Annotated in this window: 48 protein-coding genes (2 of these 48 cut by a window edge); 31 read left to right on the top strand and 17 right to left on the bottom strand. The window is 67.6% G+C overall.

Annotation, left to right across the window (positions count from 1 at the left end):
- Positions 1-380 carry the 3' end of a prephenate dehydrogenase gene (locus tag ORK51_RS06715; RefSeq protein ID WP_266084597.1) on the top strand. Its footprint begins 733 nt before the window's first position, so the window shows 380 of its 1113 coding nt (coding positions 734-1113); the start codon falls outside the window, past its left edge; the stop codon is at positions 378-380.
- Between the two features lie 147 nt (positions 381-527).
- Here ORK51_RS06715 and ORK51_RS06710 read toward each other — a convergent pair whose 3' ends face one another.
- The 5 genes from ORK51_RS06710 to ORK51_RS06690 form a co-directional block, all read right to left on the bottom strand.
- Positions 528-722, bottom strand: a complete 195-nt coding sequence (locus ORK51_RS06710; protein ID WP_019183151.1) for a hypothetical protein — start codon at positions 720-722, stop codon at positions 528-530.
- A 67-nt stretch (positions 723-789) separates the two neighbouring features.
- The gene (locus ORK51_RS06705) at positions 790-2556 is read right to left on the bottom strand and encodes an ABC transporter transmembrane domain-containing protein (protein ID WP_266084596.1); all 1767 of its coding nucleotides are present in this window, start codon (positions 2554-2556) and stop codon (positions 790-792) included.
- Positions 2549-3157, bottom strand: coding sequence for an IMPACT family protein (locus ORK51_RS06700; protein WP_019183149.1), 609 nt, complete (start codon positions 3155-3157; stop codon positions 2549-2551). The genes ORK51_RS06705 and ORK51_RS06700 overlap by 8 nt, the downstream gene beginning before the upstream one ends.
- Before the next feature lie 44 nt (positions 3158-3201).
- A complete protein-coding gene (locus tag ORK51_RS06695) occupies positions 3202-4182 on the bottom strand; it encodes a hypothetical protein (RefSeq protein WP_266084595.1) in 981 nt (326 codons plus the stop codon).
- Entirely contained in the window at positions 4179-4733 is a 555-nt protein-coding gene (locus ORK51_RS06690) for an RNA polymerase sigma factor (RefSeq protein WP_026069777.1), read from the bottom strand. Before ORK51_RS06690 ends, ORK51_RS06695 begins: the two co-directional genes overlap by 4 nt.
- Positions 4734-4936: 203 nt before the next feature.
- Between ORK51_RS06690 and ORK51_RS06685 the strand changes: the two genes are divergently transcribed.
- Positions 4937-7819 carry an EAL domain-containing protein gene (locus tag ORK51_RS06685; RefSeq protein WP_266084594.1) on the top strand — a complete coding sequence of 961 codons (2883 nt, stop codon included), beginning with the start codon at positions 4937-4939 and terminating at the stop codon, positions 7817-7819.
- 21 nt (positions 7820-7840) lie between these two features.
- Here the strand turns inward: ORK51_RS06685 and ORK51_RS06680 are convergent, their stop codons facing one another.
- Entirely contained in the window at positions 7841-8434 is a 594-nt protein-coding gene (locus tag ORK51_RS06680) for an LOG family protein (RefSeq protein WP_019183145.1), read from the bottom strand.
- 299 nt (positions 8435-8733) lie between these two features.
- Entirely contained in the window at positions 8734-10230 is a 1497-nt protein-coding gene (locus tag ORK51_RS06675) for an aminotransferase class III-fold pyridoxal phosphate-dependent enzyme (protein WP_266084593.1), read from the bottom strand.
- Positions 10231-10477: 247 nt separating this feature from the next.
- On the opposite strand from ORK51_RS06675, the gene queA reads away from it, so the two are divergent.
- From queA to fabV, 6 genes are all read left to right on the top strand, one after another.
- Entirely contained in the window at positions 10478-11509 is a 1032-nt protein-coding gene (gene queA, locus ORK51_RS06670) for a tRNA preQ1(34) S-adenosylmethionine ribosyltransferase-isomerase QueA (RefSeq protein WP_261997558.1), read from the top strand.
- Between the two features lie 67 nt (positions 11510-11576).
- Complete coding sequence (gene tgt, locus ORK51_RS06665; RefSeq protein WP_019183142.1) at positions 11577-12707, top strand: tRNA guanosine(34) transglycosylase Tgt; 1131 nt, start codon at positions 11577-11579, stop codon at positions 12705-12707.
- Between the two features lie 155 nt (positions 12708-12862).
- A complete protein-coding gene (yajC, locus tag ORK51_RS06660; protein WP_019183141.1) occupies positions 12863-13207 on the top strand; it encodes a preprotein translocase subunit YajC in 345 nt (114 codons plus the stop codon).
- 58 nt (positions 13208-13265) lie between these two features.
- On the top strand, positions 13266-15119 hold the full coding sequence (gene secD / locus ORK51_RS06655) for a protein translocase subunit SecD (protein WP_070427176.1): 1854 nt from the start codon (positions 13266-13268) through the stop codon (positions 15117-15119).
- Positions 15120-15138: 19 nt separating this feature from the next.
- Positions 15139-16113, top strand: coding sequence for a protein translocase subunit SecF (gene secF, locus ORK51_RS06650; RefSeq protein ID WP_019183139.1), 975 nt, complete (start codon positions 15139-15141; stop codon positions 16111-16113).
- 232 nt (positions 16114-16345) lie between these two features.
- Complete coding sequence (gene fabV / locus ORK51_RS06645; RefSeq protein WP_070427177.1) at positions 16346-17605, top strand: enoyl-ACP reductase FabV; 1260 nt, start codon at positions 16346-16348, stop codon at positions 17603-17605.
- Between the two features lie 190 nt (positions 17606-17795).
- Here the strand turns inward: fabV and ORK51_RS06640 are convergent, their stop codons facing one another.
- The 3 genes from ORK51_RS06640 to ORK51_RS06630 all read right to left on the bottom strand — a co-directional run bounded on the left by ORK51_RS06640 (position 17796) and on the right by ORK51_RS06630 (position 21704).
- Positions 17796-19865 (bottom strand): GGDEF/EAL domain-containing response regulator, encoded by a 2070-nt coding sequence (locus tag ORK51_RS06640; protein WP_266084592.1) that lies wholly within the window; start codon positions 19863-19865, stop codon positions 17796-17798.
- A gap of 92 nt (positions 19866-19957) precedes the next feature.
- Positions 19958-21142: a BaiN/RdsA family NAD(P)/FAD-dependent oxidoreductase gene (locus ORK51_RS06635; RefSeq protein WP_070427179.1), complete on the bottom strand. Its 1185-nt coding sequence runs from the start codon at positions 21140-21142 to the stop codon at positions 19958-19960.
- 10 nt (positions 21143-21152) lie between these two features.
- A complete protein-coding gene (locus ORK51_RS06630; protein WP_019183135.1) occupies positions 21153-21704 on the bottom strand; it encodes a YaeQ family protein in 552 nt (183 codons plus the stop codon).
- A 41-nt stretch (positions 21705-21745) separates the two neighbouring features.
- Here ORK51_RS06630 and ORK51_RS06625 point away from each other — a divergent pair, with 41 nt between their 5' ends.
- Positions 21746-22630 carry a pseudouridine synthase gene (locus tag ORK51_RS06625; RefSeq protein WP_266084591.1) on the top strand — a complete coding sequence of 295 codons (885 nt, stop codon included), beginning with the start codon at positions 21746-21748 and terminating at the stop codon, positions 22628-22630.
- Between the two features lie 142 nt (positions 22631-22772).
- Here ORK51_RS06625 and ORK51_RS06620 read toward each other — a convergent pair whose 3' ends face one another.
- Positions 22773-23240, bottom strand: coding sequence for a YaiI/YqxD family protein (locus ORK51_RS06620; RefSeq protein ID WP_266084590.1), 468 nt, complete (start codon positions 23238-23240; stop codon positions 22773-22775).
- Between the two features lie 301 nt (positions 23241-23541).
- On the opposite strand from ORK51_RS06620, the gene ORK51_RS06615 reads away from it, so the two are divergent.
- From ORK51_RS06615 to pcaC, 15 genes are all read left to right on the top strand, one after another.
- Positions 23542-23751, top strand: a complete 210-nt coding sequence (locus ORK51_RS06615; protein ID WP_017356920.1) for a cold-shock protein — start codon at positions 23542-23544, stop codon at positions 23749-23751.
- 161 nt (positions 23752-23912) lie between these two features.
- Positions 23913-24605, top strand: a complete 693-nt coding sequence (locus ORK51_RS06610) for a glutathione S-transferase family protein (protein WP_019183132.1) — start codon at positions 23913-23915, stop codon at positions 24603-24605.
- Positions 24606-24642: 37 nt separating this feature from the next.
- On the top strand, positions 24643-26208 hold the full coding sequence (locus tag ORK51_RS06605) for a protein adenylyltransferase SelO (protein ID WP_266084589.1): 1566 nt from the start codon (positions 24643-24645) through the stop codon (positions 26206-26208).
- 314 nt (positions 26209-26522) lie between these two features.
- Positions 26523-28034 carry a right-handed parallel beta-helix repeat-containing protein gene (locus ORK51_RS06600; protein WP_266084588.1) on the top strand — a complete coding sequence of 504 codons (1512 nt, stop codon included), beginning with the start codon at positions 26523-26525 and terminating at the stop codon, positions 28032-28034.
- Between the two features lie 21 nt (positions 28035-28055).
- Positions 28056-29351 (top strand): carbohydrate porin, encoded by a 1296-nt coding sequence (locus ORK51_RS06595; RefSeq protein WP_266084587.1) that lies wholly within the window; start codon positions 28056-28058, stop codon positions 29349-29351.
- Complete coding sequence (gene aroD, locus ORK51_RS06590; RefSeq protein WP_266084586.1) at positions 29351-30202, top strand: type I 3-dehydroquinate dehydratase; 852 nt, start codon at positions 29351-29353, stop codon at positions 30200-30202. Before ORK51_RS06595 ends, aroD begins: the two co-directional genes overlap by 1 nt.
- 49 nt (positions 30203-30251) lie before the next feature.
- Positions 30252-31571, top strand: a complete 1320-nt coding sequence (locus ORK51_RS06585; RefSeq protein WP_019183127.1) for an MFS transporter — start codon at positions 30252-30254, stop codon at positions 31569-31571.
- Between the two features lie 149 nt (positions 31572-31720).
- Entirely contained in the window at positions 31721-32410 is a 690-nt protein-coding gene (locus tag ORK51_RS06580; protein WP_261997429.1) for a 3-oxoacid CoA-transferase subunit A, read from the top strand.
- Positions 32407-33054 (top strand): 3-oxoacid CoA-transferase subunit B, encoded by a 648-nt coding sequence (locus ORK51_RS06575; RefSeq protein WP_266084585.1) that lies wholly within the window; start codon positions 32407-32409, stop codon positions 33052-33054. The genes ORK51_RS06580 and ORK51_RS06575 overlap by 4 nt, the downstream gene beginning before the upstream one ends.
- Position 33055: 1 nt before the next feature.
- Positions 33056-34270 carry a 3-oxoadipyl-CoA thiolase gene (gene pcaF / locus ORK51_RS06570; RefSeq protein ID WP_019183123.1) on the top strand — a complete coding sequence of 405 codons (1215 nt, stop codon included), beginning with the start codon at positions 33056-33058 and terminating at the stop codon, positions 34268-34270.
- A gap of 106 nt (positions 34271-34376) precedes the next feature.
- The gene (pcaH, locus tag ORK51_RS06565; RefSeq protein WP_019183122.1) at positions 34377-35087 is read left to right on the top strand and encodes a protocatechuate 3,4-dioxygenase subunit beta; all 711 of its coding nucleotides are present in this window, start codon (positions 34377-34379) and stop codon (positions 35085-35087) included.
- Between the two features lie 4 nt (positions 35088-35091).
- Positions 35092-35655 carry a protocatechuate 3,4-dioxygenase subunit alpha gene (gene pcaG, locus ORK51_RS06560; protein ID WP_026069770.1) on the top strand — a complete coding sequence of 188 codons (564 nt, stop codon included), beginning with the start codon at positions 35092-35094 and terminating at the stop codon, positions 35653-35655.
- 68 nt (positions 35656-35723) lie between these two features.
- Positions 35724-37067, top strand: coding sequence for a 3-carboxy-cis,cis-muconate cycloisomerase (locus ORK51_RS06555; protein ID WP_266084584.1), 1344 nt, complete (start codon positions 35724-35726; stop codon positions 37065-37067).
- 24 nt (positions 37068-37091) lie between these two features.
- On the top strand, positions 37092-37868 hold the full coding sequence (gene pcaD, locus ORK51_RS06550) for a 3-oxoadipate enol-lactonase (RefSeq protein ID WP_266084583.1): 777 nt from the start codon (positions 37092-37094) through the stop codon (positions 37866-37868).
- A 49-nt stretch (positions 37869-37917) separates the two neighbouring features.
- Positions 37918-38310: a 4-carboxymuconolactone decarboxylase gene (gene pcaC, locus ORK51_RS06545; RefSeq protein WP_019183118.1), complete on the top strand. Its 393-nt coding sequence runs from the start codon at positions 37918-37920 to the stop codon at positions 38308-38310.
- Positions 38311-38451: 141 nt separating this feature from the next.
- Here the strand turns inward: pcaC and ORK51_RS06540 are convergent, their stop codons facing one another.
- Positions 38452-39306 (bottom strand): IclR family transcriptional regulator domain-containing protein, encoded by an 855-nt coding sequence (locus tag ORK51_RS06540; RefSeq protein ID WP_026069769.1) that lies wholly within the window; start codon positions 39304-39306, stop codon positions 38452-38454.
- A gap of 96 nt (positions 39307-39402) precedes the next feature.
- Positions 39403-41850, bottom strand: coding sequence for a membrane-bound PQQ-dependent dehydrogenase, glucose/quinate/shikimate family (locus ORK51_RS06535; RefSeq protein WP_266084582.1), 2448 nt, complete (start codon positions 41848-41850; stop codon positions 39403-39405).
- A gap of 264 nt (positions 41851-42114) precedes the next feature.
- On the opposite strand from ORK51_RS06535, the gene ORK51_RS06530 reads away from it, so the two are divergent.
- The gene (locus ORK51_RS06530; RefSeq protein ID WP_261997434.1) at positions 42115-42651 is read left to right on the top strand and encodes an adenine phosphoribosyltransferase; all 537 of its coding nucleotides are present in this window, start codon (positions 42115-42117) and stop codon (positions 42649-42651) included.
- Positions 42652-42755: 104 nt separating this feature from the next.
- On the opposite strand, the gene dbpA is transcribed toward ORK51_RS06530, so the two are convergent.
- Together dbpA and ORK51_RS06520 are read right to left on the bottom strand one after the other, a co-directional pair.
- Positions 42756-44138: an ATP-dependent RNA helicase DbpA gene (gene dbpA / locus ORK51_RS06525; protein ID WP_266084581.1), complete on the bottom strand. Its 1383-nt coding sequence runs from the start codon at positions 44136-44138 to the stop codon at positions 42756-42758.
- A 33-nt stretch (positions 44139-44171) separates the two neighbouring features.
- Positions 44172-45251 carry a YeiH family protein gene (locus ORK51_RS06520; RefSeq protein WP_266084580.1) on the bottom strand — a complete coding sequence of 360 codons (1080 nt, stop codon included), beginning with the start codon at positions 45249-45251 and terminating at the stop codon, positions 44172-44174.
- A 102-nt stretch (positions 45252-45353) separates the two neighbouring features.
- Here ORK51_RS06520 and ORK51_RS06515 point away from each other — a divergent pair, with 102 nt between their 5' ends.
- The 3 genes from ORK51_RS06515 to ORK51_RS06505 all read left to right on the top strand — a co-directional run bounded on the left by ORK51_RS06515 (position 45354) and on the right by ORK51_RS06505 (position 48756).
- The gene (locus tag ORK51_RS06515; RefSeq protein ID WP_266084579.1) at positions 45354-46232 is read left to right on the top strand and encodes a LysR family transcriptional regulator; all 879 of its coding nucleotides are present in this window, start codon (positions 45354-45356) and stop codon (positions 46230-46232) included.
- A 163-nt stretch (positions 46233-46395) separates the two neighbouring features.
- A complete protein-coding gene (locus ORK51_RS06510; protein ID WP_266084578.1) occupies positions 46396-46773 on the top strand; it encodes a hypothetical protein in 378 nt (125 codons plus the stop codon).
- A 99-nt stretch (positions 46774-46872) separates the two neighbouring features.
- The gene (locus ORK51_RS06505) at positions 46873-48756 is read left to right on the top strand and encodes an ATP-binding cassette domain-containing protein (protein ID WP_070473161.1); all 1884 of its coding nucleotides are present in this window, start codon (positions 46873-46875) and stop codon (positions 48754-48756) included.
- A gap of 249 nt (positions 48757-49005) precedes the next feature.
- Here ORK51_RS06505 and ORK51_RS06500 read toward each other — a convergent pair whose 3' ends face one another.
- Positions 49006-49467: a c-type cytochrome gene (locus ORK51_RS06500; RefSeq protein ID WP_019183110.1), complete on the bottom strand. Its 462-nt coding sequence runs from the start codon at positions 49465-49467 to the stop codon at positions 49006-49008.
- 8 nt (positions 49468-49475) lie between these two features.
- Positions 49476-49868 carry a c-type cytochrome gene (locus tag ORK51_RS06495; protein ID WP_019183109.1) on the bottom strand — a complete coding sequence of 131 codons (393 nt, stop codon included), beginning with the start codon at positions 49866-49868 and terminating at the stop codon, positions 49476-49478.
- A gap of 205 nt (positions 49869-50073) precedes the next feature.
- Here ORK51_RS06495 and ORK51_RS06490 point away from each other — a divergent pair, with 205 nt between their 5' ends.
- The 3 genes in view from ORK51_RS06490 to ORK51_RS06480 are tightly spaced (each overlapping or abutting the next) and all read left to right on the top strand, a layout consistent with a single transcriptional unit that may run on beyond the window.
- A complete protein-coding gene (locus ORK51_RS06490; protein WP_261997436.1) occupies positions 50074-51219 on the top strand; it encodes an efflux RND transporter periplasmic adaptor subunit in 1146 nt (381 codons plus the stop codon).
- Positions 51216-54725 carry an efflux RND transporter permease subunit gene (locus ORK51_RS06485; protein WP_266084577.1) on the top strand — a complete coding sequence of 1170 codons (3510 nt, stop codon included), beginning with the start codon at positions 51216-51218 and terminating at the stop codon, positions 54723-54725. Before ORK51_RS06490 ends, ORK51_RS06485 begins: the two co-directional genes overlap by 4 nt.
- A protein-coding gene (locus ORK51_RS06480) for an efflux RND transporter permease subunit (RefSeq protein ID WP_261997438.1) crosses the window boundary here: on the top strand, positions 54722-57671 show its 5' portion. The gene runs 146 nt beyond the window's last position; the window shows 2950 of its 3096 coding nt (coding positions 1-2950); it begins with the start codon at positions 54722-54724; the stop codon falls past the right edge of the window. Before ORK51_RS06485 ends, ORK51_RS06480 begins: the two co-directional genes overlap by 4 nt.

Below are 57671 nucleotides of genomic sequence, written 5' to 3'. Positions count from 1 at the left end.
CGCAGCTGGAGCAGGGCGATGACGCGGCACGGGCGGCGTTCCGACAGCAGCTGTTGCTGGATAATCGTGACAGCCTGGGAACCGGGGTGCTGGCCGATGGCAACTACACCTTCGAGCGGGTCGGGTACCTGCTCGCGGATCTGACCGAGCGCAATGCGATCAGCGTGCATCTGCCGGAAGACCGGCCGGGTTCCCTGCGCGAGCTGCTCCACGTGTTCGAGCGGCACCGGGTCAGCCTGGCGTCGATCCATTCCTCGCGCACGCCCGCCGGTGAGGTGCACTTCCGGGTGGGGTTCGTGGCGGGCAGCGACGCGTTGGCACTGCAGGCGGCCGCCATCGAGATCGATGCGTCCGGCATCGGCCGCGTACTGGTGCGCTGACACGGTGCAGTGCAACATTCATCCACAGGGGGTGTGGATGATCTGCGCACAAACGTGTGGATAAGTGTGTTCGCGCCTTGCGCCAAAAGGCTGTCAAGATACTTGGTCAAAAAATGACCAACATCCGTGCAACTTTTTTGCCGGGCCTCAGGTGGTGAGGGTGAGCTCACCACCGGCGGTCCGGAACTGGCGACCGTCGCGGATCAGATGGCGGCCGTCGGCCAACTCATAGCGCGCCCCCTGGCTGTTGCCGGCCGCCGCATCGGCCTGCTCATCCTTGAACTCGATGATCACGTAGTCGTCGCCGTTGGCATCGGTGGCGGGAAACTGTCGGAACGACATGAAACACCTCCTGCAGCGCATCCAGTGAGGGCTGCAGGATGCGACGCCCGGTGTTACCGGCCCGTCATCAATCGATGAACTGCAGGCGCGCCAGTTCGGCGTAGAGGCCGCCTTCGGCCAGCAGTTCGGCATGCGTGCCCTGGGCCACGATGCGACCGTGGTCCATCACCACGATGCGGTCGGCCTTGAGCACGGTGGCCAGGCGGTGCGCGATCACCAGCGTGGTGCGCCCGGCCATCAGGCGCTCCAGCGCCTGCTGCACGGCGCGCTCGCTCTGTGCATCCAGGGCGCTGGTGGCTTCGTCGAGCAACAGGATCGGCGCGTTCTTGAGCAGGGCGCGCGCGATCGCGATGCGCTGCTGCTGGCCGCCGGACAGGCGCGCACCGCGCTCGCCAAGCTCGCTGGCATACCCCTCGGGCAGGGCGTGCAGGAACTCATCGGCCTCGGCCGCTTCGGCCGCGCGCTGCACCTCTTCATCGGTCGCATCCAGGCGCCCGTAGCGGATGTTCTCGAACGCGCTGCTGGCAAACAGGGTCGGCTGCTGCGGCACCAGTGCCAGCTGCTCGCGCAGCTGCGCGGGGTCGACCTGGCGCAGGTCCACGCCGTCCACGAGGATGCGGCCGGCAGCCGGATCGTGGAAGCGCAGCAGCATCGACAGGATGGTGCTCTTGCCGGCGCCGGAGGGACCGACCAGCGCGACCGTTTCACCCGGTCGCACGTGCAGGTCCACATGATCCAGCGCGGCCGTATCCGGGCGCTGCGGGTAATGGAACACCACCTCCTCGAACCGGATCTCGCCGCGCAGTGGCTGCGGCAACGCGGTGGGATTGGCGGGGGCGGTGATCTCGACCTCTTCCTGCAGCAGCTCGGCAATCCGGCCCATGCCACCAGAGGCTCGCTGCAGTTCGTTCCAGACTTCGGCCAGTGCGCCGACCGAGCCGCCGCCGATCAGCGCGTACAGCACGAACTGGCCCAGGGTGCCGGCACTCATGTTGCCGTCGATCACCTCGTGCGCGCCCAACCACAGCACGCCGACGATCGCACCGAACACCAGCACGATGGCGCTGGCGGTGACGATCGATTGTGCGCGGATGCGCCGGCGTGCGGCACCGATGGCATCGCTGAGGGCGGCGTTGAAGCGGCCACGTTCATAGGGCTCGCGCGCGTGCGCCTGCACGGTGCGTACCGCGCCCAGGGTCTCCGAAGCCAGGCTGTTGGCATCGGCGATGCGGTCCTGGCTGGCGCGCGCGATGCTGCGCAGGCGGCGGGCGCCGATGATGATCGGCAGCACCGCCAGCGGAATGCCGACCAGCGACCAGGCCGCCAGGTGCGGGCTGGTCACGAACAGCATCACCAGGCTGCCGATCACGGTGACGCTGCTGCGCAGGGCCACCGACATGGTCGAGCCGATCACGCTGCGCAGCAGTTCGCTGTCGGCGGTCAGGCGCGAGACCAGCTCGCCGCTGCGGCTGCGGTCATGGAAGCCGGCGCCCAGGGTGATCAGGTGCGCGTACAGGCGGCTGCGCAGATCGGCGACCACCTTTTCCCCCAGCAGGGAGACGAAGAAAAAGCGAGCGGCCGTGGCCAGCGCCAGCACCACCGCGACCAGGAACAGCAGGGCAAAGGCCTTGTTGATCTGGCCCCCACTGTTGAAGCCGTGGTCGATCATCTGGCGGACCGCGACCGGCAGGCTCAGCGTAGCCACCGACGAGACGGCCAGGGCCACCAGCCAGGCGCTGAACAGCCCGACATGCCGGCGCACGAATGGCCACAGCGTGTTCAAGCTGCCCAATCGGCGCATCGGCGTGTCTTGCGGAGCGGGTGCGTCAGTCATTCGATGGGCCTGGTTCGATGCGGGATTCAATACGGACACGATCACGAGTGGCGTCGCGGAGGCGGTTTTTCAACAGCTCGACCTGATCGGCCGGCAAGCGCAGGTGCAGGTTCACTCCGTCGGCGGTGAAGGCTTCGCCCACTTTTTCGGCCAGATGCGCGCCCAGCGCGGCATGCAGCGGGCCCAGATCTTCGAAACCGGCGTGCACATCCAGTTCGGCCATGGCGATCAGAGGCAGCCGTGGCGCGACCCGCAGGCACTCGGCGGCGGTACCGCCGTAGGCGCGCACCAGGCCGCCCGCGCCGAGCTTGATGCCGCCGTACCAGCGGGTGACCACGACCATCACCCGGTCGAAGCCCTGGCCATCGATCGCCGCCAGGATCGGGCGGCCGGCCGTGCCGGCGGGCTCGCCGTCGTCGCTGGAGCGGTAGTCGTTGCCGTAGCGATAGGCCCAGCAGTTGTGCGTGGCATCCACGACGGCAACCTGCTGCAGGAATTCCAGCGCGGCGGCCACATGCGGGATCGGCGCGGCGTGGGCGATGAAGCGGCTGTGCTTGATGTCCAGGCTGTGGCTGACGGTGGTGGCGAGCGTATCGGGCATTCCCACCATTCTAGTGGGGATGCCCGTTCACCGTACGCGCAGCGTCAGTTCTCGAGCAGCTGGCGCAGATCGCGCGGGATGCGCACTTCCGGGTATTGCTGGAGGTAGCGTTCCAGGCTGGCACGCGCGGTATCCACGTCACCGGCATCGCGACGCTCGCGGATGCGCTTGAGCCACTGTTTGCGCGGCAGGCCGGCGTCGGCCGCGACGGCCTGATGCAGGGCGCGCACGGCGTCGTCTGCCGAGGCGGGTGCCGCCATCGGCGCGGCCGCACGACGCATCACGCCAGGCGCGCTGGGCGCGGGCTTGGCCGGTGCGGCGCTCGTGGAGGCGGCGCGCGGCGCTTGGCGCTCGAGGGTGGAGCCGGTCACCACGACACGGTCCAGCGCCGGTTCTGCCGCCTCCATCGCATAGGAGGTGGCCGCTTCGGGCGCCGGGGCGGACATCATCGGTGCCGGCGCCTGCACCGGGGCCGGGGCGGGCGGTACAGGCGCGGCGATGGCTTCCGGGCGCGGCGCTGCGACGCGCCGTGCGCGCTCGGGTGCCGGCGGCGCGGCGCCTGGAGCAGGTGTGGGGTGTGCCGGGGCCTGTGCCTGGGGCTTGGCCGCGCGCTGCTGCTGCACCACCGGCGGTGCCGCGTCAGGCGGTGGCGGAGACGGCGCGGCATCCATCGCCGGTGCAGCGTCAGTGACTGCGGCGCTCGAGGCCGGGGCAGCGACCGGCTCGGCCAGAGGGGGCGCGGGCGGGTCGTCGGGCTTGAGCTGCCACGCAATGCCCACCGCGAAGATCACCGAGGCGGCCAGCCCGAACGCCGCCGGAAGCCGCGAGCGCGGGCGCCGCGAACGGCGGGGCGCATCGGGCGGGAGCTTCCAGGTGGCCGCATCGGCCGCCGGTGCTTCCACGGCGGTACGCGCGGCCGCCAGCACGGCCTCGTCGATCGCCGGCGCCGGGCCGGTGGCACTGGGCCGGCCCAGCAGCCGGGCCAGTTCGCGTTCTTCAGGGGTCAGCGGATCCGGGCGGTTCATACGGTCAACCCCGCACGGAGTTTGTCCATGGCATAGCGCAGCCGCGATTTGACGGTCTCGCGGCCGACCCCGGTGATCTCGGCAATCTCTTCCAGGCTCAGTTCCTGCTCCAGGCGCAACTGCAGGACCTCGCGCTGCTCGGGCGGCAACTGCTCCATCGCCAGCTGCAGTTGGCGGCGCTGTTCGAATTCGGACAGCTGGGATTCGGGGGTGCGCGCATCGGTGATCGCCGCGACCCGCTCATCGGCGTCGATCGGGGCCGACGGCCGGTGCCTGGCCGCACGCCAGTGGTCATTGAGGCGGTTGTGGGCGATCCGGAACAGCCAGGTGGTGAAGGCGGCCTCGGGCTGCCAGCCGGCCCGCGCGGCGATCACCCGCTGCCAGACATCCTGGAACATCTCATCGGCCAACGCGCCATCGCGCAGCTGGCGCAGCAGGAAGCTGTACAGACGGCTGCGATGACGGCCATACAGCGCCTCGAACGCACGCAGGTCGCCGCCGGCCCAGGCCAGCATCAGTGCTTCATCAGTCGGCAGGGCAAGGGCGTCCACGGCCGACAGAGTAAGCGCTGCGGGGGTGTTCGCATAGTCGATGGGGCGCCGGGCGGCGGAACGGGTTGGCATGGCGATGACCTGGGGCACAGGATCAAGAACGTCCAGCAGCGCCGGACGGGGTTGAGACGCTTCCATTGCCCCCCGGTCCGCGCGTTATGCTCGCAGGACAGGGGAGGTGCCGGGCAGCCGGCGCCCGAGAGATGAGCGACGTGTCCAGCCAGATGGTGACCTCTTCAGTGCAACGCGACGGTGATGCGGTGATTCCTGCCGCGGTCGCCACGGCGTTGTGCGCCCAGTTGCCGGCGGGCGCAGCGGTCGCCCTGGCCTGGTCGGACCCGGTGCTGGGCGAGGGCCGCCACGGCCACCCGGAGGGCGGCGCCGCAGGGCCCGCTCCCCACGCCCCGCGGCAGCAGGCGGCATCGGCGCGGCTGGCCCTGCAGCAATGCTGGAACCATGGCGGCGCGGAACTGACCCTGGACGTGTCACTGGCCGGCGATACGCCGCCACCGGACAGCTGGTGGACGGCCGCGCGCTGCCTGTTCCAGAGCACCGTGCTGCTGGCCCGGCAGCGGCGCGAGATCGCCTCGCTGGAAGACTCCAAGCGCCTGCAGCAGGCACTGTATGAAATCGCCGATCTGGCCGGTGCCGATCTGGAAATGGCCGAGATGCTGCGCCACTTCCACCGCGTGCTCAATTCCCTGATGTATGCGCAGAACTGCTTCATCGTCGAGTACGACGACGTTCGCCACCGGGTCCGCTTCCTGTACTTCGCCGATCAGAAAGATGATTTCGTCGCCGACCCGGACCGCAGCTACGAAGAACACGAAATGCCGCGCAGCCTCACCTTCGCGCTGTTGCGGCATGGCGAGCCATTGAGTGGGCCCTCGCGCGAGCTGCTGGCCATCCTCGATGACGAACACGACCCCGAGCGTGGGCCCGAGAGCCTGGACTGGCTGGGCGTGCCGATGCTGCGCGACGGGCGCGTATGCGGTGCGATCGTGGTGCAGAGCTACGAGCATCGCGCGCGCTATGGCGAGGCCGACCGCACGCTGCTGGGCTATGTCGCCCAGCACATCCTGACCGCGATGGACCGGCGCCAGGCGCAGGTACAGCTGGAGCGGCAGGTGGAGCGCCGCACGGTCGAGCTGCAGCGCGCCAACCGCAACCTGCAGGAGGAGGTGGTCGAACGCCGCCGCGCTGAGAAACTGCAGATGGCGCTGTTCAACATCGCCGAGCTGGCGATGAGCGCCGAGTCGCTGTCGCAGTACTACGGCCAGGTGCATGGCGTCGTCGGCACGCTGCTGGATGCGCGCAATTTCTATATCGCCCTGGTCAACGAAAAAGGTGACGGGCTGGAGTTCGTCTACTCGGTGGACGAGTACAACCCGTCGCGCGCACCGCGGCCCTTCAGTGAAGGCTTGACCGAGTTCATCGTGCGCAACCGCCAGCCGCTGCTGGCCACCCGCGAGCGCATCGATGCGCTGCGCGAGAGCGGGGTGGTGCGCGAGTTCGGCGCGCGGTCGAACTGCTGGCTGGGCGTGCCGTTGCTGAGCGATGACGATGTGGTCGGCGTGATCGTGGTGCAGAGTTATTCGCCGGAGGTGGTGTTCACCGTGCACGACCAGCGGCTGCTGACCTTCGTGGCGCAGAACATCGGCAACGGGCTGGCGCGCCAGCGCGACCAGGAGCGGTTGCGCAATGCGCATGCCGATCTGGAAAGGCGCGTGGACGAGCGCACCCGCGAGCTGGCCGACGTCAACGACAAGCTGCTGGGCCAGATCGGCGAGCGCCTGCGCGCTGAGCAGCGCCTCACCCATCAGGCCATGCATGATGCGCTGACCGGACTGCCCAATCGCCTGCATCTGCTGGACCGGCTGGAAGATGCGATCGCACGTGCGCGCGCCAGCGAGGGACAGGGCTTTGCGGTGCTGTTCCTGGATCTGGACCGGTTCAAGCTGGTCAATGACAGCATCGGCCATGCCGCCGGTGATCAGATGCTGGTCGAGGTGGCCAAGCGCATCGTCTCGATGATCTCCGCACAGGATGTGGTCGCCCGGCTGGGCGGAGATGAGTTCGCGATCCTGCTCCAGTGCGGCGATGGCCTGGCCTCGGCGCTGGAGTTTTCACAGCGCATGCTGGTGGCGCTGGAAGAATCGATGTGGGTGAAGGGGCGTGAGCTGTTCCCCTCCGGCAGCCTCGGCATCGCCATGTGGAACCCCCGCTACCGCAACGGCGAAGAGCTGGTGCGCGATGCGGATGCGGCGATGTACCGCGCCAAGGCACAGGGCAACGATCGCTGTGCGGTGTTCGATGAGGCGATGCGCGAGCAGGCCCTGCGCAGCCTGGACCTGGAGGCGGACCTGCGCCGGGCCATCATCAACCGCGATTTCATGCCGTTCTATCAGCCCATCGTGCGGCTCAGCGATGGTGAGCTGGTCGGCCATGAAGCGCTGTTGCGCTGGCAGCACGAGCGCCGCGGGTTGCTGCTGCCCAGCGCCTTTCTGGACCTGGGGGAAGAAAGTGGCCTGATCGAACAGGTGGACTGGCTGCTGTACGAGCAGGTGATCACCCAGCTTGCGCGTGGCGGCCGTGGGTATCTGTCCGTCAATGTGTCCCCGCGGCACTTCCGCTCGGCCGATTTCAGCACGCGCTTGTTCGGCCTGATCGAAGCGGCCGGCGCCGATCCGCACCGGCTGCGGCTGGAGATCACCGAGGTGGCGCTGCTGGATGACGGCCCGCGCACGCTGCGCATCCTGCAGACCCTGCGCGAGCGCGGCGTGCTGGTGCAGCTGGATGATTTCGGCACCGGCTTCTCGGCGCTGTCCTACCTGCATCGCTTCCCGATCTCGGCGCTGAAGATCGATCAATCGTTCATCGCCGGCCTGCACGGGCAGGAGATGCAGAGCACGCACGCGCTGGTGCAGGGCGTGCTGTCGCTGGCACGCACGCTCGGCATCGAAACGGTGGGCGAGGGGATCGAGACCCAGGCCCAGCACGACACGTTGCTGCAGCTGGGCTGCGATTACGGCCAGGGCTATCTGCTGGGCCGGCCGGCCCCGATGGCGACTACCGCGACGGCCTGAACCGTCGCGGCAGGACGGGGATCAACGCAGCGCGTTGGCCCGCTTCTCGTCGATCCACTTGGAGGCCTGCGCCGGCTCGTAGGCGCGCATCCAGGCAAGCATTTCATCGATGTCCGAGCCGTACCACAGGTCCGCGCGCTGGGCCGGGTGCAGGAAGCGCTCTTCGACCATGCGATCGATCATGCCGATCAGCGGGGCGTAGAAGCCATCCACATCCAGGAACGCGCAGGGCTTGTTGCCGATGCCCAGCTGGCGCCAGGTCAGCATTTCGAAGATTTCTTCCATCGTGCCGAAGCCGCCGGGCAGGGCCACGAACGCATCGGACAGATCGAACATGCGCGACTTGCGCTCGTGCATCGAACCGACGATTTCCAGTTCGGTCAGGCCGCGGTGGGCTACTTCCCAATCCGCCAGCTGCTGCGGGATCACGCCGGTGACTTCGCCGCCGCCTGCAAGCACGGCATTGGCCACGGTACCCATCAGGCCGACGTTGCCGCCGCCGTAAACCAGGCGCAGGCCATCCCGGGCGATGCGGTCACCCAGCGCGATGGCGCGCTCGGTGTAGACCGGCTTGCTGCCGGGGTTGGAACCACAGTAAACGCAAATCGACTTCATTGGATCTTCCTGTGTTCAGAAACTGACGCGGCGGAAACGAAAAAGCCCCGCCGATGACCAGTGTTCCGGTCTCGTGACGGGGTGTCGTTCCGCGGATGCGGGCGGTGATTATCGCGTGTTATGGGCGTGGAGGCCAATCGGGGCCGGGGGATGGCGGCTGGGTAGTGGTGGCTCTGCCGGATTTGTGGGAGCCGACCAACGGTCGGCTCTACGGGGTTCATGGGAGCCGACCAACGGTCGGCTCTACCGGGTTCGTGGCGGCCGACCAACGGTCGGCTCCCGTTGTCCGTACCGCCGCCTCAGGCCGCCTGCGACTGCTCGCGGCGCGGGCCTTCCTTCAGCGCCCGGCCCACCAGCCCGACCAGCAGGTCCAGCTCTTCGCCGTCCATGCCGAAATGCGGGGTGAACCGCAGCGAGTTCTCGCCGCCGTGGATCACGTTGATGCCGTGGTTGCGCAGCCATTCCTCGGTGGAGCCGGCGCCGTAGCACTTGAACTGCGGTGCCAGCTCGCAGGAGAACAGCAGGCCGGTGCCCTGGACCTTGGTGATCAGCCCGCCCAGCTCGGTCTTGAGCTGTTCCAGCTTGCGCACCGCTTCCTCGCCACGCACGCGGATGTTCTCGCGCACCTGCGGGGTCAGCAGCGACAGCGTGGCGCAGGCCACGTCCAGTGCCCGCGGGTTGGAGGTCATGGTGTTGCCGTAGATGCCCTTGCGGTACAGCTGCGCGGCGTGTTCGGTCACGGCCAGCACCGAGAGCGGGAACTGGGCCGCATTGAGCGCCTTGGAATAGGTCTCCATGTCCGGCACGTCCAGGCCTTCGAAGCCCGGGTAATCCACGATCGAGAGCACGCCGTGCGCGCGCAGGCCGGCCTGGATCGAGTCTAGCAGCAGCAGGCTGCCGTGCTGGCGGGTCAGCTCACGGGCCAGCGCATAGAACGACGGCGGCACCGAACGGCCCGGGTCGCCTTCGCCCATTACCGGCTCCAGGAAGATCGCCTCGATGAACCAATGGTTCTGCTCGGCCTCGGCAAACACGCGCTTGAGTGCGTCTTCGTCGTACGGCGCGATCGCGATCACGCTGTCTTCGCCCCGGTAGCTGGCCAGGTGCTGCATGTAGGTCTTGCGGCTGGAATCGGAATACAGGCCCGGGCGGTCGGTGCGGCCGTGGAAGCTGCCCTTCACCACCACGCGCTTGATCCTGGCGCCAGCGTGGCGGGCACCGGGATCGGTCTGCAGCTTGGCGTTGACGTCGGCGATGCGGGCGGCCAGGCCGACCGCTTCGGAGCCGGAATTGAGGCACATGAAGTGGCTGTACGGGCAGCCGCCGCGGCGGTGGCCGATCTCCTTGCGCAGGGCCTGGATGAAGCGCTGCTGGGACAGGCTGGGGGTCATCACATTGGCCATCACCTGCGGGGCCGCCATGGCGTCCATCACCGCTTCGGGGGTGTGGCCAAAGCCGAGCATGCCGTAGCCGCCGGCGTCGTACAGCACCGCGCCCTTCAGCGTGACCACCCATGCGCCACGGGCGGCCAGGGCGACGTACGGGGTGACCGCATCGTCGGCATAGAAGTTGACGAAGCCGTCCTGCATCGCATCGATCTGGGCGCGCTCATCCAGGGCCAGCAGGTCGCCCAGATCGGCGCGCACGCGCTCGAACTCAGTGGCGGCGGCGTCGATGGCGGCGACCAGCGCGGGGTGGCCGGCGGCGAGGCGTTCGAGGGTGGCGTCATCCAGGCCGGTGGTGAGGCGGGTACCCGGCTGGGCGCGGAGTGTGGCAAGACGTTCGATGAAGCTCATTGCAGATCTCCTGAAACGATGGCGGCACGGCGGAAAAGCAAAACGCGCGTCTATTCGCGCGCGCTTCGGGCATTCCTGCTCGTGCATCAGACTTCCGGCTCGATGCTAGCACGCGGTTTTTCGCGCGATAACCCCGCCAAAAACTGTTGCAAAGCAGCATTTTGCGCGACGTTCGCACAAGGCTGGGTTGCTACCGGGAGCCAGTCGTACAATGGCCGACATTGCCTACACGTTGCCGTGCGCTCCCTTGAAGAAGTCCGATTTCAACTACGACCTGCCGCCTGAACTGATTGCCCAGGCTCCGCTCGCCGAGCGTTCGGCCAGCCGCCTGATGGTGGTGCCGCCGGCCCCAGCCGCCTTCGACCACCGCCAGGTGCGCGACCTGCCCGAGCTGCTGCGGGAAGGCGACCTGATGGTGTTCAACGATACCCGGGTGATCCCGGCGCGCCTGTTCGGCCAGAAGGCCAGCGGGGGCCGTGTCGAGATCCTGATCGAGCGCCTGCTCGGTGGCCAGCAGGCGCGGGCCCAGGTCGGCGCCAGCAAGTCGCCCAAGCCGGGCAGCCGCATTGCCCTGGATGCCGGTGGCGAGGCCGAAGTGCTGGGGCGCGACGGCGAGTTCTACGTGCTGCAGTTCCACGTGCCCGAGGCGCTGGAACAGTGGCTGCTGCACGCCGGCCGGCTGCCGTTGCCGCCTTATATCCAGCGCGAGCCGGGCGTGGACGACCGCGAGCGTTACCAGACGGTCTTTGCCCGCGAGATCGGCGCGGTGGCGGCCCCGACCGCCGGCCTGCACTTCGATGAGGCCCTGCTGGCCACGTTGAAGGAAAAGGGCGTGGAGTTCGGCCATGTGACCCTGCACGTGGGCGCGGGCACCTTCCAGCCGGTCCGCGTGGACGATCTGACCGACCACGTGATGCACCGCGAATGGCTGAACGTCGGCGCCGAACTGGTGCAGCAGGTGCGCCGCGCCCGCGCCGCGGGTGGCCGGGTGATCGGCGTCGGCACCACGGTGGTGCGGGCCCTGGAAAGCGCCATGCGCGACGGCGAGCTGCTGCCGTACGCCGGTGAAACTCAGATCTTCATCACCCCCGGCTACCGGATCCGCAGCGTGGACGCGATGGTGACCAACTTCCATCTGCCGGAAAGCACGCTGCTGATGATGATTTCCGCCTTTGCCGGCAAGGACCGCGTATTCGAGGCCTATCAGGCGGCGATCGCGGAGAAGTACCGCTTCTTCAGCTATGGCGATGCGATGCTGCTGTTCCCGCAGGGGGAATGACCGGGGGCGGGGCAGGCGCGGCCGTTTTCGGCGACAATGGCAGACTATCTGCCCGAATGACCGCTCCATGTCCCGACTCCAGTTCCAGCTCCAGACCACCGACGGTCGCGCCCGCCGCGGCCGCCTGACCTTCCCGCGCGGGACCGTGGAAACCCCGGCCTTCATGCCGGTGGGCACCTATGGCTCGGTGAAGGGCATCCTGCCGGAGCAGATCCGCGCGCTGGGTGCGGAGATCATCCTGGGCAACACCTTCCATCTGTACCTGCGTCCGGGCCTGGACGTGATCGCCGACCACGGCGGCCTGCACGGCTTCGCGCGCTGGAATGGACCGATCCTGACCGACTCCGGCGGCTTCCAGGTGTTCTCGCTGGCCCACCGCCGCAAAATCACCGAGCAGGGCGTGACCTTCTCCTCGCCGACCGACGGGGCCCGTGTGTTCCTGGGTCCGGAAGAGAGCATGCGCATCCAGAAGGTGCTGGATTCGGACGTGGTGATGATTTTCGACGAGTGCACCCCGTACCCGGCCACCGAGCCGGTCGCGCGCACCTCGATGGAGCTCAGCCTGCGCTGGGCCCAGCGCAGCCGCAACGCGCACGATGAACTGGGCAATGACGCAGCGCTGTTCGGCATCGTCCAGGGCGGTGTCCATCACGACCTGCGCAGCCGCTCGGCCGAGGGCCTGCAGCAGATCGGCTTTGACGGGTACGCCATCGGTGGCCTGGCCGTGGGCGAGCCCGAGCACGAGCGCAACGCCATGCTCGACCACATGCACCCGATCCTGCCGGCCGACCGCCCGCGCTACCTGATGGGCGTGGGCCGCCCGGAAGATCTGGTCGAAGGCGTCGCCCGCGGCGTGGACATGTTCGATTGCGTGATGCCGACCCGCAACGCCCGCAACGGCCACTATTTCACCTCGTTCGGCACCGTGCGCATCCGCAACGCCCGCTACGAGCGCGACATGGACACCATCGAGCCGGGCTGCGGCTGCCATGCCTGCACCAGCGGTTACACGCGCTCCTACCTGCGCCACCTGGACCGCTGCAACGAGATGCTGGCGCCCATGCTGGGCACCATCCACAACCTCTATTACTACGAGAAGTTGATGGCCGACATGCGCGAGGCGATCGCGGCGGGAACCTTTGCCGCCTTCCGCGAGTCTTTCTACGCGGCCCGTGGTGCGGTCACGCCCGCGCTGTAAAGTGACCCCGGCCGGCCGCTCCGGCGCGCCGACCCTGCCAAACGGCCCAAGGACGAACTCCCGGGGCCATGGCATACTTCGAGGCTGACCCCCGTTTCGCGGCGACACCCTGACCCTCAGAGGGGGCGGGGCGCCTCCCAACCCAAGGACACACTATGAACCTGCTCGCCTTCCTGATCCCCACCGCCAACGCCCAGGCCGCCGGTGGCCAGCCGCAGGGCATGGGTCTGACCACCCTGCTGTTCCCGATCATCCTGATCGCGATCATGTACTTCCTGATGATCCGCCCGCAGATGAAGCGCCAGAAGGAACACAAGGCCATGCTGGAGAAGGTCAAGCGCGGTGACGAAGTGCTGACCAACGGCGGCATCGCCGGCGTGGTCACCGACATCGGCGACAACTTCATCACCATCGAAGTGGCCGAGAACGTGCGCATCCGCGTGCAGAAGGGCGCCGTGGGCAATGTGCTGCCGACCGGCACGCTGAAGTCGGCCAACTGATCCACCTCCTTTCCGTTCAACCGCGGTGCCGGGACGGGCACCGCGCGGGACCCAAGCAATGCTCGAATTTCCACGCTGGAAGTATTTCCTCATCCTGATCGTGCTGGCGGTCAGTGCGTTGTACGCGCTGCCCAACATCTACCAGAAGGACCCTGCCGTGCAGATCACCGCCAACCGTGGCGGGCAGATCGACGACGCCCTGCGCGACCGTGTGCTGGGTGACCTCAAGCAGGCCGGCGTGGAGCCGCTGTCGGTGGCCAAGGAAGGCGACAGCCTGATCGTGCGCCTGCCGACGCTGCAGGCGCAGACCGCCGCCAACGACGCCCTGCGCGACGAGATGGGCGAGGACTACGTGGTTGCCCTGAACCTGGCTTCCACCGTGCCGGACTGGCTGAGCGACCTGGGCGCCAAGCCGATGGTGCTGGGCCTGGATCTGCAGGGCGGCGTCCACTTCGTGCTGCAGGTCGACCAGAAGGCGGCACTGGACAAGCGTCTGGACGCCTACGCCGAAGACGTGCGCACCAGCCTGCGCGATGCCCGCATCGCCTACCAGTCGGTCGAGCGCCGTGGCGACAACACCATCGTGGCCACCATCAGCCCGTCTGCCGGTGCCGATGCGGCCGCGCGTGCCCGCGAGGTCATGGTCAAGGCGCAGCCGACGCTGGGCTATGAGGTGGCGGGCAACCGCATCACCGTCAGCATGCCGGAGACGGAGCTGACCGCGATCGCCAATGGCGCCATCGAACAGAACGTCAACACGCTGCGCAACCGCGTCAACCAGTTGGGCGTGGCCGAGCCGATCATCCAGCGCCAGGGTGCCGACCGCGTGGTCGTGCAGCTGCCCGGCGTGCAGGACACCGCCGAAGCCAAGCGCATGATCGGTGCCACCGCGACGCTGGAATACCGCGCCGTGGTTGAAGGCAACGCCCAGGACGCGATCGCCAGCGGCCGCATCCCGCCGGAGGCCAAGGTCTACCAGCAGCGCGACAACCGCGGCCCGATCCTGCTCAACAAGCGCGTGATCGTGACCGGTGACCAGATGGTCGCCGCGCAGGCCACCACCGACCAGAACGGTTCGGCAGCAGTGAGCGTGACGCTGAACAACGTCGGCGGCCAGCGCATGTTCGACTTCACCAGCGCCAACGTGAACAAGCCGATGGCGGTGGTCTACACCGAGCGCATCCCGACCGTGAACGTGGTCGACGGCAAGGAAGTGCGCAGCTTCCGCGTCAAGGAAGAGGTGATCTCGGTCGCCAACATCAACGGCGTGTTCGGCAAGAACTTCCAGACCACCGGCCTGGACAAGCTCGAAGCGGACAACCTGGCCAAGCTGCTGAAATCCGGCTCGCTGGCCGCCCCGATGGACTTTGTTGAAGAACGCATCGTCGGCCCGAGCCTGGGTGCGGAGAACGTCGAGCGCGGCGTGACCGCGGTCGGCTTCGCGTTCCTGTTCACCTTGGTCTTCTTCACCGTGTACTACCGGATGTTCGGCGTGATCACCTCGGTGGCGATGCTGTTCAACCTGCTGATCGTGGTGGCGGTGATGTCGCTGTTCGGTGCGACGATGACGCTGCCCGGCTTCGCCGGCCTGGCGCTGTCGATCGGCCTGTCGGTCGACGCCAACGTGCTGATCAACGAACGTATCCGTGAAGAGCTGCGGGCCGGCATGCCGCCCAAGGCGGCCATCGTGGCCGGTTACGAGAAGGCTTCCGGGACCATCCTGGACGCCAACCTCACCGGCATCCTGGCGGGTGTGGCGTTGTATGCGTTCGGTACCGGCCCGCTGAAGGGCTTCGCCGTGACCATGATCGTCGGCATCCTGGCCTCCATGTTCACTGCAATCACCGTCTCGCGTGCCCTTGCCGTGCTGGTTTACAGCCGCCGCAAGAAGCTCAAGACCCTGGCCATCTGACGGGAAGCGAATAGAAACCATGAAACTTTTCCCGTTGCATCTGATCCCGAACGACACCAAGTTCGACTTCATGCGCACCCGTTGGGTGGCTGTCTCGCTGGCTGCCCTGGTGTTCATTGCCGCCATCGGCTGCATTGCCTTCAAGGGCTTCAACTACGCGCTGGACTTCACCGGTGGCACCGTGGTCGAAGTCCGCTTCGACAAGCCGGCTGACGTCGATGCCGTGCGTGAGCATCTGGAAGGCGCCGGCTATGCCGGTGCCCAGGTGCAGAGCTTCGGCAGCGGCAGCAACCTGCTGATCCGTCTGCAGCCGCAGGAAATGGCCGAAGGCGAGAACGCCGGTGAAGCCAACAACCGCACCGCCGAAGCCGTGCAGAAGGCGATCTCGATGGAGGGCAACCAGGCCGCCATCGTCGGCGCCGAGTTCGTCGGCCCGCAGGTGGGTAAAGAGCTGGCCCTGAACGGCCTGTACGCGGCGCTGTTCGTGCTGATCGGCTTCCTGATCTACATCGGTTTCCGCTTCGAGTGGAAGTTCGCGATGGTGGCGATCATCACCACGCTGTTCGACGTGCTGGTGGTGGCGGGCTACTTCTCGCTGAGTGGCCGCGAGTTCGATCTGACCGTGCTGGCCGGCCTGCTGTCGGTGATGGGCTTCTCGATCAACGACACCATCGTGGTGTTCGACCGCGTGCGTGAAAACTTCCGCAGCCTGCGTGTGGAGCCGCTGGAAGTGATGAACCGTTCGATCAACCAGACGCTGTCGCGCACGATCATCACCTCGCTGGTGTTCTTCCTGTCGGTGCTGGCGCTGTACCTGTACGGCGGTGGTTCGCTGGAAGGGCTGGCGCTGAGCCAGATGATCGGTGCGGTGATCGGTACGCTGTCGTCGATCTTCATCGCCTGCCCGCTGCTGACGATGGGCGCGCTGGCGGTGACCAAGCAGGATCTGCTGCCGAAGGCCAAGGACGTGGAAGCGCTGGAGCGTCGTCCGTAAGGTTTCTGGTGGTCTGCAACATCCGGAAGGCCGCGCATTGCGCGGCCTTTCTTTTGGGGCTGCCCGCAGAGCGCGCCAGGGCGGGACCGTCACCTCCCATACACCCCCGTCGGTTGTACTCAGCGGCGCTGCGCACTACGATCCCTTGCGTTCCGCGCAGCCGCCCAGGTGGCGCGCGACCTCCCTTTTCATCGCGCCGGTCCGCCCTGCGCCAGTCCCCCTCGAGGTTTACATGGTCATCAAACCGCGTGTGCGCGGCTTCATCTGCGTCACCACCCACCCCGTCGGCTGCGATGCGGCCGTCAAGCAGCAGATCGAGTACATCCAGTCCAAGCCGAAGATCACCAACGGCCCGAAGAAGGTGCTGGTGCTCGGTGCCTCCACCGGCTACGGCCTGGCTGCGCGCATCACGGCAGCGTTCGGCAGTGATGCCGCCACGCTGGGTGTGTTCTTCGAGCGTCCGGGTACCGAGACCAAGCCGGGCACGGCTGGCTGGTACAACACCGCCGCGTTCCACAAGTACGCCGAGCAGGCCGGTCTGTACGCCAAGAGCGTCAACGGCGATGCCTTCTCCGACGAGGTCAAGGCCAAGGTCATCGAGCTGATCAAGCAGGATCTCGGCCAGGTCGACCAGGTGGTGTACAGCCTGGCCGCGCCGCGCCGCAAGCATCCCGGGACCGGTGAAGTGATCAGCTCCACGCTCAAGCCGATCGGCGCACCGATCACGCTGCGCGGCCTGGATACCGACAAGGAAGTGATCACCGAAACCACGATCGAGCCGGCCACGCCGGAAGAGATCGCCGGTACCGTCGCCGTCATGGGCGGCGAAGACTGGCAGATGTGGATCGATGCGCTGCTCGAGGCCGGTGTGCTGGCCGAAGGCGCGACCACCACGGCCTTCACCTACGTCGGTGAGGAAATCACCCAGGCGATCTACTGGAACGGCTCCATCGGCGCGGCCAAGAAGGATCTGGACGAGAAGGTCGTCGGCCTGCGTCAGAAGCTGGCGCCGATCGGTGGCGATGCGCGCGTATCGGTGCTCAAGGCCGTGGTCACCCAGGCCAGCTCGGCGATCCCGACCATGCCGCTGTACCTGTCGCTGCTGTTCAAGGTGATGAAGGCCAAGGGCACCCACGAGGGCTGCATCGAACAGCTCGATACCCTGTACGACATCCTCTACGGCGGCAAGGACGCGGGTACCGCGACCGAGCGCCTGCGCCACGACCTGGTCACCGATGGCGGCCGCAAGGTCGAGCTGATCGACGACGCCGGCCGTCTGCGCGCGGACTACAAGGAAATGGCGCCGGAGGTGCAGGGCGAAGTGGTCGCGCTGTGGCCGCAGGTGACCAACGAGAACCTCTACGAGATCAGCGATCTGGCCGGCTACAAGGCCGACTTCCTGCGTCTGTTCGGGTTCGGCGTGGAAGGTGTGGATTACGATGCCGATGTCGCCACCGACGTGAAGATCCCGAACCTGGTCGAGATGGCCTGACCGGAAGGATGGATGCCGACCAACGGTCGGCATCTACCCGCGCGGCCACAGATGCACGCGCGATGACCCCATCGATGCACGTGCGGTCACCCCATCGATGCACGTGCGGTGCGCCCAATGATGCCCGCGCGCTGCGCCCATTGATGCGCGCAAGAGGGTAGGTCGCGACCGTTGGTCGTGACGCTCCCAATCAGCTGAAATCGAAATCCATCACCGGGCCGGCCGGGCCGACGAAGTCGCCCTGCACGTAGTCCACCCCGGCACTGAAAAGCAGGCTCATCGAGTTGGCATCGGCGACGAACTCGGCGATGGTGCGGATGTTGGCGGCCTGCGCCCGCGCGGTGATCTCGCTGATCTTCCCGCTGTGTTCGCGGGTGCTGGCGAGGTCGCAGGTGAAGTCGCGGTCCAGCTTGAGGAACTGCGGCTGGAAATGGGCCAGCAGCTGGAACGAGTCCAGCCCCGAGCCGAACTGCTCCAGGCCGATCCGGCAGCCGAGCGGCGCGATCGCCGCCAGGAACTGCTGCGCATTGCGCAGGTGGGTGAACACCTTTGCCTCCGGGGCATGCAGCCACAGCTGTTCGCCCGGGACGCCCTGGGCCTGCAGCTCGCGGCGCAGGGTGACGATCATCTGCGGGTCGTTGAACGACTCCGGGGTGATCTTGACCATCAGGTGGGTGACGTGGCCCTCGCGCCTGCGTGCGGCGAGCATGCCGATCGCGTGGGTGACCACCCAGCGGTTGATGTCGGCCAGCAGGCCGTGCTCCTCGGCGATGCCCAGGAACGCGGTCGGGCTGAGCAGCTCGCCGTTGTGCTCCAGGCGCAGGTAGGCCTCGTACAGCTCCAGCGCTTCGCCCTGCAGGTTGAGCACCGGCTGGTAATGCAGCTGGAAGCCATCGCCGTCCAGCGCCTGGCGGATGCGGGCGACCCAGTGCTGGATGCGCTCTTCTTCCACGCGGTCTACCGCCGCCGGGTCGAACACCCGGGTGGTGTTGCCCAGTTCCAGGGCTGCCTGCGTGCACTCGGTGGCGCGCGCCAGCACCTGGCCGATGCTGGCGATCTTTTCGCCGACCTGCACGCCGCCGACACTGACGGTGACCGTGGCCGAGCGCTCGCCGATGCTGAACACCTGCGCGGCGAAGGCGGCCCGGATCTGGTCGGCCAAGGCGACGGTCTGCGCGTAGGGTGCTTCGGTCAGCACGGCGAAGCTGTGTTCACCGAAGCGGGCCACCTGGGCAGCGTCGCCAACGGATTGGGCCAGCACGCGGGCAAGGGCGCCGATCAGCGCGTCGGCCGAGTCCAGCCCGATCTCCGGCAGCAGGCGCGCATAGTGGTCGGGCTCGACCAGCAGCAGGCCGAACCGGCCCTCGCTGCGGCCGGCCTGGGCCACGGCATTTTCGACATGCAGCATGAAGGTCGGTCGGTTGAGCAGGCCGGTGACCTGGTCGCGCTGTCGCAGGTCCTCCACCTCGCGCGCCAGCTCCGGGTCGAACTCCATGCGGCGGCGGAACACCACCTGCAGGCAGGATTCGCCTTCGTAGCTGGCCTGGGTGAACTCCATCGTGGCCGGGAACACCGCCCCGTCCTGGTTGCGTGCGTCCACCTGGTACTGCGGCGGCGGTGCATCGCCCTTGCTCATCGACTTGAGCAGCTGCTTGAAGCCGTCCACGTGCTGCGGGGCGACCATGTCCAGCAGCGAGATGCCCTCCACATCCTCGAAGGTCTCGTAGCCGAACATCTCCAGGTAGGCCTCGTTGGCGCGGATGTGCATGCCTTCATGAACATAGGCGATCGGGTCGCGCGAGGAGGAGATCAGCGCGTCGCAGCGGCGCTCGGTCTCGCGCATCTGGGCCTCGATCCGGCGCAGCCCGCGGCGCGCGTGCAGATCGGTCCATTCATTGCGCACCACCGCAAGCAGGTGCTCGGGGCGGTGGCGCAGGGCGATGGCGCGGATGCCATTGGCACCGGCCTCGACCCACTCGTTTTCATTGATCGACTCGGCCAGCAGGATCATGGGGATGTCCTTGCCACTGGCCGCGATCTGCTGGGTGACCTGCAGCAGCGGGATGCTCTGGGCGGCAGCGACCAGTACCAGGTCGATCGGCTGGGTGCCCAGGACCTGGGCCAGTTCCTCGCTGTGCTGCGGGCGCGTCGGGCGCACCGCGATGCCGCTGTTGCGCAGCGTGCTGACGATGGTCTCGGCGTTCTCGCCGCTGTCGTCCACGATCAGCAGGCGGACCGTCATGTCATTCGCGTTCTGCATTCAGTACTCCCCGGACTGCAAACTTGATACACGATGCGTGTGACTACGTCCATGCGGCAAACCGTAGCCGATCACGGAACGCGGGTCCCGGCTCAGGCCACGCTGCCCGCGGCATGGCCACAGGCCCAGGCCCACTGGAAGTTGTAGCCCCCCAGCCAGCCGGTCACGTCCAGCACCTCCCCGATGAAGTGCAGGCCGGGAACCAGTTGCGATTCAAAGGTACTGGAGGACACCTTGCGGGTGTCGACCCCGCCCAGCGTCACCTCGGCGGTACGGTAGCCCTCGGTGCCACTGGCCACCAGCGGGAAATTCTGCAGCAGATCGGCCGCCTCGCGCAGCTGCGGCTCATCGATCTGGCGCACCAGCCGGTCCGGCAGCCAGTGCTCGCACAGGCGCAGCGCGAGCCGCCGCGGCAGCACCTCGGAGAGCACCGTGCGCAGCTCGGCGGCGCCGCGCTCGGCCTTCATCCGGCGCAGCCAGCCCAGCGCGTCCTGGCCCGGCAGCAGGTCCAGCCGCAGCTCATCGCCGGGCTGCCAGTACGAAGAGATCTGCAGGATCGCCGGGCCGCTGATGCCGCGGTGGGTGATCAGCATGGAATTGCGGAACTCGACCCCGTTGCAGCGTGCCTCGATCGGCAGGGCGACGCCGCTGAGCTCGTTGAAGCGCTCCTGGTGCTTGCCGCTCAAGGTCAGCGGCACCAGCCCGGCCCGGGTCGGCAGGACCTCGTGGCCAAACTGGCGGGCCAGCTCATAGCCGAAGCCGGTGGCGCCCATGCTCGGGATCGACAAGCCACCGGTGGCGACCACCAGCGAAGCGGCGTGGAAGTGACCCTGCGCGGTGTGTACGTGGAAACCGTCCGCGCCGCGCTCGACCTTCTGCACCCCGCAGTCGGTGCGGATCTGCACCCCGGCGGCCTGGCATTCGTCCACCAGCATCTTCACGATCTGCTTGGAGGAGATGTCGCAGAACAGCTGGCCCAGTTCTTTTTCGTGATACGCGATGCCGTGCCGCTCCACCATCTCGATGAAGTGCCAGGGGGTGTAACGGGCCAGCGCGGATTTGCAGAAGTGCGGGTTGGCCGACAGGAAGTTGGCGGCCGTGGTGCCGGTGTTGGTGAAGTTGCAGCGCCCGCCGCCGGACATCAGGATCTTCTTGCCGACCTTGTTGGCATGGTCGATCACCTGCACCATGCGCCCGCGCCTGCCAGCGGTCATCGCACACATCAGCCCGGCCGCGCCGGCGCCGATCACCAGTACATCGCATCGGATCACGGACATCTCAGCGCGCTCAGGCCTGCGGCTTCTGCTTGCGCCAGGTGGGGATGACGCTGAGCTGGGCCTTGTCGGAGGTCAACTGCACTTCGCCGTCCTGGATCTGCACGTCCCACTGCATCGTGCGTTCGATCTGCGCGCCCCATTCGGTGACGAACTCGCCCGGGAGGTCCATCACCTCCAGCGTGGCGAGCTTCTTCAGCGCGGAAGCGTTGCGGTCCCACCAGATGTCGGCGGCGCGGCCTCCGTAGGTGACCAGCTGCACCGCACGCGCGCGGCCGGCGGCCTTGCGCAGGCGCGACTCGTCCGGCTGGCCCAGTTCGATCCACAGTTCGATGTCGCCGGTGTAATCGCGGCGCCACAGGTCCGGCTCGTCATCCACGCTCAGGCCGCGGCCGAATTCCAGCCGGTCGTCGGCGTTAAGCGCGAAGGTGAGCAGGCGCACCATCAGGCGGTCGTCGGTTTCGGACGGATGCTGGGCCAGCGTCAGCGTATGGCTGGCGTAGTAGCCGCGGTCCATGTCGCTGATCTGCAGTTCGGCCTTGCGGATGGTGGCGGTGAGGGCCATGGGGATACCTGAAACAAAGAGCGCCATGATAATGGTTCGCCATGAGTCCGTCCGATCCGATCCTTGCCACCCCCGCGCCCAGTCGCCTGCAGTTGCCGCCTGGCGACTGGCCGAGCCTGCTGGACGGGCTGTGTGCGCGCTTCCCGCGCATCGACCGCGCGCAGTGGGTGGGCCGCTTCGCCCGTGGGCGCGTGCAGGATGCGCAGGGCAGGGCGCTCGCTCCGGATCACCCCTGGCAGGTCGGGCTGGAGATCGTCTACTTCCGTGAAGTGCCCGATGAGCCGGTGATTCCCTTCGCCGAGGCCATCGTCCATCAGGACGCGGAGCTGCTGGTGGCCGACAAGCCGCACTTCCTGCCGGTCACCCCGGCGGGTGGCTACGTCCGCGAGACCCTGCTGGCGCGGCTGGTGGCGCGCACCGGCAACCCCGACCTGGTGCCGCTGCACCGCCTGGACCGCTTGACCGCCGGGCTGGTGCTGTTCTCGACCCGGCCGGCGAGCCGCGATGCCTACCAGCGCCTGTTCCGCGAGCGGCGCATCGAGAAGGTCTACGAAGCCCTGGCGCCGGCCCTGCCGCAAGTGGCGTTCCCGCTTGAGCGCCAGACCCGGCTGGTCCCGGGCGAGCCGTTTTTCCGCATGGCCGAGGCGGCCGGCGAGCCCAATGCCCGGACCCGCATCGAGGTGATCGAGGCCGCCGGGCCGGTCTGGCGTTACCGGCTGCACCCGGTGAGTGGCCGCAAGCACCAGTTGCGCGTGCACATGGCGGGGCTGGGCGCGCCGATCTTGGGGGACGATCTGTACCCGGAGCTGCGCGCGGATGCGCCGGCGGGGGTGCCGCTGCAGCTGCTGGCGAAGGAATTGGCGTTCGATGACCCGTTCACCGGAGAGCGGCGCACGTTCTCCAGCGGGCTGTCGCTCCACCTGTAGGGCCGGCCGCTGGCCGGCTGCCAAGGTCCATGGGTAGATCCTGTCGTCAGCAGGTGTTGAGGAGGAGCCGGCCAGCGGCCGGCACTACCGCTACCGGCCCTGGGCCACGCCGGACCTTCATCCAGCTGGCGGTTCATCACACTTAACGCTTGGCCAGCCAACGATCCAGCTGCGCGGCGAAGGCCTGTTTGTCGCGCGCGTGCAGGGGCGCCGGCCCGCCGGTTTGGATGCCCGAGCCGCGCAGTTCTTCCATGAAATTGCGCATGGATAGCCGCTCGGCCATGTTGTCGGGCGTGTACAGCTCGCCACGCGGGTTGAGCGCGACGGCCTTTTTATCCAATACGAGGGCGGCCAAGGGGATGTCCTGCGTGACGACCAGGTCGCCCGGCTGGACCCGCTCGACGATCACGCTGTCAGCCACATCCAGGCCTGGCGGCACCTGTACCGATCGGATGAAACGGGACGGGGGAGTGCGCAGCCAGTGGTTCGCGACCAGGGTCATCTCGATCCCGGCGCGCTCGGCGGCGCGGAACAGGATCTCCTTGATGACGGCCGGGCAGGCATCGGCGTCCACCCAGATATGAACTTTAGGAGTCGGGGCATCGGTCATTTGGCTGATCTTAAGGTAGGAAAAATCTGAATAGGCGCTCCGGTTTCGTGTAGGATCGCCCGACCCCTTGTCCTGTCAGGCGGGAGGGGGAGGATGGCTGAATAAACCAGCTATCGCTTTTTCGGTAAAACACGAGTATCGTCACCCACACTGTGTTTGCTAGGGTCACCGTGAATCGTGGCCTGGTGCAGTTGATCTCACGATCTGCTCATCGATCCGCTTTACCAACGCCTGCAACTCAGTCTCGGCTCCGATACGCGGCGGCCGCGATTATTTCAACTATTGTTTCAGGAGTTAGTACATGTCTGATCGTCAGCAGGGCACCGTGAAGTGGTTCAACGACGCCAAGGGCTTCGGCTTCATCACCCCGGAAAGCGGCCCGGACCTCTTCGTGCATTTCCGCGCGATCCAGGGCACCGGCTTCAAGTCGCTGCAGGAAGGCCAGAAGGTGACCTTCGTCGCCGTGCAGGGCCAGAAGGGTATGCAGGCTGACCAGGTGCAGGCGGTCTAATCGACCCCCCGCAACCGTAAGGTCGCCTTGAACGCCGGAAGCGAAAGCTTCCGGCGTTTTTTATTGGGCGATGCCTGGCCCTGGTTGACGCGGCGCATGTTGAAGACGTCACCGTGTCAGCCACCCGGTTACGATGCCGCTTTGCCCCTGCGGAACCGTCGATGATCAAGGTGCACCATCTGGACCACTCGCGCTCGCTGCGCGTGCTGTGGATGCTTGAAGAGCTGGGCCTGCCGTATCAGGTGGTCAACTACCAGCGCGATCCCAAGACCTGGCTGGCACCGCAGGCGCTGCGTGACGTGCACCCGCTGGGCAAGTCCCCGGTGCTGCAGGACGATGCACTGGTATTGGCTGAATCCGGCGCGATCCTGGAGTACCTGGCCGACCGCTATGACAGCGGCCGCCAGCTCTCGCCCGAGCCGATGCCGGCCCAGGCGCCCGAACGCGTGCGTTATCGGTACTGGCTGCACTACGCCGAAGGCTCGGCGATGCCGCCGCTGGTGATGACGTTGGTGTTTTCGCGGCTGCGCAATGCGCCGATGCCGTTCTTCGCCAAGCCGATCGCACGCTCCATTGCCGACAAGGCGCTGAAGGGGTTCGTGGGGCCGCAGGTGAAGCTGCACATGGACTGGATGGAACGCGAGCTGGGCCAGTCGCCGTGGTTTGCCGGTGAGCGCTTCACCGCAGCGGACATCCAGATGAGTTTCCCGATCCAGGCCGCCGCCGCGAGAGGGGGCGATATGGCCGCCTATCCGCGGCTGCAGTCCTACCTGACCCGGATCGAACAGCGCCCGGCCTACCAGCGTGCGGTGGAGCGGGGCGGTCCGTTGAACCTCGGCGGCGGTTCACGCTGAGCTTGCGGGGCAGCCCGGCTGCCCCCATTTCATACGGATGAGCACCCAGCCCCTGCGTTTCGATAACCGCTTCATCCGTGACCTGCCCGGCGATCCGGAAACCGGCCCGCGCGTGCGCGAGGTGCGCCAGGCCGCGTGGTCCTCGGTGATGCCGACCCCGGTCGCCGCCCCACGGCTGCTGGCGTACTCGCCGGACGTGGCCGCGCTGCTGGGCATGGGCGAGGACCTGATCCAGAGCGAGGACTTCGCACGGGTGTTCGGCGGCAATGCGCTGTATGCCGGGATGGCACCGTGGGCGGCCAACTATGGTGGCCATCAGTTCGGCCACTGGGCGGGGCAGCTCGGCGATGGCCGTGCGATCTCGCTGGGCGAACTGCTCACCCCGGAAGGGACGCACTGGGAACTGCAGTTGAAGGGCGCCGGGCGCACGCCTTACTCGCGCGGTGCCGATGGGCGCGCGGTGCTGCGCTCGTCGATCCGCGAGTTCCTGTGCAGCGAGGCGATGCATCACCTCGGCGTGCCGACCACGCGCGCGTTGAGTCTGGTCGGCACCGGCGATGCGGTCGTGCGTGACATGTTCTATGACGGTCATCCGCAGGCCGAGCCCGGCGCGATCGTCTGCCGCGTCGCGCCGTCCTTCATCCGTTTCGGCACGTTTGAACTTCCGGCCTCGCGCGGCGACACCCCGTTGTTGCGGCAACTGGCCGATGTCTGCATCGCGCGTGATTTCCCTGCGCTGGCCGACGCCGGCCAGGCGCGCCATGCACGCTGGTTCGCCGAGATCTGCGAACGCACCGCCGTGCTTGTCGCGCACTGGATGCGCGTGGGGTTCGTGCACGGCGTGATGAACACCGACAACCTGTCGATTCTGGGTCTCACCATCGATTACGGCCCGTATGGCTGGGTTGAGGACTACGATCCGGAGTGGACCCCCAACACCACCGATGCGCAGGGCCGGCGGTATCGCTTCGGCACGCAGCCGCAGGTGGCGTACTGGAATCTCACCCGGCTCGCGCAGGCATTGGCACCACTGTTCGAGGATGTCACCCCGCTGCATGACGGGCTGGCGCGTTTCCAGCAGGTGCACGCCGAATGCGAGCGCGCCGACATCGCCGCCAAGCTGGGCCTGGACACCTGCCGCGATGACGATGTGGCGCTGATGGCCGCGTGGCTGGAGATCCTGCACGAGGGGGAGATGGACATGACCATCGCCTTCCGTGGCCTGATGGATCTCGATCCCGCCGCGCCGTCGGTGGCGGTGCTGGAAGACGCGTTCTACAGCCCGGCACGCCGGGAAGCGGTGCTGCCGTCATTGCAGGCGTGGCTGCAGCAGTACGCGGCGCGGGTGCGCGCCGATGGGCTGAGCGCGCAGGCGCGGCAGCAGCAGATGGGCCGCGCCAACCCGGTGTACGTGCTGCGCAACTGGCTGGCCCAGGAAGCGATCGAGCAGGCCGAGCAGGGCGATCCGAGCGGTGTGCACACGCTGCTGGAGGTGTTGCGACGCCCGTATGAGGTACAGCCCGGGCGGGAGCACTTCGCGGGCAAGCGGCCCGAGTGGGCGCGTGAGAAGGCCGGCTGCTCGATGCTGTCCTGCAGCTCATAGGGCAGTACGGGCGCTGCCCTGGTTGCTGCCCGCCATCGGACGTTTCCACCCGTGAATTCTGCCTTGATGCCGCGTGGCTGATGCTGGGCCGTGCGTGTCGCCGTGCCTGCGTCTACGACAATGGTCGTACGGGCGATGTTCGATAATCGCACGCATAGTCGATAAACGCACTTGAATGGTGCAGTGCGATAAACCTACTTTCAATCCCGTTCCAAGCGATCCACCTCTGGCGGGCGAGGGCAGTGCCGAACCGGTACTGAAGCCAGGTGCAGGGGAAGACCGCCGGAGTCCCTTTCCCTGTGCGGAGTATGCGCATGCGTTGCCGTCTGTCTGCTGTTTCCCTGTCCCTGCTTGCCGTGCTGCCATCGCTGGCGCAGGCCTTCCAGGCCGAGCCTGCGCGCACGTCACTGGAGGTGCTGCGGGTGGAGCGCTATGCCGATGATGCCAACCCGGGTTCGCTGCGCTGGGCGATCAGTACCGCCAACCAGGCGCCGGGGCGCTACCGGATCGAGATTGCCGCGGTGGGCAACGCCCCCTACGTGATCCGTCCGGCCACGCCGCTGCCGGAGATCGTCGGGCCGGTGCAGATCGTCGGTACGTCGTGGGCACGCGATGGCCAGTACGTCGCCATCGACGGCTCGGCCTACGTCACCGGTACCGGCACCGATGCCTGCCCGGGGGCCGAACCCGGCCAGTCCGGCACCAACGTGCGTACCACTACGTTGCCGGGGCTGGTCCTGCGCGATACCCGCGGCGTGGAACTGACCGGGCTGGAAGTCCGGAACTTCTGCATCGGCGTGTTGATCAACCGCAGCAGCCACAACGAGATCCATGACAACCGCATCGTCGCCAACAAGGGCGGTGCCGGGATCATGCTCACCGGCGACGATGGCAAGGGCCAGTCCACGGCCACCACCACGGTGCACAACCGGATCGTACGCAATCAGTTCGTGGATAACGGCGATGGGCTGGAGCTGACCCGTGGTGCCGCCTGGAACTTGGTGGCCGACAACCTGTTCCAGTCCACGGCGGCCAATCCCGAACCGTCGCAGGGCATCGAGATCCTGTGGGGCAACGACAACACAGTGGTACGCAACCGCTTCGTCGATTACTCCGATGGCCTGCAGATCAACTGGGGCAACCGCAACCACATCGCGGCCAACACCTTCAGCGGCAACTCGATCGGGCTGAGCATCACCGGCAGCGAAAACGTGGTCGACGGCAACACGATCACCGGCAACGGGATCGGCATTGCCGTGCGACCCCAGCCGGTCAGCGCACCGAACCGGTTCAGCGCCAACCGGATATTCGGCAACGGGCTGAAGATCGAGCGCTGTGAAGCCGGTGGTGCCTGCGTCACGGGCCAGGCGCGCGGTGCGATCGTGTTCGGTGTGCCGGGGCTGGAGCACGCCAGCTTCATCGGTTCGCGCGGGCGGGGAGTGGAGAATGATCCGGCCAAGCGCGCGCGCATCTGTACCGCGCCGGGCCAGGCCGAGTGCCAACCGGCGCCAAATCTCGGCCAGGCCGCGCCGACGTTGCAGGCGGTGCAGGGCAGTGGTGCCGCGCGCACGGTTCAAGGTGTGCTTCACGGCGTGGCCGGGCAGCGCTATCAGGTGGAAGTGTTCGGCAACCGTGCCGCCTTCGGTCGCGAAGCCGAACGCCTGCTCGGCACGGTCGAGGCGCTCACCGATGCGCGGGGGCAGGGCCGCTTCACGCTGGCGCTGCCGACCACCGGCGAGACGGCCGAGATCGCCACCGTGACCGCCACCGCGACTTCCGCGCTGGGCGCGACCTCGCCCCTCAGCGCGCCGCTGTCGTTGCGCTGATTCCCTCTTCGAGACACACCCATGGCTGCTCTGATCCGAACCTCTCTGTCCACGCTGGTCGCCACGGCGCTGCTGTGCCCGGCGCTGGCCGCCGCACAGTCCGCCAACCGCTACGACGGCGCCACCCTCACCGGCGATTGGGGTGGCACCCGCACCGCGCTGGACGAACGTGGCATCCGCTTCCGCGGCGACTATGTCGGCGAGGCGATGGGCGTGGTCGACGGCGGTTATGGCCGAACCGGCGCGCGCTATGCCCAGCAGGTGCGCGTGGGCGTGGATCTGGACATGGGCACACTGGCCGGATGGAGCGGCGGTGCGTTCCACGTCACCCTCAACGACCGTCGCGGCAACAGCACTTCGGCCGATCTGGTCGGCAACCGCTTCCCGATCCAGGAGGCCTACGGTGGCCAGTACACCCGCCTCACCGAAGCCAGCTACGACCAGACCTTCAACGCCGGCCAGTCGTATTTCAAGCTGGGCTACTACGCGATGGGCAACCAGTTCGGCCTGCACAGCCTGCTGACCCACTTCGTCAATGCGGCGTTCTGTGCGCATCCGCTGGCGATGTCCGGCAACAGTGGCTGGTACAACTACCCCACGGCGCGGTGGGGCGGTGAAGTGGCCCAGCAGGTCAGCCCGGCGCTGAACGTGCGCACCGGCTGGTTCCAGGTCAACCCCAATCTGGGCGGCAACATCGAACGCAATGCCTTCCGTCCGTTCGTCTCGGGTACCACCGGCTCGCTGTTCCCGGTGGAGGTGACCTGGACGCCGGACAAGGGCGGCGCCCATCCGGGCGTGTACAAGTTCGGTGGCTACTACGACACCTCACGGGTCAACCAGCGTGGCATGGATACCTCGCCGACCACGGGGCGCCACGGTGCCTACGTGCTGGCCGAGCAGCGCCTGACCCGCGAAGCAGGGGATCCGCAGCGCGGGCTGACCGCGTTCGCGCAGTACATGGTGTCCGATACCGATACCGCGCAGATCCGGCGCTGGTACGCGCTGGGCGGTGTCTACCAGGGCATCGGCGCGCGCGCGCAGGACAGCATCGCGCTGGGCTATGTCGGTGCGGACATCAACCGCCGCCTGGTCGATGCGCGCCGCGCCGATCTCGTCGGCATGGGCGTGCCGGGCGATTCGCCGCTGTACCAGCTCAGCCAGGCAGAAGAACTGTTCGAGCTGTCCTACAGCATCCAGGTCACGCCCTGGCTGATGATCCGCCCGGACGTGCAGTACATCGTCAATCCCGGCACGTTCGCCTATACCCGCACCGACAACGCCTGGGCGTTGGGTGTACAGACCAAGGTCACCTTCTGATGCGCGTGTTCACTCCCTATCTGTTGGCCGCCGTGCTGGGCGGCGTGGCATCCGTTGCGCAGGCCGCCCCACCGGCGGTGACGCCGTTGCAGGTCGGTGCGCTGCGCATCGGTGAAGGCGCGCCGCGCACCATCGTGCCGATCACCGGTGCCACCGCCGAACTGGCGCTGCAGCAGGCGGCGGCGATCGCGGCCAGCCCGGCCACCGACCTGGCCGAGTGGCGCATCGATTACCTGGACATCGCCACCGACGGCAAGGCGCTGGTCGCGCTCGGCAAGCGCATCGCGCGCACGCTGGACGGCAAGCCGATGATCGTCACCTTCCGCACCCAGGCCGAAGGCGGAAGCAAGCCGATCAGCGATGCAGACTATGCCGCGCTGTACACCACGCTGCTGCGTGGCCAGTTCGCCCAGTTGATCGACGTGGAGATGTTCCGCGACCCGGCCCGGGTCACGGCCCTGGTCGAGCAGGCACACAAGGCCGGGGTGAAGGTGGTGATGTCCAGCCACGACTTCCACGCCACGCCCGCCCGCGAGGAAATCGTCGCGCGGCTGCTGCGGCAGGATGCGATGGGTGCGGACGTGCTCAAGATCGCGGTGATGCCGCACGACGCGGGTGATGTGCTCACCCTGCTGGATGCTACCTGGCAGGTCCGCCAGCGCAGCAGCAAGCCGCTGCTGACCATGTCCATGGGCGGGACCGGCGTGGTCTCCCGGCTGGCCGGTGAGACCTTCGGCCAGGCACTGACCTTCGGCATGATCGGCACGCCTTCGGCCCCGGGCCAGGTCGAGGTCGACCAGCTGCAGTCGGTGCTCCAGGTCATCCATGCCTCCAGCCAGGCCGGTCGTTGAGACCTCCCCGCCGGACACCCTCCGCATCACGTTGTCGCAGGACCCTTGTATGAGCCATGCCGCCGCCTCCGCTTCCCCGCTCGTGCTCGAGCGGATGAGCCCCTTCCAGTGGACCGCCATCGCGATCTGCGTGCTGTTGAACATGCTCGATGGCTTCGATGTGATGGTGATGGCCTTCACCGCGCCGCACGTATCGGCCGACTGGGGGCTGTCGGGCAAGGTGCTGGGCATCATGCTCAGTGCGGGCCTGGTCGGGATGGCACTGGGCTCGTTCCTGCTCGCGCCGCTGGCCGACCGCTGGGGCCGCCGGCCGATGATCATGCTCTGCCTGGTCATCCTGACCGTGGGCATGGCCGCATCGGCGCTGGCCGCGAATGCCTGGCAGCTTGCGGCACTGCGTGTGTTTACCGGCATCGGCATCGGCGGCATGCTGGCCGGGGTAGGGGTGATCACGGCCGAGTATGCCAACGCCAAATGGCGCAGCACGGCCGTGGCGATGCAGGCCACCGGGTATCCCATCGGGGCCACCCTCGGCGGCCTGCTGGCGGCGTGGATGCTGGAGCATTTCAGCTGGCACAGCGTGTTCCTGATCGGCGCCGGTGCGTCGCTGCTGTGCATTCCGCTGGTGCTGGCCTGCCTGCCCGAATCGCTGGACTTCCTGGTCGCGCGGCGGCCGAAAGATGCCTTGCCGCGACTCAATGCGTTGCTGGTGCGCATGCGCATGCCGGCGCTGCAGGCACTGCCGCCGGCACCGGTGCGCGCCGATGGACGCAAAGGCTATGCCGCACTGTTCGTGGGCGACCTGCGCCGGGTGGCGGTACTGATCGCGCTGGCCTTCTTCCTGCACATGTTTGCGTTCTACTTCGTCCTGAGCTGGACCCCGAAACTGCTGGTCTCGGCCGGCGTCTCGGCGCAGCAGGGCATCACCGGCGGCGTGCTGCTCAATCTCGGGGGCATCGTGGGGGGCAGCCTCTTCGGCTGGCTCGCCTCGCGCTGGGCACTGTCGCGGCTGACCGCCGCCAGCCTGGTGCTGGCCATGCTGGCGATGCTGCTGTTCGCCGCCTTCAACACCCGCCTGGAGATCGCCTTCCCGATCGCGTTCGTCATCGGCGCAGCGCTGTTCGGTGCGATGGCCGGGCTGTATGCGGCCGCGCCGGTGGTGTTCGCGGCGGACGTGCGCACCACCGGCCTTGGCTGGGCGATCGGCATCGGGCGTGTCGGCGCGATTCTCTCGCCGCTGAGTGTTGGCCTGCTCGTCGATGCAGGGTGGTCGCCGGCGGCGCTGTACGTGCTGTGCGCGCTGCCGCTGGCACTGGCTGCGTGGGCCTGCCTGGGCCTGCGCGTCGGCGTTGGCCAGACGCGTACCTGAGCGCCGCGGCGCACGACGATGATGTGCGATTATCGAATCAGGTGGCCGAATATCGGATTGACCCTGCGCAGTGCGCTGCGCACCATGGTCACCTCCAGAGTCTTCCCGCAGGTGGCCGCGCATCGCAGCGCGTGGCAAGGAGCAATGCAGTGATCGACAAGACCGTGGCCAGCGCTGACGCAGCGGTGGCCGATATCCACGACGGCGCAACGGTGATGATCGGCGGCTTCGGTACCGCCGGCATGCCCGACGCGCTGATCGATGCCCTGATCGCGCAGGGCGCGCGCGGGCTGACCATCATCAACAACAACGCCGGCAACGGCGACAGCGGGCTGGCCGCACTGATCCAGCACAAGCGCGTGCGTCGCATCATCTGTTCGTTCCCACGCCAGTCCGATTCGCAGCATTTCGATGCGGCCTACCGCGCCGGCGAGATCGAGCTGGAGCTGGTGCCGCAGGGCAACCTGGCCGCGCGCATCCATGCGGCCGGCTCGGGGCTGGGCGCGATCTTCACCCCCACCGGTTACGGCACCGAGCTTGCACAAGGCAAGGAAACCCGCGAAATCGACGGCCGCCATTACGTGCTCGAGTATCCGCTGCATGCCGACTTCGCCTTGATCAAAGCGCACCATGGCGACCGCTGGGGCAACCTGGTCTACCGCAAGACCGCGCGCAATTTCGGCCCGCTGATGGCGATGGCCGCGCGCTGTGCGATCGTCCAGGTGGAATCGGTGGTGCCGCTGGGTGAACTCGATCCCGAGGCGGTGGTGACCCCGGGGATCTTCGTGCAGCGGGTGGTCGAACTTCCCGCGTCCACCGGTGCAGGGGTGCGCGCATGAACCGCCTCAGCCGCGAACAGATGGCCGCCCGCGTCGCGCGGGATATCCCCGAAGGTGCCTACGTGAATCTGGGCATCGGGCTGCCGACCACGGTGGCCAACTTCCTGCCGGCCGACAAGGAGATCTTCCTGCAGTCGGAGAACGGGCTGCTGGGCATGGGCCCGGCACCGGCCGCCGGTGATGAGGACCCGGACCTGATCAACGCCGGCAAGCAGCCGGTCACCCTGCTCACCGGTGGTTGCTATTTCCACCATGCCGATTCGTTCGCGATGATGCGAGGCGGCCACCTGGATATCTGCGTGCTCGGTGCCTTCCAGGTCTCGGCGCAGGGCGACCTGGCCAACTGGAGCACCGGTGCGGCCGATGCGATTCCGGCGGTAGGCGGTGCCATGGATCTGGCGATTGGCGCCAAGCAGGTCTTCGTGATGATGGACCTGCTCACCAAGCAGGGGCAGAGCAAGCTGGTGGGCGAATGCAGTTACCCGCTGACCGGGCTGCGCTGCGTCTCGCGGGTGTATACCGATGTCGCCGTGTTCGACCTGGGCAAGGACGGCGCGACCGTGCTGGAGATGGTCGACGGGGTGACGCTGGCGCAGCTGTGCGAGCTGACCGGCCTGCCACTACAGATGCGTGAAGGAGCCTGACATGAGCCTGCACGAAACCTATATCGTCGATGGTATCCGCACCCCGATCGGCCGTTATGCCGGTGCGCTGTCCGGCATCCGTGCCGACGACCTGGGCGCGCTTCCGATCAAGGCGCTGCTGGCACGTCACCCGCAGCTGGATCCGGCGCTGATCGACGAGGTGTACCTGGGCTGTGCCAACCAGGCCGGCGAGGACAACCGCAACGTGGCACGGATGAGCCTGCTGTTGGCCGGTCTGCCGGTCAGCGTGCCGGGCAGCACCGTCAACCGGTTGTGCGGCTCGGGCCTGGATGCGATCGGCACGGTGGCCCGCGGCATCGCCGCTGGCGAACTAGGTTTGGCCATCGCCGGCGGGGTCGAATCGATGTCGCGTGCGCCGCTGGTGATGGGCAAGCCGGGGGCCGCGTTCGCGCGTGACCAGACCCTGGAAGACACCACCATGGGCTGGCGCTTCATCAACCCGCGCCTGCGCGAGCTGCACGGCGTGGAAACCATGGGCCAGACCGCGGAAAATGTCGCCGAGCGCTACGCGATCTCGCGCGAGGACCAGGATGCCTTTGCGCTGCGCAGCCAGCAGCGCACCGCTGCGGCCCAGCAGCGCGGATTCTTCGAGGGCGAGATCGTCGCGGTCGATGCGCCGGGCCGCAAGCGCGGCGAAAGCGTGCGCGTGGCGCACGACGAACACCCGCGTGCCGATACCACGATCGAGGCGCTGGCCAGGCTCAAGCCGCTGTTCCGCCAGCCCGGCACCGTCACGGCCGGCAATGCCTCGGGCATCAACGATGGTGCGGCCGCATTGCTGCTGGCCTCCGGTGCGCAGGTACAGGCGCTGGGGCTGACGCCGCGCGCGCGCATCCTCGGGTTTGCCAGCGCCGGCGTGGAGCCGGCGATCATGGGCATGGGTCCGGTGCCGGCCACGCGGCGCCTGCTGGCCCGGTTGGGCCTGGGCATCGGCGATTTCGATGCGATCGAGCTCAATGAGGCCTTCGCCTCGCAGGGGCTGGCCTGCCTGCGCGAGCTTGGGCTCGCCGATGATGCCGCGCACGTCAATGCCAACGGCGGCGCCATCGCGCTCGGTCATCCGCTGGGCATGAGCGGCGCGCGGCTGGCACTCACACTGCTGCGCCAGCTGGAGGCCAGCGGTGGCCGACGCGGCCTGGCCACCATGTGCATCGGTGTCGGCCAGGGCGTGGCGCTGGCGATCGAGCGCGTCTGAATCCCTTTTCCACTTTTCCGCTTCACGGCCGCTGTCGCCTCGGCGTGGCAGCGTGCCGTAGCACCACAGCCGCGGTCTTCCGGCCGCCCGCCAACTGGAGTACGCCATGAGCGATCCCACTGACCTGCGCGGTTACCGCAGGCCGTATCCCGGCACCCAGCCGGACCGCATCCATCTGCCGTATGCCTCCACGCGCCTGCGCGGCCCGGGCCGCGATCCGATCCGGATTCCGGCCACGTTGTCCGAAGTGACCGGGCCCGCCCTGGACCGCATCACCCTGGGCAAGCACGCGGCCGACCTGACCGCCGGCTTCAAGGGCCAGCCGCTGGGCGAGCGCATCGTGGTCAGTGGCCGGGTGCTGGATGAGAACGGGCGCCCGGTCCGCAACCGCGTGGTCGAGGTGTGGCAGTGCAACGCCGCCGGCCGCTACCTGCACAAGGGCGACCAGCACGACGCACCGCTGGACCCCAACTTCACCGGTACCGGCCAGGTGCTCACCGATGATCACGGCCGCTACCGCTTCACCACCATCAAGCCGGGGGCGTACCCGTGGCGCAACCACTTCAACGCGTGGCGGCCGGCACACATCCATTTCTCGCTGCATGGCGAGGGCATCGGGCAGCGTCTGGTCACCCAGATGTATTTCCCCGGCGATCCGCTGCTGGCGTTCGATCCGATCTACAACTGCGTGGACGACGACAAGGCCCGCGCGCGCATGGTGTCCTCGTTCGATTGGGAAAACACCGAGAACGAATTCGCGCTGGGCTATCGTTTCGATATCGTCCTGCGCGGCCGCAAAATGACCGTGTGGGAGTAAGCAGATGAGTTTCCAATCCACTCCGTGGCAAACCGTGGGCCCGTACTACCGCCTGGGCCTGGAACCGCTGTACCGCACCGATATCGCACCGGCACAGGCGCAGGGTGAGCGCGTGCAGGTCCAGGGGCAGGTGTTCGATGGCCTGGGCGTTCCCGTGTCCGATGCCGTGCTGGAAATCTGGCAGGCCGATGCGCAGGGCATCTATGCGCACCCGGAAGACCCGCGGCATGCCGATCACGATCCGGCGTTCGACGGCTGGGGCCGAGTGCCGACCGATGAGCAGGGGCGCTTTGCCTTCACCACGGTGCGCCCGGGCAGCGTCGCAGGGCCAAAGGGCCAGGCGCAGGCGCCGCACCTGATGGTGCTGGTGTTCATGCGCGGCCTGCTGCGGGCGGCCAGTGCGCGCCTGTATTTCAGCGACGCCCCCGGCAATGCCGAGGATCCGATCCTGGCCCTGGTGCCGGCCGAGCGCCGCGCCACCCTCATCGCACAGGCCCAGGGCAATGGCCTGTACCACTGGGACGTGCGCATGCAGGGTGAGCTGGAAACGGTCTTCTTTGATTACTGAGCCCGCCCTGCACGTCGCGCCGACCGCGCGCGGGTAAGCTGGTTCCTACTGTGAATGGATGGCGCGTGATGAGCGATTCCTACTCCCTGCTCGGTGGCCTGTTCGGTGCGCCGGAGGTCGATGCGGTGTTCACCGACACCGCGCGGTTGCAGGCGATGCTCGATGTTGAAGCCGCGCTCGCACGGGCGCAGGTGCGCTGTGCGGTGATCCCCGCCGCGGCGTTGGGGCCGATCGAAGCGGCGTGCCAGGCCGCGCTGTATGACGTGTCAGCGCTGGGCCGTGCAACGGCGCTGGCCGGCAATCCCGCCATTCCGCTGGTCAAGGCGTTGACCGCGCAGGTGGCACGCGACAGCGCCGAGGCAGCGCGGTGGGTGCATTGGGGCGCGACCAGCCAGGACATCATCGACACCGGCGCGGTGCTGCAGTTGCGCGCCGCACTGGGCTGGGTGCAGGACCGCCTGCAACTGCTCTGCGATGCCGTGGCGGGATTGGCCGATGCCGAGCGCGGTACCGGTTTGCCCGGCCGCACGCTGCTGCAGCAGGCGGTGCCGGTGACCTTCGGCCTGAAGGCCGCCGGCTGGCTCGATGCACTGCAGCGCAGCCGGCGTCGCCTGCAGGCCCTGCATGCCGATACGCTGGTGCTGCAGTTCGGCGGTGCCGCGGGCACGTTGGCATCGCTGCAGACGCGCGGCCTGGACGTGGCCCAGGCGCTGGGCGAGGAGCTTGGGTTGCCGGTGCCTTCCTTGCCCTGGCACACCGCACGCGATCGCGTGGCCGAGTTCGGCAGCGCGTTCGCCTTGTTGACCGGCACGCTGGGCAAGATCGCCACCGATATCGTGCTGCTGATGCAGTCCGAAGTGGCCGAGGCCTTCGAGCCGGCCGGCGAGGGCAAGGGCGGTTCTTCGGCCATGCCGCACAAGCGCAACCCGGTCGGCTGCGTGGCGGCGATCGCGGCGGCCAGCCGGGTGCCGGGCCTGCTGTCCACGCTGTTCGTGGCGATGCCGCAGCCGCACGAGCGCGCCGCTGGGCAGTGGCATGCCGAGTGGGAAACCGTGCCCGAGATCGTGCGCCTGTGCGCTGGCAGCCTGGCCCAGGTAACGGGAGTGGTGCAGGGCCTGCAGCTTGACCGCGCACGCATGCAGCAGCACCTGGACAGCCACGGCGGCCTGCTCTATGCCGAGGCGGTGGCGGTGTCGCTGGCCGAAGTAATGGGAAAGTCCGCGGCACACGCGCTGGTGGAACACGCCGCGCGCCAAGCGCTTGCGCAGCACCAGCACCTGCGTGACGTGCTCGCGCAGATCCCCGAGGTCACCGCGCAGTTGTCGCCCACGCAACTGGACGCTTTGTTCGCACCCGACAGCTGGCGGGGGATGGCCGATACCTGGATCGACCGCGTACTGGCGCAGCGTTGATCCAATCATTTTCTGGAGTGTTGCATGCCGTTTCTTGAGCTGGAATCGCACCGCCTGCATTACCGCATCGATGGAGCGGTCGATGCGCCGTGGCTGACGTTCTGCAACTCGCTGGGCACCGACCTGCACATGTGGGACCGGCAAGTCGATGCGCTGTCGGCACGGTTCCGTATCCTGCGCTATGACCGCCGCGGGCATGGCCAGTCCAGCGCCGCCCCGGGCCTGTACAGCGTCGCCGGGCTGGGCGCGGACGTGGTGGCGCTGTGGGACCACCTGGGTGTGGAGCGCAGCCATTTCTGCGGGCTTTCCATCGGCGGGCTGACCGGGCAATGGCTGGGTGTGCATGCCGGTGAGCGCCTGCACACGCTGACCGTGGCCGCCACGGCCGCGAAGATTGGCACGCTGGAAAGCTGGAACACACGCATTGAGCAGGTACAACGCGACGGCCTGCTGCCGCTGCGCGAGGGAACGGCCGAGCGCTGGTTCACCCCGGCCTTCGCGCACGCGGCGCCGGCCGTGGTGGAGGACATCCTGCAGCGCTTCGTTGCCACGGACCTGGGCGGTTACATCGGCTGCTGCCATGCCGTGGCCACGGCCGACTTCCGCGAGCAGCTGGGGCGCATCCAGGTGCCGACACTGGCGATCGCCGGCGATGATGATCCGGTGTGCCCGCCGGCGGATCTGGACGCCATCGCGCAGGGTGTGGCCGATGGTCGCGCCATCGCGGTGCCCGGGCGCCACATCTGCAACATCGAATCCGCCGAGGCGTTCACCGCAGCGCTCGCCGCCCATCTTCGCTGACCGGCCACCGATGGTCGTCACGCCCCCACCTCACAACGAGCAGCCCACAATGGACGAACAGGAACGATACGAAGCCGGTCTCGCCGTACGCCGCGCCGTGCTCGGTGACGCGCACGTAGAGCGCTCGCTGCAGGCACGCACCGATTTCACCGAGGAGTTCCAGGCCTTCATCACGCGCACGGCGTGGGGCACGGTCTGGACGCGCGAGGGCCTGCCGCGGCATACGCGCTCGCTGTTGACCATCGTGATGATGGTGGCGCTGGGCCACGACGAAGAGTTCAAGCTGCACATCCGCGCGGCCCGCAACAACGGCGTCACCCCGGACGAGATCAAGGAAGCCTTGCTGCAGGCTGCGATCTACTGTGGCGTACCTGCCGCCAATCACGCCTTCGCGCTGGCCAGGCCGATCCTCGAAGAGCAGGCGGGCGAACAGACCGGGTGACGGCATCGCCGGCCACGGGCGCCATCTCCGGCGACCAACGCCATCGCCGCCCACGGACGCCATCTCCGGCCACGGCCGCCATCGCCGCCTTGGTAGTGCCGGCCGCTGGCCGGCAACCCCACAACGCCAGACAACCCCGCTTCAGTGCAGCAGATTGCCCAGCCGCTGGGCCGCTTCGCGCAGCCGCGGCAGCAGCTGCGATTGCATGACGCCCAGGCTGATGCGCCCGGCCTGGGTGCCGATGTTGAGGGCGCCCACCACGGTGCCATTGCGCGCATGCACCGGTACGGCGATCGAGCGCAGGCCGATCTCCAGTTCCTGGTCCACCAGGGAAACACCATCGCGGCGCACGCGATCGAGCATCTCCAGGAAGTCCTCCATGCGCGTGACGGTGCGCTCGGTGCGGGGCCGCAACGGATTGCGCTCCAGGTAGCTTTCCAGCGTGTCGCGCGGCAATGCTGCGAGCAGCACGCGGCCCATCGAGGTGCAGTACGCCGGCAGGCGGCTGCCGGCGCGCAGGCCGATCGACATGATCCGCACTGTTTCAGCGCGGGCCACGTAAAGCACATCATCACCGTCGAGCACGCCCAGCGAGCACGACTCATGCAGGTCGTCGCGAAGCGCATCCAGCACGGGCTGGGCAGCGGCGGTCATCGACGAAGAGGCCACGTAGGCGCCGCCAATGCCGAGTACGCGCGGCAGCAGCACGAAGCCACGGCCCTGCTCACCCACGTAGCCCAGCTTCTCCAGCGTGTACAGCACGCGCCGCACGGCCGCGCGCGATATACCGGTTTCGGTGCTGATCTGCGACATCGTCACTTCGCGCGGGTGCTGCGAAAACACACTCAGCACGACCAGCCCACGGCCAAGGGACGTCATGAAATCCGGATCGCCCTGGTTGTCCTGGATCTGCTGCATCAGCTCGTGGCTGAGCCCACGATCCTGCGGTGGGGCAGGGGCGCGCTTGGGACGACGGCTGGGAGGTGCGGCAGACATGGCGGTGGTTCGTGCTCGGTGATCGTGCATGGTAAGGGCTGCACGCGGCGAAGCGAAGCCGCCGCGCCACGGTCGGTGGACCGTGGCGCGCGCGAATCAGCGCGTGGCCGGCAACGCGTAGGCGATCACGTAGTCGCCACGATCCGGCGACTGGCGTGCGCCACCGGCGGAAATCACCACGTACTGGCGGCCGGTCTTCGGCGACACATACGTGATCGGCGTGCCTTGGCTGCCTACCGGCAGCCGGGCTTTCCACACTTCTTCGCCGGTGCGGCTGTCGTAGGCGCGCAGGTAGTAATCCTGGGTGCCCGCGAAGAACAGCAGACCCGATTGCGTGGCCAGCGAGCCGCCCAGGGTCGGCATGCCGATCGGAATCGGCAGGCGCATCTTGATGCCCATCGGCCCGGTGTCCTTTACCGTGCCGACCGGTACCTGCCAGACCAGTTCGTGGGTGGCCAGGTTGATCGCCGACATCGTGCCGAACGGCGGTTGCTGGCACGGGATGCCCAGCTTGGACAGGAAGCGATCGCGCAGCGAGCCATACGGCGTGCCGGTCTGCGAGGCAGCGCCCATTTCCACGCCGCCGGCGCCTTCGGTCATCTGCGCGCGCGGAATGAGCTTGGTCCACAGGCCCAGGCGCATATCGTTGACGAACAGGTAGCCAGTGGTCGGATCCACCGATGCGCTGCCCCAGTTCATGCCGCCCAGCGAACCGGGCCACTGCAGCGCGAGGTCTTCGCCCGGCGGGGTGAACATGCCCTCGTAACGGAAGCCCTTGAACTGGATGCGGCACAGCATCTGATCGATCGGCGTGGCGCCCCACATGTCCGATTCGGTCAGGGTCTGCGCACCGATCTGCGGCAGGCCGACCGACAGCCGCTGGGTCGGGGAATAACGCTCACCATCGGCCTTGCCCTGCGGCGCCTTGATGTCGCGCACCTCGGTGATCGGCTGGCCGGTGGCGCGGTTGAGCATGAACACCTGCCCGGCCTTGGTGACCTGCAGCAGGGCGGGCAGGGTGCCGCCCTTGCCGTCGGGCACGTCGGTCAGGGTCGGCTGTGCGGGCAGATCGTAATCCCACAGATCGTGATGCACGGTCTGGTACACCCAGCGCTCTTTACCGGTGGCTACATCCAGCGCCACCACCGCCGAGCTGTACTTGTCATCCTGCGGGGTGCGCTCGCCGGCCCACTGGTCCGGCGTGGTGTTGCCGGTGGGCAGATAGACCAGGCCCAGCTGCGGGTCATAGGCCATCGAGGTCCACACATTCGGGGTGGCCCGGGTGTAATGGATCGAGGGATCCAGCGGCACGTCGGGGGTTTCCCTGGAAAGGTCCCAGACCCATGCCAGCGCACCGGTACGCACGTTGTAGGCGCGCACCACGCCGGAGGGCTCGCCGACCTCGATGTTGTCGGCCACGCGGCCGCCCACGATCACCAGCTCACCGGCTACCAGCGGTGCGGCGGTGAGGGTGTAGAAGCCGGGCTTGATCTCGCCCATGCCCTGCTTGAGGTCGACCACGCCGTTGTCGCCGAAATCGGTGCACGGCGCGCCGGTGGCCGCATCCAGCGCGAACAGGCGCGCATCGATGGAGGTCATCAGGATCCGCTTTTCGCAGATCGCCGGCGCGCTGCCGGCGACCGCGGCCGCCGGTGATTGCGGGGCTTCGGGCGCAGGCGCCGCCGGGGCAGCAGCCGCCACGGTGGGTACGCCAGTCAAGGGCAGGCTGGCATCGAAGTAGCCCAGTCCGCGGCAGCGCTGCCAGTTCGGTGCGGTGGCCTTGGGATCGAACGCCCAGCGTTGCTGGCCGCTGTCCACATCCATCGCGATCACCCGGTTGTGCGGCGTGCAGAGGTACAGGGTCTGCCCGATCTGCAGCGGCGTGAGCTGGTCTTCGGCGCCGAAGCCATCGCTCTGCGGCACATCGCCGGTGTGTGCGGTCCAGGCGACCTGCAGCTGGGCCACATTGGCCGGTGTGATCTGGTCCAGCGCGGCGAAGCGGGTGCCGGCCGTGGTGTTGCCCCAGTGCATCCAGTCGCGCTGTTCGCTGCCCTTGGCGACCGGCACCACGGCCGGGCGCGCGCCCTGCGCGGTAACGACCGGACGGGGCTGGAAGGCGGAGACCGCTGTGCCCAGCAGGCTAACCAGCAGCAGGGCAGCGACAGCATAGGCCCCGCGCCCGGCGGGCTGCCCGCGGCTGCGCTTGAGCGCCGGCCAGGCCAGCGCGATCAGCATCGCCAGTACGGCAGGCATCACCAGCCGCGAGACCAGCGGCCAGAACGCCAGCCCGGCATCGGCCAGGGCCCACACCACGGTGGCGATGAAGGCCACCGCATACAGTGCCGCGCCGAGCGGACGCCGCAGGACCAGCAGCAGACCGGCCAGCAGCGAACCGCCGCCCATCAGCAGGAAGTACCAGCTGCCGCCGAGCTGGACCAGGCGGATGCCGCCCACCAGCAGGGCGAGCCCGAACAGCATCACCACGATGCCAAGAATGACCACCAGAGTGCGGCCCAGGGCCGACGGTTTCGTGTTCTCGTCCACGTTGCATGAACCTCTACAGGAAATCCGGTGCCGACCGGCACCGGTCAGGCCCGCGCGCGCCGTGCGTGGCGGGGACCATGGGTCGCTTCGCTGCTTATCGCGGAAGCGAGGTGAACAACCAGTTAGGGCGATTATCGCACGTGTGTGCGAATTCGAGGTGAGCGGACGATGTCATTGCTGGAACGCAGCAATGCCCAGGCGCCGGGGACCGGCAGCCCCGCGCCGAAGCGTTTACCCTATGCCACCCTGTTCGTTTCCAACCCCATGACCGAGTCTTCCGCCACGCCCGCCTGGGCCGGCCGCCTGCGCGACATCGCCGATTTCCCCAAGCCGGGCATCCTGTTCAAGGACATCATGCCGCTGCTCGCCGACGGCCCGGATTTCGCGGCCGCCATCGATGCGATGGTCGCGCCCTGGCGCGATGCCAATCTGCAGGCGGTGATGGGGATCGAGTCGCGCGGCTTCATCCTCGGCGCGGCCATGGCGCGGGTGCTGGGCGTGGGCTTCGTGCCGGTGCGCAAGCCGGGCAAGCTGCCGGGCAAGGTGCTGCGCCAGGATTACACCCTGGAATACCGGACCGACAGCATTGAAGTACACGCCGATGCCTTGTCGGCCGGCGCCCGCGTGCTGGTGGTCGATGATGTGCTGGCCACGGGCGGCACGCTGCTGGCGGCGTTGTCGCTGGCCCGCCAGCTGCAGGTCGAGGTGGTCGGTGCGGCCGTGCTGGTGGAACTGGCCGGGCTTGGCGGCCGCGAGCGCTGGACGAGTGACGTCCCGCTGCTGGCCAACCTGGTCTATTGAGCCGGAAATCCGCGCGGGCGCGCCGGCACTGGTAGTGCCGGCCGCTGGCCGGCACCTCATATGTCCCGGCGAACGCACAGCCGACCAACGGTCGGCTCTACCGCTCAGACATCCATCTTGCGTACGCGGAACCGGCGGCCCTTGATCTTGCCGGCCTCCAGCTGGGCGATCGCCCGGCCGGCCTGCTCGCGCGCAATGGCGACATACGAGCGCGTGGCATAGATATCGATCTTGCCGATGTACTTGGCGGCCAGCCCGGCATCGCCGGTCAGCGCCCCCAGGATGTCGCCCGGGCGCAGCTTGTCGGTCTTGCCACCATCGATGCGCAGCGTGGTCATTGCCGCCTGCGGCAGCACCGGCGGGCGGGCCGTGGCCAGCGGCGTCTTCTGCCAGTCCAGCGGCTTGCCCTGTGCGGTTTCGAGCGCATCGGCGCGGTTGCGCTCGCGATGCGTCACCAGGCTGATCGCCAGGCCGGTCGCACCGGCGCGACCGGTACGGCCCACGCGATGCTCATAGGTTTCGATGTCGGTCGGCAGCTCGTAATTGATCACCGCCGCCAGGTCCTGCACATCCAGCCCGCGCGCGGCCACGTCGCTGGCGACCAGCACGTTGCAGCTGCGGTTGGCGAAGCGCACCAGCACTTCGTCGCGGTCGCGCTGTTCCATCTCGCCGTGCAGCGGCAGCGCGGAGAAGCCGAACTGCTGCAGCGAAATGGCGACATCGTCGACATCGCGGCGGGTGTTGCAGAACACCACGGCCGATTCGGGCGTGTACTTGAGCAGCAGGCCGGCCAGCGCCTTCTGCTTCAGTGCCAGCTCGGTCTCGCAGAACAGGTGGCGGATGGCCGGCGCATGGTCGGCGCCTTCCACGGTCACTTCCACCGGGTCGCGCAGCAGCACGCGGGCGATCTCGCGGATCTCATCCGGGAACGTCGCCGAGAACAACAGCGTCTGGCGGTCCTTGCTGGTGCGCCCGGCGATCTCGCGGATCGGCTCCTCAAAGCCCATGTCGAGCATGCGGTCGGCTTCATCCAGCACCAGGGTGGTGACGCCGCCCAGGTGCAGCACGCGCTTGCGGCCCAGTTCCTGGATGCGCCCGGGGGTGCCCACCACGACCTGCGGATCGTGCGCTTCCAGCGAGGCCAGCTGCGGGCCCAGCGGCATGCCGCCGGTCAGCACCAGCAGCTTGAGGTTCGGAATGCCGGTCGCCAGCTTGCGGATCTGCTTGCCGACCTGGTCGGCCAGTTCGCGGGTCGGGCACAGCACCAGCGCCTGGGCGCGGGTCACCGACGGGTCCAGCGCCTGCAGCAGGCCCAGCCCGAAGGCCGCGGTCTTGCCGCTGCCGGTCGGGGCCTGTGCGATGACATCGCGGCGCTCAAGGATGGCCGGCAGGCTCTGGGCCTGCACGGGGGTGAGCGAGGTATAGCCCATGGCATCGATGCCGGGCAGCAGCGCTGGTTTCAGCGGCAGGGAGGAGAATTCAGACATGCGATAGTGTCGCAGAAGTCCGCCCGGCGTGCCTCAGCCCAGCAGTGCGCGCATGCCCAGGTTGATCCCCAGCCCGCCCGCCAGCAGCCAACCAAACAGCAGCAGCGCCAGCAGCAGCGGCTTCATCCCGGCCTTGCGCAGGGCCGACACATGCGTGGTCAGGCCAAGCGCGGCCATGGCCATGGCCAGCAGCACGGTGTCCAGATCGATCGCCGCGCTGACGATGGCGGCCGGCAGCATCTGCAGCGAGTTGAGCCCGGCCACCGCGACGAAGCCGAACGCGAACCACGGCACCACGATCTTCGCGCGCTGGCCGCACGCACCCGGCACGCCACCGCGTGCGAGCAGCATCGACAGCCCGATCAGGAACGGGGCCAGCATCATCACCCGCACCATCTTGGCGATCACGGCGGTGTCGGCAGCCCCCTCGCTGACCGCGCGGCCGGCGGCGACCACCTGGGCGACTTCGTGCACGGTCGAGCCCGTGAACACGCCGTAGGCCTGGGTGTCCATCGGGATCCACCCGTGGGCAAGGTTGAGCTGGTACAGCGCCGGATACAGGAACATCGCCAGCGTGCCGAACACCACCACGGTGGAGACCGCCACGGTCACCTGGTCCGCGCGCCCGCGCACCACCGGCTCGGCCGCCATCACCGCGGCCGCACCGCAGATCGAGCTGCCGGCACCGATCAGCAGGGCGCTCTCCCTGTCGAGGCCGAAACAGCGCGTGCCGGCCCACCACGCCAGCGCGAAGGTACTGGTCAGCACCAGCGCATCGGTCAGCACCCCGCCGACACCGACCTGGCCGATATCCTGGAAGGTCAGGCGCAGGCCGTACAGCACGATGCCCGCACGCAGCAGCCAGTGCTTGGAGAAGCCAACGCCCGCCGCGCTGGCGGGGGCCAGTGGCGGGTACAAGGTGTTGCCGACCACGATGCCGGCGACGATGGCGACGGTCAGCGCACTCAGGCCATGCGCCTGCAACCAGGGCAGCTCGGCCAGGTACAGCGACGCCGCCGCCACCAGGCCGACCAGCAGCAGGCCGGGCAGGCGCAGTTGCCAGCGCTGGCGCAGGGCGGGCAGGGACCAGGGGGACAGGGCAGGCGCGTTCATGGCGGGTGGGATGCGGGAGAGAGGCGTACAGCCTGCATCCATGCGATCGACCCGTAAAACGAATAATATCGGTGAAACCTACCCATAACACAGGTAATTGGCATGCGCCTGACGCTCCGCCAGCTGCAGGTCTTCGTTGCCATCGCCGACCAGGGCAGCACCACCGCCGCAGGCCAGGCCATTGCGCTTTCCCAGTCCGCCAGCAGCGCCGCCCTGCAGGAGCTGGAAGCGCACTTCGGCACGCCGCTGTTCGACCGCATTGGCCGTCGCCTGGCGTTGAACGGCCACGGCCGGGCCTTGCTGGAACCGGCGCGCGCGCTGTTGGTCAATGCCGCCGATCTGGAGCGCCAATTGGCGGCAGGCGGTGACCCGTCCCAAGGCGCGCCGCTGCGGCTGGTGTTGGCGGCCAGCACCACCATCGGCAACTACCTGCTGCCGCCGCGTATCGCCGAGCTGCTGCGGCAGGCACCGCAGGCCGAGGTCGATCTGCGCATCGACAACAGCGCAGGTGTGGTGGCGGCCGTTCAACGGTTGGACGTGGATGCAGGACTGATCGAAGGCCCATGCCACGAACGCGGGCTGCAGGTGACCGCCTGGCAGCAGGACCCGCTGGTGATCGTGGCGGCTGCGGATGCGCCCCCGCGCTGGTCCCTGGATGAACTGCGCGCAGCGCGCTGGCTGCTGCGCGAACCCGGCTCAGGCACCCGCGAGGCTGTCGAACAGGCATTGCTGCCGCATCTGCGCGGCTTCGCCCAGACCCTGCAGCTGGGCAATACCGAAGCCATCAAGCAAGCCGCCATCGCCGGCCTCGGCCTGGCCTGCCTCTCGCGCCATGCCCTGGAAGAACCCTTGGCCCTCGGCCGCCTGCGCATCCTTGAAACGCCTTTGCCGGCCCTGCACCGCACGCTGTGGCTGGTACGCCACCCCGGCAAGCGATGGTTGCCGGGGTTGCAGGCGTTGTTGGGGGAAGTATCGGGATAGGGCCGACTGTTGTCGGCTGATCTTCACGAACTGCCTTGAACTGCCGAAGGACTCACGGTCTCCTGCATTGTCTTCGAGCAAACAGGGAGGGGATGCTGCATGCTTCGCTTCGCGCGTCGTGGCCCTCTGCCTTGCCGCGCGTAGTGACCCGCAGGAGTGGAACATGCATGCAATAGAAAGACTCTGCAGCGACCTTGGCTTGCCGCCTGGCAACGCATACACCCAGGATTGGGCATACGAGCTTCCGGAGGAGTATCGAACCCTGGCATGGCTGGACAGATACCTGCAGGCGTATCACGCAGGGGGCTATCCACTGGATGCCAGGAAGGAGTTGATGACCCTCGCGCTTGATGTGAGCAATGATCTGCTGTCATCTGGCGCTGGACCGGCGGATCGCAGCATTGCCGCCGTGCTGGCTGCGCTTTCCGAAGACCGTCACGAGCACCGCGACCTGATCGAGTACTGGTCTATCGAGGGGGAGCCGTTGGGGGACTGCTTTGCATTGACCCCTGAGGTCAGAAGGATCAAGGCTGCAACCTGATCCGCCGCAACATTGTCGCCACGCGACCCGTCATGCAATCTCGCCCCTACGGGGGCCGTCACCCCGCCAGGCAGGCCCGGCAACCCGTACAATAGTCGGATGCCTCTGATTACTCTGCAAAACGTCGACTTCAGCGTCGGCGGCCCCCTGTTGCTGGAAAAAGCCGAACTGTCGATCGAGCCGGGCGAGCGTATCGCCCTGATCGGCCGCAACGGCGCCGGCAAATCGACCCTGCTCAAACTGCTGTCCGGCGATCACAAGCCCGATGACGGCGAAGTCCGCGTGCAGCAGGGGGTGCGCATCACCCGCCTGGAACAGGAGGTCCCGCACGGTGCCGCCGGCAGCGTGTTCGATGTGGTTGCCGACGGCCTGGGCGAGCTGGGCCAGTGGCTGGCCGAGTTCCATCACCTGAGCATGGCCGAGGATTTCGACGGCGATGCGCTCTCGGCCGTGCAGGCCAAGATCGATGCCGCCAACGGCTGGGGCCTGGACCAGCGCGTCAGCGAAACCCTGACCAAGCTCGACCTGGACGGCGATGCCGAATTCGCGCGCCTGTCCGGCGGCATGAAGCGCCGCGTGCTGCTGGGCCGCGCGCTGGTGTCCTCGCCGGACCTGCTGCTGCTCGACGAACCGACCAACCACCTGGACATCGAAGCCATCGACTGGCTCGAAATGTTCCTCAAGAACTGGAACGGCAGCGTGGTGTTCGTCACCCATGACCGTCGCTTCCTGCGTGCACTGGCCACCCGCATCGTCGAGATCGACCGCGGCCAGGTCACCAGCTGGCCGGGCGACTGGGCCAACTACGAGCGCCGCCGCGAAGAGCGCATGAACGCGCAGGCGCAGGAAAACGCGCGCTTCGACAAGCTGCTGGCCCAGGAAGAAATCTGGATCCGCCAGGGCATCAAGGCCCGCCGCACCCGCGACGAAGGCCGTGTGCGCCGCCTCAAGGCGATGCGCAACGATCGCTCGCAGCGCCGCGAACTGGGCGGCAACGTGCGCATGGAAGCGGCGCAGGCGGAGAACTCCGGCAAGAAGGTCATCGACGTCAAGGACATCTCGTTCGCCTTCGGCGAGCGTGTGATGGTCAAGGACTTCAGCACCGTGATCCTGCGCGGCGACCGTATCGGCCTGATCGGGCCGAACGGCAGCGGCAAGACCACGCTGCTCAAGCTGCTGCTGGGGGATCTGCAGCCGCAGAGCGGCGAAGTGCGCGCCGGCACCAACCTGCAGATCGCGTATTTCGACCAGTACCGTGCCGTGCTGCGCGAAGACTGGACCGCGATCGAGAACGTGGCCGAAGGCCGCGATTTCATCGAGTTCAACGGCAAGCGCAAGCATGTGCACGCCTACCTGCAGGACTTCCTGTTCTCGCCCGAGCGCGCCCGCGCACCGATCACCCGTTTGTCCGGTGGCGAGCGCAACCGCCTGCTGCTGGCCAAGCTGTTCGCGCAGCCGTCCAACCTGCTGGTGATGGATGAACCGACCAACGATCTGGACGTGGAAACGCTTGAGCTGCTGGAAGAGCTGCTGAGCGATTACACCGGCACGTTGCTGCTGGTCAGCCATGACCGTGACTTCCTGGACAACGTGGTCACTTCCACGATGGTGATGGAAGGTGACGGCGTGGTCGGCGAGTACGTGGGCGGCTATACCGATTGGCAGCGCCACGCTGCACGCGTGGCCGCCGCGGCCGCCGCTGCGCCCGTGGTGGCGGCCAAGCCGGTTGCTGCGGCGGCTGCCGCTGCCGCGCCGGCCGAGGCCAAGCGCAAGCTGAGCTACAAGGACGCGCGCGAGCTGGAACAGCTGCCGCTGAAGATCGAAACGCTGGAGAAGGACGTCGAAGGCCTCACCGCCGCGATGAACGACCCGGCGTTCTATCAGCGCAGCGCCGCCGACATGGCCGCGCACAACGCGAAGCTTGCCAAGGTCCAGGCTGAGCTGGACGCCGCGTACGCGCGCTGGGAAGAACTGGACGCCTGACCCGGTGATCGACGTAGAGCCGACCGTTGGTCGGCTTGACGGTACGCGACGTATTGCACCGACCGCTGGTCCGCCGCACGCGTAACGCCGACCGTTGGTCGCCTCACCTGTAGAGCCGACCGTTGGTCGGCTGGCGTCAGAGGTTCATGGCGCCCGAACGAAGCGCAGCCGACCAACGGTCGGCTCTACCGGGCAGGGCTTCGTGGGGCCGGATGGAAGGCCGCCGACCAACGGTCGGCGCTACCGTCGTCATTTCAGGCCGTGCAGATCCCGCAACTGGGTTGGGCGTGAGCCGAAATACGCGGCCAGGTCGGCGATGTCCTGGTCGCTCAGGTCGGTCGCCTGCGGGGTCATCAGCGCGTGCTGGCGATCCCCCGCCCGGTAGGCCTGCAGGCTGTGCGCCAGGTAATCCCCGTACTGCCCACCCAGCTTCGGGTAGGTCGGGTCGATCGGCTTGTTGCCGTCGGCGCCGTGGCAATCGATGCAGCTCTGGCCGGTGGCTTTGCCCTTGACCTGGGCACGCGCCTCACCGGCGGCGATGCGGCCGGCCGGCAGGCCGGCGGAGGAGCCGGACCCGTGTTCACCACTGGCGTGGCCCGGATCGGCGGCGGAATCTGCGCTGTTCTCCACCTGAGACTGCGAGCACGCAGTCATCAGCAGGGCAACGGACAGGGCGATGGCGTAACGCTGGAGTGGCGTGGCTTTCGACATGAGCGCGCTTATTTGACGGTGGACAGGTAAACAGCGAGATCGGCGATCTCCTGTTCGCTGAAACTCATCGACTGCGCCTGCATCGTCGGATGCTTGCGCTTGCCGTGGCGGTACTCGGTCAGCGCCTGGCTGAGGTACTCACGGGTCTGCCCGCCGATCTTGGGCACTTTGTAGCTGGGATAGGCGTTCTTGTACCCGGTGATGCCGTGGCACCCCTGGCACGTATAGGCCAGGACCCGGCCATTGTCGAACCGGCCGGTGACGGCGGCAGGCGCCGGCGCGGTGGCGGCCGGAGCGGGGGTGGCAGGGACTGCAGGAGCGGGTGTTGCGGCCTGTGCGGCGGCCCCGAGGGGCAGGAGGACGGCCAGAACGAGACAAGCGGCGAGCGGCTGCGGGCGCATGATGTCCTTTTCCGATAAACGGGTCTGGTCGTTCCGGCGTGGGGTACGGAACTGGGCCGAGTATAGCCTGCCATTTCATCTAGCTGAAACCGGGCCGGGGGAGGCCATCGCCGCAGGTCACCATGACCTTTGGGATATGGTGTGGTCGTGACGTGGTGCATTACTTTGCTACCACACCTGCCCACGCATCCTTAGGGACACGACGATGTCGCGACAATCATTCCTGCTCGGCCGCACCGGACGCTGTGCCGCTGCACTGCTGATCACCTCCACCCTGCTGCTGAGCGGCTGCGGTGGCGCCGGCCCGGCCGAAGCCAACGCGGCCGAGAAGGACGGCAAGGCCGAGAAGAAGGTCGATGCGGTCCCCGTCGAAGCCGTCGCGGCCAGCCGTCGCGCCGTCGCTGCCAGCTACACCGGTACGGCCGCACTGGAGCCGCGTGGTGAGTCGCAGGTGGTCGCCAAGACCTCCGGCGTCGCGCTGGCGGTGCTGGTGGAAGAGGGGCAGCAGGTGCGTGCCGGGCAGCCGCTGGTGCGGCTGGATCCGGACCGTGCCCGCCTGGCCGTGGCGCAGAGCGAAGCGCAGATGCGCAAGCTGGAGAACAACTACCAGCGCGCCCAGAAACTGGTCGGCCAGCAGATGGTCAGCGCCGCCGATGTCGACCAGATCAAGTACGACCTGGAGAACGTCCGCGCGCAGTACCGGCTGGCCACGCTGGAACTGTCCTACACCACGGTGATCGCGCCGATTTCGGGCGTGATCGCCTCGCGCTCGATCAAGACCGGCAACTTCGTGCAGATCAACACGCCGATCTTCCGCATCGTCGACAACTCGCGCCTGGAAGCCACGCTCAACGTGCCCGAGCGCGAGCTGGCCACGCTGCGTCCGGGCCAGCCGGTGACGCTGATCGCCGATGCGCTGCCGGGCAAGACCTTCCCGGGCACGGTGGACCGCATCTCGCCGGTGGTCGATGCCGGCAGCGGCACGTTCCGCGTGGTCAGCGGCTTTGGCGAAGATGCTGAAGGCCTGCAGCCGGGCATGTTCGGCCGCATCCGGATCGACTATGACCAGCGTGCCGACGCGCTGGTCGTGCCGCGCCTGGCGCTGCTAGACGATGGTGAGCCGGCGGTGTTCCGCGTTCGCGATGGCAAGGCCGCGCGCGTGCCGGTCAAGCTCGGCTATGCCGAAGGCCCGTGGGTGGAGATCCGCGAGGGTCTGGCCGCAGGCGATCAGGTGGTTACTGCAGGCAAGGTTGCCCTGCGCGACGGCACCGCGGTGCAGGTGATCGGCGCCAAGCCGGCCGCCACCGCTGCTGCCAAGCCGGCACCGGCCAAGGCGGAGAGCCGTCAATGACAGCGGCCGGCAACGACCACGGCAATGATCCGCACCAAGGCGATCGCCCCGGTGCCCACGGCGGCGGCCTGGTGGAATTCGCCACCCGCCGCCGCGTCACCATCGCGATGTTCACCGTCACCCTGATGCTGTTCGGCTTCATCGCGCTGGGCAATCTCAAGGTCAACCTGCTGCCCGACCTGAGCTACCCGACCCTGACCGTGCGCACCGAGTACACCGGTGCGGCCCCGGCGGAAATCGAAACGCTGATCACCGAGCCGGTCGAAGAGGCCGTGGGCGTGGTCAAGAACCTGCGCAAGCTCAAATCGATCTCGCGTACCGGGCAGAGCGATGTCGTGCTCGAGTTCGCCTGGGGCACCAACATGGACCAGGCCAGCCTGGAGGTGCGCGACAAGATGGAAGCGCTGAACCTGCCGCTGGAGGCGAAATCTCCGGTGCTGCTGCGCTTCAATCCGTCCACCGAGCCGATCATGCGCCTGGTGATCTCGGCCAGAACCGATCCTTCCAGCGATGCCGAGGCCGTGCGCCAGCTCACCGAGCTGCGCCGCTATGCCGATGAAGACCTGAAGAAGAAGCTGGAGCCGGTCACCGGCGTGGCTGCGGTGAAGGTGGGCGGCGGTCTGGAGGATGAAATCCAGGTCGACATCGACCAGCAGAAGCTGGCCCAGCTCAATCTGCCGATCGACAACGTCATCAAGCGGCTCAAGGAAGAGAACATCAACATCTCCGGCGGCCGCCTGGAGGAAGGCTCGCAGCGCTACCTGGTGCGCACGGTCAACCAGTTCGCCGATCTGGAGGACATCCGCAACCTGCTGGTGACCACGCAGAGCAGCAACGGCAGCGCTGCCGATGCAGCGATGCAGCAGATGTTCGCGATCGCCGCCTCGACCGGCTCGGATGCCGCCGTGGCCGCTGCCTCTGCCGCGCAGAGTGCCTCCAGCAGCAGTTCCACCAACATCGCCAACGGCGTGCCGGTGCGGCTGAAGGATGTCGCCACCGTGCGCCAGGGCTACAAGGAACGCGAAGCGATCATCCGCCTGGGCGGCAAGGAAGCGGTCGAGCTGGCGATCTACAAAGAGGGCGATGCCAACACGGTCTCGACCGCCGAAGCGCTGCGCGCGCGCCTGGAGCAGATCAAGGGCCAGGTACCCGGCGATGCCGAACTGACCACGATTGAAGACCAGTCACGCTTCATCGAACACGCCATCAGCGACGTCAAGAAAGACGCGGTGATCGGCGGCATCCTCGCCATCCTGATCATCTTCCTGTTCCTGCGCGACGGCTGGAGCACGTTCGTGATCAGCCTGTCGCTGCCGGTCTCGATCATCACCACGTTCTTCTTCATGGGCCAGCTCGGCCTGAGCTTGAACGTGATGTCGCTGGGCGGTCTGGCCCTGGCCACCGGCCTGGTGGTGGATGACTCCATCGTGGTGCTGGAGAGCATCGCCAAGGCGCGCGAACGTGGCCTGAGCATCCTGCAGGCGGCCATCGCCGGCACCCGTGAAGTGAGCATGGCCGTGGTCGCCTCGACCCTGACCACCATCGCGGTGTTCCTGCCGCTGGTGTTCGTCGATGGCATCGCCGGCCAGCTGTTCCGCGACCAGGCGCTGACGGTGGCGATCGCGATCGCGATCTCGCTACTGGTGTCGATGACCCTGATCCCGATGCTGAGCTCGCTCAAGGGCCGCCCGCCGCTGGCCTTCCCCGAAGAACCGGCGCACCAGCCCTGGCAGCCGGACAGCCGCTGGCTGAAGCCGGTCGCCGGCAGCCGTCGCGGCGTGGGCACCCTGGTGCGCTGGATCTGCTTCGGGATCGCCTGGTCGGTGATCCGCGTCTGGCGCGGCCTGGTGGCCGTGGTCGGGCCGGTGATGCGCAAGGCCAGCGATGTGGCGATGAAGCCCTACGCCGGTGCCGAGCGCGGTTACCTCAAGCTGCTGCCGGGCGCGCTGCATCACCCGGGCAAGGTGCTGGGCCTGGCCGCGCTGGCCTTCGTAGGCACGATGGCGCTGGTGCCGATGCTCGGGGCCGACCTGATCCCGCAGCTGGCGCAGGACCGTTTTGAAATGACCGCCAAGCTCCCCGCGGGCACGCCGCTGAAGCAGACCGATGCGCTGGTCCGTGAGATGCAGCTGGCCCACGCCAAGGACGACAGCATCGCCTCGTTGTACGGCGTCAGTGGCAGCGGCACCCGGCTGGATGCCAGCCCGACCGAAAGCGGCGAGAACATCGGCAAGTTGACCGTGGTGATGGCCGGGGGCGGCAACGCGCGCACCGAGGCGGCGATCACCGAGCGGCTGCGCGAATCGATGCAGCAGCACCCTGGCGTGCAGGTCGATTTCGCCCGCCCGGCGCTTTTCAGCTTCTCCACCCCGCTGGAAGTGGAACTGCGCGGCCAGGACATGGCCACGCTGGAAACGGCCGGCAAGGCGCTGGCCGCGATGCTGCGCAACAACCCGCACTACGCCGACGTCAAATCCACGGTGGAAGAGGGCTTCCCGGAGATCCAGATCCGCTTCGACCAGGAGCGCGCCGGTGCCCTGGGCCTGACCACGCGGCAGATCGCCGATGTGGTGGTCAAGAAGGTGCGCGGTGACGTGGCCACGCGCTACAGCTTCCGTGATCGCAAGATCGACGTCCTGGTGCGGGCCCAGGAAGGCGACCGGGCCAGCGTGGACAGCATCCGTCGCCTGATCGTCAATCCGGGCAGCAACCGGCCGGTGACGCTGGATTCGGTGGCCGAGGTGGTCGCCACCAACGGCCCGAGCGAGATCCATCGCGCCGACCAGACCCGCGTGGCGGTGGTGTCGGCCAACCTGCGCGACATCGACCTGGGCGGCGCCGTGCGCGAAGTGCAGGACATGGTGGCCAAGCAGCCGTTGGGGGCCGGTGTCGGCATGCACATCGGCGGGCAGGGTGAGGAGCTGGCCGATTCGGCGCGCTCGCTGATCTTCGCCTTCGGCCTGGCCATCTTCCTGGTGTACCTGGTGATGGCCTCGCAGTTCGAGTCGCTGCTGCATCCGTTCGTCATCCTGTTCACCATTCCGCTGGCGCTGGTCGGCGCGATCCTGGCCCTGATGCTGACCGGCAAGCCGATCTCGGTGGTGGTGTTCATCGGCCTGATCCTGCTGGTGGGCCTGGTGACCAAGAACGCGATCATCCTGATCGACAAGGTCAACCAGCTGCGCGAGGCGGGCGTGCCCAAGCGTGAGGCACTGGTGGAAGGGGCGCGTTCGCGCCTGCGGCCGATCATCATGACCACGCTGTGCACGCTGTTCGGCTTCCTGCCGCTGGCGGTGGCGATGGGCGAGGGCGCCGAAGTGCGCGCGCCGATGGCGATCACCGTGATCGGCGGGCTGCTGGTCTCCACCCTGCTGACGCTGGTGGTGATCCCGGTGGTGTACGACCTGCTCGACCGTCGCGGCGATGCCTACTACCGCGAGCGCGGCCGCCACCTCAAGACGCCGCTGGCCGACGCCGGCCATGGCACTGCACAGGAGCCGGCATGAGCATTGCCGAGTTCTCCATCCGCCGGCCCATCACCACGATCATGTGTTTCGTGTCGTTGGCGGTGGTGGGCCTGATCGCCTCGTTCCGGCTGCCGCTGGAAGCGCTGCCGGACATCTCCGCGCCGTTCCTGTTCGTGCAGGTGCCGTATACCGGCTCCACCCCGGAGGAGGTGGAGCGCAACATCATCCGGCCCACCGAAGAAGCGCTGGCGACGATGACCGGGATCAAGCGCATGCGCTCCTCGGCCACGTCCGAAGGTGCCAGCATCTTCATCGAGTTCACCGACTGGGACCGCGACATCGCCATCGCGGCCTCTGATGCCCGTGAGCGCATCGATGCGATCCGCAGCGATCTGCCGGACGACCTGCAGCGTTACAACGTGTTCAAGTGGTCCAGCAGTGACGACCCGGTGCTGAAGGTGCGCTTGGCCAGTGCCACCGACCTGACCGGCGCGTACGACATGCTCGACCGCGAGTTCAAGCGGCGGATCGAACGCATCCCGGGCGTGGCGCGGGTCAACATCTCCGGCGCTCCGCCGAACGAGGTCGAGATCGCGATCAGCCCGGACCGGCTGACCGCGCATAACCTGAGCATCAACGAGCTCAGTGACCGCCTGCGCACGCTGAACTTCTCGATCTCGGCCGGACAGATCGACGACAACGGCCAGCGCGTGCGCATCCAGCCGGTGGGTGAAATCACCGACCTGCAGGAACTGCGCGACCTGGTCATCGACAACAAGGGCCTGCGCCTGGGCGACATCGCCGAGATCCGGCTCAAGCCCACCCGCATGAACTATGGCCGTCGCCTGGATGGCAACCCGGCCGTGGGCCTGGACATCTTCAAGGAGCGCAGCGCCAACCTGGTGGAGGTTTCGCGCGCGGCCCTGGCCGAGGTCGAGGCGATCCGCAAGCAGCCCTCCATGCGCGATGTGCAGATCAAGGTCATCGACAACCAGGGCAAGATGGTGACGTCCTCTCTGCTGGAGCTGGCCGAAGCCGGCGCGGTGGGGCTGCTGCTGTCGATCACGGTGCTGTTCTTCTTCCTGCGCCACTGGCCCTCCACGCTGATGGTGACCCTGGCGATCCCGATCTGTTTCGTGATCACCCTGGGCTTCATGTACTTCGCCGGTGTCACCCTCAACATCCTGACCATGATGGGTCTGCTGCTGGCGGTCGGCATGCTGGTGGACAACGCCGTGGTGGTGGTGGAGAGCATCTACCAGGAACGCGAACGGATGCCGGACCAGCCGCGGCTGGCCTCGATCATCGGTACCCGCAACGTGGCCATCGCGCTGAGCGCCGGCACCCTGTGCCACTGCATCGTGTTCGTGCCCAACCTGTTTGGTGAGACCAACAACATCAGCATCTTCATGTCGCAGATCGCGATCACGATCTCGGTCTCGCTGCTGGCCTCCTGGCTGGTCGCGGTAAGCCTGATCCCGATGCTGTCCGCGCGCATGCAGACCCCCAAACTGGTGCATTCGGACAGTGGCGTGATCGCCCGCCTGCAGCGCCGTTACGCCACCTTGCTGCAGTGGACGCTGGAACACCGTGGCTGGAGTGTGTTCGGCATCGTGATGGTGATCCTGATCAGCCTGGTGCCGATGAAGCTGACCAAGATCGACATGTTCGGTGGCGAGGGTGGCCACGAGGTGTTCATCGGCTACAACTGGAAGGGCGCCTATACCTTCGGCCAGATGTCCGAGGAAGTCGCCCGCGTGGAGCGCTACCTGGACGATCACCGCGAGCAGCTGCACATCACCCAGGTGTACTCCTGGTACAGCGAGCAGGAAGGCAGCAGCACGATCGTGACCTTCGATACCGAGCACGCCAAGAACATGCCCGCCGTGCAGGAAGCCCTGCGCAAGGGCCTGCCCCGTTCGGCGCGTGCCGATTACGTGGTCGGCAACTCCGGCGACGGCGGTGGCGGCGGCAACAACCAAGTGCAGGTGCAGCTGGTGGGTGACTCGACCAAGATGCTGCAGGAAATTGGCGAGGAAGTGGTGCCGCTGCTGGCCCAGCGCAAGGAGCTGCGTGACGTGCGCATCGACAACGGCGAGAAGGGCAGTGAGTTGTCCATCCACGTTGACCGCGAGCGCGCGGCCGCGTTCGGCTTCAATGCCGAGCAGGTGGCCAGCTTCGTCGGCCTGGCCCTGCGGGGCGCGCCGCTGCGCGAGTTCCGCCGCGGTGACAGTGAAGTGCCGGTCTGGGTGCGCTTTGCCGGTGCCGAGCAGAGCAGCCCGGAAGACCTGGCCAGCTATACGGTGCGTACCGGCGACGGTCGCTCCGTGCCGCTGCTGAGCCTGGTGGATGTGGCGATCAAGCCGTCGGCCACGCAGATCGGCCGCACCAACCGGCAGACCACCTTGACCATCAAGGCCAACCTGGCTGAGAAGGTCACCGTGCCGGATGGGCGCAAGGCGATGGAGGAAACGCTCAAGCCGATGAGCTTCCCGGCCGGCTACACCTTCAGCTTCGACGGCGGCGACTACGGCGACGACAACGAAGCGATGGCGCAGATGATGTTCAATCTGGTGATCGCGCTGGTGATGATCTACGTGGTGATGGCAGCCGTGTTCGAGTCGCTGCTGTTCCCGGCGGCGATCATGAGCGGCGTGCTGTTCTCGATCTTCGGTGTGTTCTGGCTGTTCTGGATCACCGGCACCTCGTTCGGGATCATGTCCTTCATCGGCATCCTGGTGTTGATGGGCGTGGTGGTGAACAACGGGATCGTGATGATCGAGCACATCAACAACCTGCGCCGCCGCGGGATGGGTCGGACCCAGGCGCTGGTGGAAGGCTCGCGCGAACGCCTGCGCCCGATCATGATGACGATGGGAACCGCGATCCTGGCGATGATTCCGATCTCCATGACCGACACCCAGCTGCTCGGCAACGGCCCGCCGTACTACCCGATGGCCCGCGCCATCGCCGGCGGCCTGGCGT

Origin of the sequence: Stenotrophomonas sp. RIT-551 (genome assembly GCF_026241915.1) — a bacterium.
In the GTDB taxonomy this organism is placed as follows: Bacteria; Pseudomonadota; Gammaproteobacteria; order Xanthomonadales; family Xanthomonadaceae; genus Stenotrophomonas; species Stenotrophomonas bentonitica_A.
Note: the sequence above shows the minus strand (reverse complement) of the source record. Positions and strands in the feature narration are given on the sequence as shown.

Coding starts and splice junctions, on each gene's coding strand:
- yajC (WP_019183141.1), top strand. CDS start 12,863: ATGAACCTGCTCGCCTTCCTGATCCCCACCGCCAACGCCCAGGCCGCC.
- ORK51_RS06505 (WP_070473161.1), top strand. CDS start 46,873: ATGCCTCTGATTACTCTGCAAAACGTCGACTTCAGCGTCGGCGGCCCC.
- ORK51_RS06595 (WP_266084587.1), top strand. CDS start 28,056: ATGGCTGCTCTGATCCGAACCTCTCTGTCCACGCTGGTCGCCACGGCG.
- secD (WP_070427176.1), top strand. CDS start 13,266: ATGCTCGAATTTCCACGCTGGAAGTATTTCCTCATCCTGATCGTGCTG.
- ORK51_RS06625 (WP_266084591.1), top strand. CDS start 21,746: ATGAGTCCGTCCGATCCGATCCTTGCCACCCCCGCGCCCAGTCGCCTG.
- ORK51_RS06675 (WP_266084593.1), bottom strand. CDS start 10,230: ATGAGCTTCATCGAACGTCTTGCCACACTCCGCGCCCAGCCGGGTACC.
- ORK51_RS06520 (WP_266084580.1), bottom strand. CDS start 45,251: ATGAACGCGCCTGCCCTGTCCCCCTGGTCCCTGCCCGCCCTGCGCCAG.
- aroD (WP_266084586.1), top strand. CDS start 29,351: ATGCGCGTGTTCACTCCCTATCTGTTGGCCGCCGTGCTGGGCGGCGTG.
- ORK51_RS06555 (WP_266084584.1), top strand. CDS start 35,724: ATGAGCGATTCCTACTCCCTGCTCGGTGGCCTGTTCGGTGCGCCGGAG.
- pcaD (WP_266084583.1), top strand. CDS start 37,092: ATGCCGTTTCTTGAGCTGGAATCGCACCGCCTGCATTACCGCATCGAT.
- ORK51_RS06575 (WP_266084585.1), top strand. CDS start 32,407: ATGAACCGCCTCAGCCGCGAACAGATGGCCGCCCGCGTCGCGCGGGAT.
- ORK51_RS06695 (WP_266084595.1), bottom strand. CDS start 4,182: ATGAACCGCCCGGATCCGCTGACCCCTGAAGAACGCGAACTGGCCCGG.
- ORK51_RS06635 (WP_070427179.1), bottom strand. CDS start 21,142: ATGTCCGTGATCCGATGCGATGTACTGGTGATCGGCGCCGGCGCGGCC.
- ORK51_RS06495 (WP_019183109.1), bottom strand. CDS start 49,868: ATGCGCCCGCAGCCGCTCGCCGCTTGTCTCGTTCTGGCCGTCCTCCTG.
- secF (WP_019183139.1), top strand. CDS start 15,139: ATGAAACTTTTCCCGTTGCATCTGATCCCGAACGACACCAAGTTCGAC.
- ORK51_RS06620 (WP_266084590.1), bottom strand. CDS start 23,240: ATGACCGATGCCCCGACTCCTAAAGTTCATATCTGGGTGGACGCCGAT.
- ORK51_RS06710 (WP_019183151.1), bottom strand. CDS start 722: ATGTCGTTCCGACAGTTTCCCGCCACCGATGCCAACGGCGACGACTAC.
- ORK51_RS06700 (WP_019183149.1), bottom strand. CDS start 3,157: ATGCCCGATACGCTCGCCACCACCGTCAGCCACAGCCTGGACATCAAG.
- ORK51_RS06610 (WP_019183132.1), top strand. CDS start 23,913: ATGATCAAGGTGCACCATCTGGACCACTCGCGCTCGCTGCGCGTGCTG.
- fabV (WP_070427177.1), top strand. CDS start 16,346: ATGGTCATCAAACCGCGTGTGCGCGGCTTCATCTGCGTCACCACCCAC.
- dbpA (WP_266084581.1), bottom strand. CDS start 44,138: ATGTCTGAATTCTCCTCCCTGCCGCTGAAACCAGCGCTGCTGCCCGGC.
- ORK51_RS06515 (WP_266084579.1), top strand. CDS start 45,354: ATGCGCCTGACGCTCCGCCAGCTGCAGGTCTTCGTTGCCATCGCCGAC.
- pcaG (WP_026069770.1), top strand. CDS start 35,092: ATGAGTTTCCAATCCACTCCGTGGCAAACCGTGGGCCCGTACTACCGC.
- ORK51_RS06630 (WP_019183135.1), bottom strand. CDS start 21,704: ATGGCCCTCACCGCCACCATCCGCAAGGCCGAACTGCAGATCAGCGAC.
- pcaH (WP_019183122.1), top strand. CDS start 34,377: ATGAGCGATCCCACTGACCTGCGCGGTTACCGCAGGCCGTATCCCGGC.
- ORK51_RS06705 (WP_266084596.1), bottom strand. CDS start 2,556: ATGACTGACGCACCCGCTCCGCAAGACACGCCGATGCGCCGATTGGGC.
- ORK51_RS06500 (WP_019183110.1), bottom strand. CDS start 49,467: ATGTCGAAAGCCACGCCACTCCAGCGTTACGCCATCGCCCTGTCCGTT.
- tgt (WP_019183142.1), top strand. CDS start 11,577: ATGTCCCGACTCCAGTTCCAGCTCCAGACCACCGACGGTCGCGCCCGC.
- ORK51_RS06585 (WP_019183127.1), top strand. CDS start 30,252: ATGAGCCATGCCGCCGCCTCCGCTTCCCCGCTCGTGCTCGAGCGGATG.
- ORK51_RS06530 (WP_261997434.1), top strand. CDS start 42,115: ATGACCGAGTCTTCCGCCACGCCCGCCTGGGCCGGCCGCCTGCGCGAC.
- ORK51_RS06680 (WP_019183145.1), bottom strand. CDS start 8,434: ATGAAGTCGATTTGCGTTTACTGTGGTTCCAACCCCGGCAGCAAGCCG.
- ORK51_RS06540 (WP_026069769.1), bottom strand. CDS start 39,306: ATGTCTGCCGCACCTCCCAGCCGTCGTCCCAAGCGCGCCCCTGCCCCA.
- ORK51_RS06640 (WP_266084592.1), bottom strand. CDS start 19,865: ATGCAGAACGCGAATGACATGACGGTCCGCCTGCTGATCGTGGACGAC.
- ORK51_RS06485 (WP_266084577.1), top strand. CDS start 51,216: ATGACAGCGGCCGGCAACGACCACGGCAATGATCCGCACCAAGGCGAT.
- ORK51_RS06600 (WP_266084588.1), top strand. CDS start 26,523: ATGCGTTGCCGTCTGTCTGCTGTTTCCCTGTCCCTGCTTGCCGTGCTG.
- pcaC (WP_019183118.1), top strand. CDS start 37,918: ATGGACGAACAGGAACGATACGAAGCCGGTCTCGCCGTACGCCGCGCC.
- ORK51_RS06605 (WP_266084589.1), top strand. CDS start 24,643: ATGAGCACCCAGCCCCTGCGTTTCGATAACCGCTTCATCCGTGACCTG.
- ORK51_RS06490 (WP_261997436.1), top strand. CDS start 50,074: ATGTCGCGACAATCATTCCTGCTCGGCCGCACCGGACGCTGTGCCGCT.
- pcaF (WP_019183123.1), top strand. CDS start 33,056: ATGAGCCTGCACGAAACCTATATCGTCGATGGTATCCGCACCCCGATC.
- ORK51_RS06685 (WP_266084594.1), top strand. CDS start 4,937: ATGAGCGACGTGTCCAGCCAGATGGTGACCTCTTCAGTGCAACGCGAC.
- ORK51_RS06510 (WP_266084578.1), top strand. CDS start 46,396: ATGCATGCAATAGAAAGACTCTGCAGCGACCTTGGCTTGCCGCCTGGC.
- ORK51_RS06615 (WP_017356920.1), top strand. CDS start 23,542: ATGTCTGATCGTCAGCAGGGCACCGTGAAGTGGTTCAACGACGCCAAG.